The organism is Streptomyces sp. NPDC060000, assembly GCF_042737375.1.
In the GTDB taxonomy this organism is placed as follows: domain Bacteria; phylum Actinomycetota; class Actinomycetes; order Streptomycetales; family Streptomycetaceae; genus Streptomyces.
On the sequence record NZ_JBHWUU010000055.1, the window covers coordinates 1 to 56,533 of the forward strand.

A 56,533-nucleotide genomic window follows, 5' to 3' on the forward strand; every position below is an offset into this window, starting at 1 on the left:
CCCTTGCCGCGGTGGCGCAAGGCGCTGCTCGTGCTCGGGCTGCTGGCAGGGCTGCTCGCCATGCACGCCCTGGCTCCGGGCGGCACGGTTCACGAACACGCCGGCCCACCGTCGACGACGACCGCCGCGGTCAGCGCTCATGACGGCTGCCCAGGAGACGACGGGGACTGCGGCGGCGGACACCTCCACCACGCCGACCCGACCTGTGTGGCGGCCGCGGTGAGCGGCACACCGGCCCAGCCCGCCCTGGTACCCGACCCGGTGGCCGTCCCCGCCCGTGCGGACACGGTCCGCTCGTACGCGTCCGGGGCCCCGGACGGCGCCCGCGCGCCACCGTCGCTGGCGGAACTCCAACTCCTGCGGATCTAGACACACGCGCCGCGCCACGTCCATGACACAGCGACGTGGTGCGCCTCGGCACGTCCGGATCCCCTTCGTGAAACACACTGCAAGCAGGAGTTCCAGCATGCGCAACACTCGTACCCTGACCCGCCGCGCCGTCCTCGGGGCCGTGTCCGTCGGCGCCGTACTCGCCCTCGCCGCCTGCGGCAACAGCGGCGGGGACAGCGACAGCAGCGGTGACGCGGGCAGCGACAGCTCCGCGTCGGCGCCCGCAGGAGCCGGCACCACGGCCGACGCCACAGCCGGCGCGCACAACGCGCAGGACGCGACCTTCGCGCAGGGCATGATCCCGCACCACCGGCAGGCCCTGGAGATGGCGGAGCTCGCCGCCGACCGGGCCTCCTCCGCCCAGGTCAAGGACCTCGCCTCGCGCATCGAGAAGGCGCAGGACCCGGAGATCAGGACCATGAGCGGCTGGCTGACGTCCTGGGGCGAGGACGTCCCGGCCGCATCCGGCGGCACCGCGAAATCCATGCCCGGCATGGACCACCCGGCCGGGTCCGGTATGCCCGGCATGATGGACGGCTCGGACATGGAAATGCTCGAGAAGGCGTCCGGCACGGACTTCGACACCATGTTCCTCACGATGATGATCGAGCACCACAAGGGCGCCGTGGACATGGCCGGCACCGAGAAGAACAAGGGTGAGTACGAGCCCGCCACCTCCATGGCCGACGGCATCATCACCGCGCAGACCGCGGAGATCGCCGAGATGAACAAGCTCCTCGGCAAGAGCTGACCGTGCGCGGGGGGCCGGTTTCCCGTACCGGCCCCCTCCGCTCCCGCTCGTCTACTCGGACTGCCGTTCGGCGGGCACCGGACCCGGTGCCAGGGCCGCCGCTTCCCGCACCCAGTCCCGCGCCTCCTCCGGTGTGGTCACGACCGGCACACCCGTGGGTCCTGGCGGCCTGCGCACCACGACCACGGGCAGCCCCGCCTCACGGGCGGCGGTCAGTTTCGGGGCGGTGGCCGCTCCCCCGCTGTCCTTGGTCACGACGACGTCGATCCGGTGACGGCGCAGCAGCTCACGCTCCCCGTCGAGCGTGAAGGGCCCGCGGTCGAGCAGCACCTCCGTACGGGACGGGGCCGGCACCCCGGGTGCGTCGACGGACCGTACGAGGAACCACAGGTCGTCCAGGGCGGTGAAGGCGGCCAGTCCCATGCGCCCGGTGGTGAGGAACACCCGCCGGCCCAGCGAGGGCAGCAGTTCGGCGGCCTCCGCCAGGGAACCGGCCTCGTGCCAGCTGTCTCCCGCCACCGGGGTCCAGCCGGGGCGGCGCAGCGCGAGCAGAGGAACGCGCGCGGAGGCGGCGGCCTTCGCCGCGTGAAGACTCATGGTGCCGGCGAAGGGGTGGGTGGCGTCGATCAGCGCGTCTACCTCGTGACCGCCCAGCCACGCGGCCAGCCCGTCGGATCCGCCGAAGCCGCCCACGCGTACCTCGCCGGGCGGCATTCGGGGCGCGGCCACGCGTCCGGCCAGGGAGTTCGTCACGCGCAGCCCGGGCCTGGCGTCCGCCGCCAGAAGTTCGGCGAGGCGACGGGCCTCGGAGGTTCCGCCCAGGATCAGTACGTGCACGAGGTCCGGTTCCCTTCCGAAGGGTGAGGCAGGAGCGGCGAGGCCGGGACGTCCGCAGCGCCCCACTGAAGCACACCCGTCCGCGAACGACGGCGCCTCGCGCGGCAACCGGGCATTGACCCGCCCCGCTTCACTTGAAGTCAACGTCTCACGGGTCCGCGCGCTCGACCCCGGCGCGGACGGCGGTCTCGACGTCGCCGTGGAGTCCCTGCCCACCGGTGAACTTCCCCGGGCCCGGAGGATACGGCCCCTCCCGGGCCCGGGGTCCGCCGCGACGACGGGCGCCCGCGCGGACGTGTGCGGCCGTCTCAGTACGGCCCGTGGGTCCAGCGTCCGTCCGTCATCGTGGCGTGCACGGGCATGGCGCGCAGGGTGTCCGTGTCGGCCTCCGACGGGTCCACGTCCACGACCACCAGGTCGGCCCGGTCTCCCACCCGTATGAGCCGGCGTCCGCGGGCCGCCGCGACCAGTGCGTCCGGGACGGCCAGGCGCTGCTCCGGGTGCCAGGCGGGGCGTTCGTCATCGGTCCTGCCGACGGCCGAGGCGATGGCGAGCCACGGGTCCAGCGGCGAGACCGGGGCGTCGGAACCGAACTCGAGACGTGCCCCGGCGGCGAGCAGATCGGCGTAGGCGAAGGCACGCCCGGTGCGTCCGGCCCAGTGCCGGTCCGCCACGTCACGGTCGTCCGTGGCGTGCCGGGGCTGCACCCCCGCCGTGACACCCAGCCGCGCGAACCTCGGGAAATCCTCGGGGCTCAGCAACTGGGCGTGCTCGATCCGGCCGCGGCAGCGCACGGCCTCGAAGGCGTCCAGGGCCACCGTGTTGGCGTGGTCGCCGATGGCGTGCACCGCGGGTTCGATGCCGTGCGCGGCGGCCCGGCGCATGAGCCGCACCAGTTCGCCCGGTGACGTCTCCTCGACACCGTGCGACCCGTGCGTGCCCTCGAGACTCGGATAGGGGTCGCGGCACAGGGCGGTACGGGTGTTGAGCGAGCCGTCGGTGAAGAGCTTCAGCGGGCCCACCCGCACCAGGCCGCCCCGCGCGCCGACCTCGCCACCCGTACGCAGTCCACGCTCCACGGCCGCGTCCAGAAGGCTCGGATAGACGGCGGCCGACACCCGCACGGCCGGCCGGAACGCGGCCGAGCGCCGTTCCCAGTCCGCGACCGTGTCGCCGTACTGGAAGTCGATGACGCCGGTGACCCCGCGCGCGGCGGCGGCCTCGCAGGCGTCCGCGATCCACCCGTCGACCACGGCGGCCGGCGCCTTGGGGAGGGCGGCCAGAACCTCGTGGCACTCGGTCTCCCTGACCAGGCCGGTGGGGTGGTCGCCCCGGCCGACGAGGGCGAGGCAGGCGGAGTTCAGCCACGCGGCGTGCAGATCGGCGCTGACCAGGGCGACCGGCCGGTCGGGCAGGACCGCGTCGAGGAGCCGCTTGTGCGGGGCGTCGGGCCACAGCCCGTCCCGGAACCCGTACCCGAAGAGCACCGTGCCGTCGCCCGCCGCGCCGGCGCGCCGCCGCACGAGGTCGGCGACGGCCCGCGCGGAGGCGGTTCCGGCGAGGTCCAGGCGGTGCCGGGCGCTCGCCCACTCCGCCATGTGGACATGGGCGTCCCACAGGCCCGGCAGCAGCACCCGCCCGTCCAGGTCGAGGACCCGCTCGCCGTCGGCCGCGACGGCTCGTCCCCCGGTCTGCGCCTCCGCGACGACATGGGTGATCCTGCCGCCCGCGATCCGCAGCCGGGTGAGCGGCCCGCCGGCGCCGAGCCGCACCCGGTCGAGGGTCAGTTCGCACGCCGGGGACAGCTCTTCCGCCGGGCGCCCGCGCCGGACGCCTGCGTAGTCCTCCATGGAGCCTCCGTCCAGGACGGGCACCCCTCGTCGAACCGGCACCCCACCAGGCAAATTTAGGGAACCTTATCTACTGATCGGGATTCCGTCCCCGGGTCGGCCTCACCGGAGGAGGAGGGGGTTCGGTAGCGGCAGATAGCGGGCGTCGGCGCCGTCCGCGCCCGTCCAGCGCAGCAGCAGGTTCGTCTTGCCCGGCAGGGTGGGCGCGGTGAGCAGGGCGGCAGCCTCGGGGAGGTCGTGACGGGCCAGCTCGCGACGCACGGCGGGCCACGGGTCGAGGCCGGGGTGACACTCGGCGAGAGCCGCCGCGACCTCCCACAGATGGTTCACGACCAGGCAGTACACCAGTCGCTCCCAGCCGGCCGCCCGCTCGACGTCCGGCAGCAGTTTCACGCCCTCGGCGTCCCGGAACAGGGCCTGGACGGGGGTGCCGTCGGCGTCGACGGCGACCAGGGTGTTCTGCAGATGCGCCTCGAGGACGACGCCGTGGTCGGCGAAGGCGCTCAGCACCGGAGGGACGACGGCCGTCAGATAGGCCTCCCACCAGGCCGCCGGGTCCGGGGCGGTGGCCAGCGGGCTGCCGTCGAAGCCCTCCGCGAGGCCCGCGGCGAGCAGCGGGGTCGCGCCGGGCAGGAGACGGTCCTCCAACCCGTCACGGACCAGTACGGCGAGTTCCTCGAAGGCGAAGTCGGCGGTGCGGTAGCCGCGGTCGCTCAGCCAGACCGCCGCCCCGCGGGCCGCACGGCTCGGGTCCGTCTCGAAGGCCCGGACCGCAGCCTCGTCGGTCCGGCGCAGTTTCAGCAGGTCGTGGAGCCACAGCCGGCGGATGTCGTTGGTGATGCGGACGTCGAGGCTGAACTTCAGGCACAGGTCCCGCTCGGGTGCGTACAGCGTCCGTACGGCGGCCGTCGGCCAGGCCTCGAAGGCGGTCGTGCCGAGCCGGACCAGGCGGCCGTCGGCGAAGGCGGGCGCGAGTGCCCGGCCGGCCAGCTCGAGCTGCCAGGGGTGGGCGGGCAGCAGCCGGTAGCCGGGCGGGGCCGCACCGAGGGTGTCCAGCGCACAGGTGTCGCCCTCCTCGACGACCGCGTCCTCGCGCAGGCCGAGCAGGACCAGCGGAAAGCGGGCGTACGCCTCCGGGGCGTACGGCAGCCAGCCGGCCGGCGGTCCGCCACCGCGCGCCTTCGGGGCGGGATGGTGGGGGTGACCGGTGATGAGGGACTGCTCGGAGCGCAGATAGCGGCCGGCCGGCGGGGTGGCACGCGCGCGTGCGGCGAGCATCGCGGCCACCGCGTCCCGGCTGTCGGTCATCTCGGCGGGCAGCTCGTCGTTGGACAGCCCGGTGTGCGCCCCCAGTACCTCGGCGACCAGTTCGACGAGCTCGCCATAACCGAGGCGGCGCCAGGCACCCGCCACATACACCTCGGGCTCGGCAGGCCGCCGACCACCCCGCACACGCAGCAGCCGCCCACCGCCGTACGAGGGTCCCCCACCGGGCAGCCGGTCACCGCCGAGAGCCCGCTCACCACCGGGCAGCCGGTCACCGCCGGGCATCCGGTCACCGCCGGGCGGCGAGTCACCGCCGTGCGACCCACCCCCGCCCCCGCCCGACGCCCGGCCACGGCCGAGCGACCCGCCGCCCCCGGACCGCCCCTCACCTCCGGGCAGCCGGTACACGAGTCGGCCGTCGCTTCCCGGCGGGCCGGGCAGCGGTTCGGCGACCTCCCTCAGCAGACAGTTGAGCAGCGGCGCGGCCGCACAGGCGTCGGCGCGCTCGGCGATGCCGTCGGCGGACGCCGTGGCCTCGGCGGGCGGGGGGATGAGGTCCACGCGATCCACTGGTTCCCTGGTTCCCTACGGTTCTGCTGGGCGGAGACGATCATTATCGCGTCGTCACGGCCCCTCAGTGACGTCGTACCCGCACCCTCAGGAGCCCACCCGTGCACCCTCCCCCCACCGCCGAGGCAGAGCTGGCCACGGAACTGGCCGCCGTACGTCCGGCTCTCGGCCCACGGTTCGCGGCCGCGCTGCCCGGGGCCAGGGCGGCCGTGCTGACCCGGCTGTGGCGGGCGCTCGTCCACGAGCCGCTGCCGTGGATCGCGCGGCGGGAGGAGTCCGGCGGGGGGAGCCTGCTGCGGCTGCGTGACGGCCGCCGTCTGCACGGCCCCCGCGCGGATCCGTACGCGACCGCCGCCTACGTGACGGACGTACGACTGAACGCGGTGGCGTACGACGATCCGGCGCGGCTGATGACGGAACTGGCGGTGCCGCACGGTGCCGGCTTCGCCGCCGAACTCGGCCACAGTGTCGCGTCGTTGGCGCTGTCGCGGGCCGGACAGGAGCCCGGCGTCACCTCCTTGCGGGACCCGGGCGAGTGGCCGGCGCACGACTGGGAGTGGGAGCAGCGGGTGGTCGACGGGCATCCGTACCATCCCAACTGCCGCTCCAGGCCGGGGTTCTCGGTGGCCGAGCAGCTGGCGTACGGTCCCGAGCACCGGCCGTCGGTGCGGCTGGGACTGCTGCCGGTGCCGGCCGGTGAGTGTCTGGTGTCGGGTGAGTGGCCCCGGGAGCTGTGGGACGGGACCAGGCTGGTGATCCCGGTCCATCCGTGGCAGGCCGCGCATGTGCTCAAGCGCTCCTGCGAGAAGGGGGTCGGAGCGCATCCGCTGATGTCGTTGCGCACGCTCGCGCTTCCCGACGGCCCGCACGTCAAGACCGCGCTGAGCACCCGGCTGACGTCCTCCGTCCGGGACATCTCCGTCGGCTCCATCGCCGCCTCCGCGGCCCTGTCGGCGTTCGCGGAGACCCTGACCCCGCGCGCCGACGGCCTGCTGCACACGACCCGCACCCTGGGCGCGGCCACCGCCCACTCCTCCGATCTGGCGGCCGTGTTCCGTGAGTCGCCACGCGTGTTCGGGGCGCCGGGCGAGCATGTCGTCCCGGTGGCCGCCCTCGCCGGAACCGAACTTCCCCGCTCGCCGGACTGGTTGGCGGACTTCACGCGTCTGGCGCTCACCGTCGGGCTGCGTCTGCTCGAACTGGGCGTGGCCTTGGAGGCGCACGGCCAGAACCTGCTGGTCGTGCTGTCGGCGTCGGGGGCCCCGCTGCGGCTGGTCTACCGCGACCTGGCCGACATCCGGGTCAGCCCGGCCCGGCTGGCCCGGCATGGCATCCCGCTGCCGGACGAGCTGCCCGGGCGGATCCGCACGGACGACGTGATCGCGCTGCGGCGCAAGTTGTTCGGTTCCCTGGTGGCGGGCGCGCTGGCCGCGACGGCGGGGAGCCGGGAGACCCTGCGGGCAGCCCTGGAGACGGCCGTACGGGATCTCCCGCACTCGCCGGACCTCATCGCGCTGCGCGAGGAACCGCTTCCGACGAAGGCGCTGACGCTGATGCGGCTGTCGGCGGGGATGCCCGGCGACCAGTGGGCCTGCCTGCCCAACCCACTGACGCCATAGGCGATCTGATCACAACTCGGCAGCCGCTACGGCACCCGGAACCGGGACCGGTCCCGCGACCGGTCCCGTCGCCGTTTTGTGGCGGGACGCTTCTGATCAATAGGATCCGCCGATGATCAGAACACAACGGCTGGCGGCGGGCGTCTGCGCCCTGCTCGCCGCGCTCACGGCCGGGATCGCGTTCCCGGCCGGGGCGGTCGCCGACGAGACCACCGCCACCGCGCCCAAGGTCGACCTGGTCCTAGACGTCAGCGGTTCGATGCGGACGAAGGACATGGACGGCGGGACGCGGATGGCCGCGGCCAAGCAGGCATTCAACGAGGTGCTGGACGCGACCCCGGAGAACGTTCTTCTCGGCATCCGCACCCTCGGCGCCAACTACCCGGGCGACGACCAGAAGACGGGCTGCAAGGACACCGCGCAGCTCTACCCGGTCGGCCCGCTGGACCGGACCGAGGCCAAGACGGCGGTGGCGACCCTGTCGCCGACCGGCTGGACGCCGATCGGTCCCGCCCTGCTGAAGGCGGCCGGCGATCTCGACGGCGGCACCGGCTCCAAGCGCATCGTGCTGATCAGCGACGGGGAGGACACCTGCGCGCCGCTCGACCCGTGCGAGGTGGCCCGTGAGATCGCGGCCAAGGGCATCGGCCTGACGATCGACACCCTCGGCCTGGTGCCCAACGTCAAGATGCGGCAGCAGCTCAGCTGCATCGCCGAGGCGACCGGCGGTACCTACACCTCGGTGGAGCACACCGACGAACTCACCGACCGCGTCAACCAGTTGGTCGACCGGGCCGCCGACCCCGTGGTGACGCCCGTCGCCACCGAGGGCGCGGCCTCCTGCGCGGCGGCGCCGGCGCTGAAGTCCGGGCTGTACACCGACCGTGAGGAGTTCGGCCAGGAGCGCTGGTACAAGGTCGACGTCGAACCGGGCCAGGAGCTGCGTGCCTCGGTGAGCGTGTCGGCGGACCGGGCCATGAACCCCGACTACGGGGTGCTGCTGCGGGCGGTCACGGTGCACGGCCGGGAGATCGTGCGCGGCGAGGCGGCCGGCAACGGCCGTACCGACGTCATCTCGACCGGGCTGCGCTACCCCAGGGCAGAGAGCGACGACGACGAGGCTCCCTCAGAGGGGGGACCCCCAGCCGAGACGGTGTGCGTGCAGGTGACCAACTCCTACTCGGCGGCCTCGGGGGTGAAGACCACGCCCGGCATGCCGCTGGAGCTGACCGTGGACGTGGTCGACAGCCCGTCGCAGGCGAGTGACGTGGCCGCCTTCGGCCTCGGACGCGGCTGGTGGCTGCTGGGTGTCCTGGTGCTGTTCGGCTTCCTCGCGGGTCTGCTGTGGGGCTGGGTGTCACGCTGGCGGTTCGCGGTCTGGAGGACCAACTGATGCGTATCACACGTATGTTGAGCGGCACCCTGCTGGCGCTCGGTCCGGTGCTCGGGCTGGCGCTCGGTCCGGCGGCAGCATCGGCCGCGGCCGACTCCACCCCGTCGGCGAGTCCGTCCGACGGCAGTTCCGCGCCGACCGAGGCGGGCACGTCGTTCCGTACGGCGACGGAGATCGACCAGGGGCAGACGGCGACGGCGAGCGGTTCCGCGGGTGACTACCTCTACTGGTCGTTCCCGGCGGACACCGGCCAGCGTCCCACCGTCAAGGCGACGGTGAAGCTGCCCGGGAACCACACCACGCAGACCTGGCAGGTCGACGTGTACGACGGTCTGCGCCGCCGCCAGGCCTGCCAGTACGGGGCCCAGACGCGCACCGCCGCCCAGGGCACGGCCTCGGTGGAGCTGGCCTGTGTGCTGCGCACGGTCCGCGCCTGGTCGGAGCCGTGGGCGGACGACCCGCTGCCGGGCACCTACTACGTCCGGTTGACGGTTCTCGGCCTGAAGGCGGCCGACCTGGGCCTGCCAATCAGCGCGGAACTGCGGGTGGACTCGAAGGACATCGGGGGTGCCGCGGCCGTCGACGGTTCGCTGGCGAAGCCACTGGTTCCCGGCATCGCCGTCAAGTCCGAGGCGCAGAAGGACGATTCGTCGGCCTCGGCCGTGCTGTCGAGCATCGAGCCGGACGACGGCTGGGCGTCCGGCTGGTGGTCCGACCGGTGGGTCTGGACCGCGATCGGCGCGGTACTGGCCGCCCTCGCCGGAATCGGCGGGTACACGCTGACGCGGGGTTCGGGACGGCCACGACACGTACCGCCGGGCGCCTGACCCTCACCTGACGCCTCACCGGAAGGCCCGCCGCAACCCAGCGGCGGGCATTTGCCCGCCGCCCCCCTTGGCCCCGCCCTGCGGTCGCCGTGCGCACCCGGCCTGGCCTGCCGCCCCTCGCCGGACCCGCCCTGCGGTCGCAGTGCGCACCGGCTCGTCCCTCGCCCGGCCCGGCCTGCCGCCCCTGGCCGGACCTGCCCTGCGGTCCCCGTGCGCACCCGCCCTGCGGCGCCCCGCGCGCACCCTGCCCGCCGCCGAGTCCGGGCCCGCCGCCCCTCGCCGAGCCCAGCCTCCCGCCCCTCACCGGCCCCGCCCTGCGGCGCCCCGCGCGCACCCTGCCCACCGCCGAGCCCGGGCCCGCCGCCCCTCGCCGAGCCCGGCCCCCCGCCTTCGCCCGGCCCAGCCTCCCGCCCCTCACCGTCCCCGGCCTGCGGTCCCCGTCCGGCCGCCCTGCGGCGCCCCGCACGCACTCTGCCCCCGCCGTTCGCCCGGCCTGCCGTCCGTCATTCCGCCCGGCCCGCCGCCCGTCTGGTAGATCGTCCCTGCGCAGGCGTTCGACACCGTGGCCACGGTCGTCGGGGAGCCACACTCGGCGACCATGCCCAGCCCCCCCATCCGCGCCTTTGCGCGTACGCTCAGGCCTCCCTCAGCGCTTTGGCCAGAGGGCTGTCGCCGGCGACCTCGATCCGTCCGGCGCGTACCGCGTCCAGCAGGCTCAACTCGCCCTGCGCGACCGCCGTGCAGGTGTCGGCGTCGAGGACGAGCCGCGCGTCGGGCTCCCCGGGCGCGGGCCCTTCGCCGTACACCGGACCGTCCTCCGCGCCGACGTACAAGTGGAAGTCCCCTTCGTCAAGCCGGACTTCGACGAGGCCCGCACCCCCACTCCCGGCCGCATCCTCGGCCTCCTCGCCTGCGAGCCCGCGCAACAGGGGCAGCGCGAACCAGTGCGCGCGCAGGGCGTCGGTGGGCCGGCGCTCACCGAGTTCACCCTCACCCCACTTCCCCAGGGCCTGGAGCACGGGCAGCAACTCACCGCCACGCCGGGTGAGTTCGTACACGTAGGCGGCGCCCGGAGGAGGCAGCCTGCGCCGGGTGGCCAGCCCGTCCCGCTCCATGTCCTTCAGCCGTGAGGCGAGCACGTCCGTGCTCACCCCGGGCAGATCGGCGTGCAGGTCCGTGTAACGGCGCGGGCCGGCGAGCAGCTCCCGGACGATCAGCAAGGTCCAGCGGTCGCCGACGGCGTCGAGCGCGCGGGCTGCGGAACAGTACTGGTCGTAGCTTCGGCGAGGTGACATGGCACGCAGTCTAGACATGTCGTTGGACTTTCCAAGCTGGAACTTGGTAAAACCAAGCAACACAACGAACCGGAGGGCGAGCGCGCATGGAGTTCCGGCAGTCGAACAAGCTGAGCGAGGTCTGTTACGAGATCCGCGGCCCGGTCATCGAGCACGCCGACGCACTGGAGGCGGCGGGCCACAGCGTCCTGCGCCTGAACACCGGCAACCCCGCACTCTTCGGCTTCGAGGCGCCGGAGGAGATCCTCCAGGACATGATCCGGATGCTCCCCCAGGCGCACGGATACACGGACTCGCGCGGCATCCTCTCGGCCCGCCGCGCGGTGGCGGGGCGCTACCAGACGCTGGGCCTGGAGGTCGGCGTCGACGACGTCTTCCTCGGCAACGGCATCTCCGAGCTGATCTCGATGGCCGTACAGGCACTGGTCGAGGACGGCGACGAAATCCTCATCCCGGCCCCCGACTTCCCCCTGTGGACGGCCGTCACGACCCTCGCCGGCGGCAAGGCGGTCCACTACCTCTGCGACGAGCAGGCCGACTGGTACCCGGACCTGGACGACATGGCGTCGAAGATCACGGACCGTACCAAGGCCGTGGTCATCATCAACCCGAACAACCCCACCGGCGCGGTCTACCCGAAGGAGATCCTCGAGGGCATCCTCGACCTCGCCCGTCGGCACGGCCTGATGGTCTTCGCCGACGAGATCTACGATCAGATCCTGTACGACGACGCCGTGCACCACTCGGTCGCCGCGCTCGCCCCCGACCTGGTCGTCCTGACCTTCTGCGGCCTGTCCAAGACGTACCGGGTGGCCGGCTTCCGGTCGGGCTGGCTGGTGGTCACCGGCCCGAAGCAGCACGCCAGGAACTATCTGGAGGGCCTGACCATGCTGGCGTCCATGCGGCTGTGCGCCAACGCGCCCGCGCAGTACGCCATCCAGGCCGCGCTCGGCGGCCGCCAGTCCATCCACGAGCTGACCGCGCCCGGCGGCCGCCTGCACGAGCAGCGCACGGTGGCGTGGGAGAAGCTCAACGAGATCCCCGGCGTGTCCTGCGTGAAGCCGAAGGGCTCGCTGTACGCGTTCCCCCGCATCGATCCCAAGGTGCATCCGATCCACGACGACGAGAAGTTCGTCCTGGACCTGCTCCTGCGGGAGAAGATCCAGGTCGTCCAGGGCACGGGCTTCAACTGGCCGACCCCGGACCACTTCCGCATCCTGACCCTGCCGTACGCGGACGACCTGGAGGCGGCGATCGGCCGGATCGGGCGATTCCTCAGCGGGTACCGGCAGTAGCGAGCCGGGCGGTGGGACCGTCGGGCCGTCCTCCTCCCGCACACCTCGATCGTCGGCATGCGCGCGCCCGGGTCCTGTGTCACGGTGCTGGGAGGCACCACAGGAAGGGGTACGCGCGCGTGGGCGACCTGTTTCTCGTGCGGCACGGCGAGACCGAGTGGTCGCGTTCGGGCCGGCACACCGGATCGACGGACGTCCCGCTCACCGAGCACGGCCGGGACGAGGCACGAAGGCTGGTGCCGCTGATCCGCTCGCTCCGGATCGGGGCCGCGTTCGTGAGCCCGGCGCGGCGGGCGCGGGAGACGGCGGAGCTGATCGGACTGCACGGGGCCCGGATCGACGCCGGTCTGCGGGAGTGGGACTACGGCGGCTACGAGGGCGTCACGACGGTCGACATCCAGCGGACGCGACCGGGCTGGTTCCTCTTCACGGACGGGGTCACGCCCGGCCCGCCCGACCATCCCGGGGAGACGCCCGAGCAGGTCGGCGAACGGGCCGACCGGGTGCTGGACCAGGTGGACGCGGCCCACGCCGACACCGAGGGGTGCGTGGTGCTGGTGGCGCACGGACACTTCCTGCGGGTGCTGACCGCCCGCCGGCTCGGCCTGCCCGCGTCGGCGGGAGCCCTGTTCCAGCTGACGACGGGAACGCTGTGCCGACTGGGCACGGAGCACGGGCGGCCGGTGATCGCCGCCTGGAATGTCAGACCCGGGCCGTAGCCTTCGAGCAGGTCCCCGCCGGGGACAGCACTCGGAGGGAGCATGCCGTGACCCGACCGCCGACCGCCGCCCAGCGGCGTGTGATCGAGGCCGCCGACCCGGTCACCGGGCGGCTGCGGGGTACGCAGCCGCAGCTCGCGGCGCTGGTGCGGCAGGGGCTCGCCTTCCGGCACCCCCGCCCGCCGCACGACCACTTCCTGACACCGGCGGGGCACCGGATACGGGAGGACGTCCCGTACCCGGTACGGGAGGACGTCCCGGCGCCCGAGGCAACCACCGGAACCGCTGCGGAGACCGCCGGGCAAGCCGCTTCCCGGGCTCACCCCGAGCCGACGGCGGCGGACACGGGTGTGTTCGCGGCGCGCGTCGGCGGCGAGGAGGACGGCGGGGCGTCCGCGCCCTCCCGGACCCGCGAGGTGCACAGCGCCTGGCAGGGGCTGCTCGAACTGCGCCGGATGACCAACCCGGACGGGGACACCGGCCGGCCGTGCGGCTGGGAGCGCACCCACCTCGTGCGGGCCGCCGCGCTCGCCCTGGAGGCGGCCGGTCACCGCCCCGCCGGGCCCGAGGGCACCGACGGCTACCGGGTGCGGGCGACCCCGCAACCGGAGGCGGTCGCCGTGCACGGGCCGGACGACGCGTCACTGCGGGCCTGCGCGGCCACCCTGGAGACGGCGGGCTGGCAGGCCGGCGAGCACACCGACCGCCGGGCGAGAACGCGCTATCTGCTGGCTTCCCCACGCCGGGCATGAGGGACATGCCAAGATCGATGGGCAGGCCACCGACATCGAGAAGGGGACACCGTGAGCGAGCCGTTCTCCGTCCGGATCACCGTACGCGGATACGAGACCGACGTGCAGGGCCACCTCAACCAGAGCGTGTACATCAACTACGCGGAACACGCCCGCTGGTCGCTGCTGCAGGCCGCCGGCATCAGCCAGGCCGGCCTGGTCGCCAAGGGGGTCGGCCCGGTCGCCCTGGAGACGACCATCCGCTACCAGCGCGAACTCCTGGCCGGCGACGAGGTCGACGTGACCTGCGTCTTCGAGTGGGGCGGCGGAAAGACGTTCCGGATCGAGCAGACCATCCGCAAGGCGGACGGCACGGTTTCCGCCCAACTCAGCTCGGTCGGCGGGCTACTGGACCTGGAGAAGCGCCGGATGGTCACCAACCCGCAGGACTACTTCAAGGAGATGGCCAACGATCCGAGTCTGTTCGGGCTGTAGCGGTTCACACCGGCTCGCTCTCCCGCTCGGTGTCATAGGCCGCCCGCGCCTCGGCGATGTAGACCCTGTTGCGCTCGGCCCAGTTCGTCAGACGTTGCAGAGTCTCGTGCAACTCGTCCGCCACCGACGTCAGTTCGTACTCGACCTTCGGTGGCACCGTCGGATGCACCGTGCGGGTGACGAGCCCGTCGCGCTCCAGGTTGCGCAGGGTCAGGGTCAGCATGCGACGGCTGATGCCCTCGATGCTGCGCTCCAGCTCCGTGAAGCGGATGGGGCCGTGCGCCGCCGCGACGAGGATCTGCACGCTCCATTTCCCCGACACCCTGTCAAGAACCTCTCGTACCGGGCAGGCGTGCGCGTTCACGACCTGTGAGGTAACACCGGTGTTCCCCTGTGACATCGAAGTGCCTCCTTATGCCGCTCTCCATGGTTATCCACGATGGACCCCGTTACAAGTCGTGCACCAAGGGTTGCCCTGGAGAATGTGGAGACCACGCCGCCATGACCGACATCGTCGAGTCCCCGACACCGACACCGACACCGACACGAACGTACTCCCGCTGGGCATCCCTCGTCGTCCTCTGCGCGGGCACCCTGATGACGATTTTGGACGGCAACATCGTCACCGTGGCCATGCCCGCCATCCAGAACGACCTCGGGTTCAGCGGCCCGGGTCTGGCCTGGGTCGTCAACGCCTATCTCATCCCCTTCGGCGGTCTGCTCCTGCTGGTCGGCCGGCTCGGCGACCTGGTGGGACGCAAGCGGATGTTCACGGCGGGCCTCGCCGTCTTCACCGCGGCGTCCGTGCTGTGCGGGGTCGCCACCGGCCAGGAGGTGCTCGTCACCGCGCGTGCCCTGCAGGGTGTCGGCGGGGCGATGACCTCGGCGGTGGTTCTGGGCATGCTCGTGACGCTCTTCCCCGAGCCGCGTGAACAGGCCCGTGCCATCGCGGTGTTCAGCGCTGTCGGCGCGGCGGGCGGCGCACTCGGCACGTTCCTCGGCGGGGCGCTGACCCAACTCCTCAGCTGGCACTGGATCTTCCTCATCAACCTGCCGATCGGCATCGTGGCCTGGTTCGCGGCCGTCCGCGTCCTCGCGCCGGAGAAGGGCGCCGGGCTCGGCAGGGGCGCCGACTACCCGGGCGCGGCCCTGGTCACGAGCGCACTCATGCTGACGGTGTACGTCATCGTCGGCGCCGGCGGCCGCGACGCCACCGCCACAGCTCTCCTCGCCCTGCTCGCCGCGGCCCTGTTCACGGGGTTCGTCCTCCGCCAGGCCCGGGCCGAGCGCCCGCTGCTGCGCCTGCGGCTGTTCGGCTCCCGGCTGCTCAGCGGGGCGAACGCCGTCCAGGTCCTGATGATCGCGACGATGTACGGGTTCCAGTTCATCGGTGCGCTGTATCTGCAACGCGTCCTCGGTTACAGCGAGTTGGCGACCGGTACGGCGTTCCTGCCCGCGCCGATCGCGATCGGCCTGCTGATGCTGGTCCTCTCCGCGCGGACCATCGACCGCTTCGGCCCGTACCGCGTCCTGTCGGCCGGTCTGCTGCTGATCACCGCCGGGATGGCGCTGCTGAGCCGCGCACCGGCCGACGGCTCGTACGCCGCCGACTTCCTCCCGCCCATGCTGCTGATGGCCGCCGGTTTCGCCGCCGCGATGCCCGCGCTGACGGGGCTGGCCATGTCGGGAGCACGGGAGGAGGACGGGGGCCTGGCGTCCGGACTCTTCAACACCACGCAGGTGGTGGGTGGTTCGCTCGGCCTGGCGGTCCTGTCGACCCTGGCCGCGAGCCGTACCGACGACCTGCTCGACGGGGGCACACACCTGCTGCCGGCCACGGCGGAGGGCTACCAGCTGGCGTTCCGGGTGGCGTCCGTCCTCGCGGCGGCAGCGCTGCTGCTGGCGGTGACGGTACTGCGGACGAGGCGGCCGGAGCGGGGCGGGCGCTGAATTCGGATGCGCGAGGCCGTGCGGTCCTGCGATGCTCCGGTTCCATGTCCGCACGACGTGTGAAACCCAGCCTCTACATCTCCGTCGACGTCGAGGCGGACGGTCCGATCCCGGGGCCGTACTCGCTGCTGAGCCTGGGCGCCGCGGTCGCGGGGCGGCAGGACGCCGACGGGTTCACCGCGGCCGATCCCACCCGGCAGACCTTCTACCGTGAACTGCGTCCGATCAGCGACGAGTTCGCCCCCGAGGCCCTGGCCGTGAGCGGTCTCGACCGGGGTCGTCTGGTCAAGGAAGGGCTCGAACCCGCCCTGGCGCTCGCCCAGTTCACCTGCTGGGTGCGCGAGGTGAGCGACGGCGCCCAGCCGGTGATGTGCGGCTACCCGGCTTCGTACGACTGGACGTTCCTCTACTGGTACCTGATCCGCTTCACCGGGGAGAGCCCCTTCGGACACTCCGGCTGCCTCGACATGAAGACGCTGTACGCCACCAAGGCGGGGGTGCCGCTGCGGGCGGTGGCGAAGCGGACGATGCCGGCGGAGCTGCTGTCGAGGCGCCCCCACACGCACCATGCGCTGGACGACGCCGTCGAACAGGCCGAGCTGCTCGCGAACCTCATGGCGTGGCCGGGGCCCGGCTCGTCCCGGTGAGCTCCTCCCCCGCCTCCATCGGGTGGGTCACGTCCGTCGCGTTCCGACCCCGGCGGTCATGGAGGTACCTGGAAACGAACCGGGACGGTGAGGAACCGCTCCGGGGCACGCGCGTCCACGCGCACCTCGGTCACGGCCACCACGGACCCCGCTCGGAGGTCCGTGGCGCCCGGTCGAGGGCCGTCCCCCTAGACCGGAGTCCAGTGCTCGCCCGTGGGAAACAAGTCCCAAACGGGCAGGGCGTGTTCAGCCCTGTGCGGCGATCCGCGCGAGTCGCTGCGCTTCCTCGCGCGTCGAGCGGGCGATGGCGTCCTCGTCCGCGTGCAGCAGACGGCTGTTGTCGACGATCTGACGGCCGTTCACGAAGGAGGCGGTGACGGGGGCTGCCGCGCCGAGGACGAGGGCGGTCACCGGGTCGGCGATGGAGGCGTGGGCGAGGGTGTCCAGCTTCCACAGCACCAGGTCGGCCAGCTTGCCCGGCTCCAGGGAGCCGATCTGGGAGGCGCGCCCCAGTACCTGGGCGCCGCCGAACGTACCGAGGCGCAGCGCCTGACGGGCGTTCAGGGCGGCCTCGCGATGGGTTCCTAGGCGGTTGATGAGCAGGGCGTTGCGCAGCTCGGTGTGGAGTTCGCCGGACTCGTTGGACGCCGTGCCGTCGACACCGAGGCCGACCGGGACCCCGGCCGCCAGCATGTCGGGGACGCGGGCGATGCCGGCCGCCAGCCGGGCGTTGGACGACGGGCAGTGGGCGACGCCCGTCCTGGTCCGGGCGAAGGCGTCGATGTCGGAGTCGTTCATGTGGACGCAGTGCGCCATCCACACGTCCTCGCCGAGCCAGCCGGTGGACTCGAAGTAGTCGGTCGGGCCCATGCCGAACAGCTCGTGGCAGAACTTCTCCTCCTCGACCGTCTCCGAGCCGTGGGTGTGCAGGCGCACTCCGAGTCGTCGCGCCAACTCGGCTCCCTGGCGCATCAGTTCGGTGGATACGGAGAAGGGCGAGCAGGGGGCGACGGCGACCTGGGTCATCGCGTCGAAGGAGGCGTCGTGGTACTGGCCGACGGTCTCCTCGGTGGCGGCGAGGGCGCCCTCCAGGGTCTCGACGGCGAAGTCCGGGGGCAGACCGCCGTCCTTCTCGCTGCGGTCCATGGAACCGCGGGCGAGGGTGAAGCGGACGCCCATGTCGCGGGCGGCGCCGATGATCGCGCCGGACAGGTCACCGGAGCCCTTGGGGAAGACGTAGTGGTGGTCCATGGCGGTGGTGACGCCCCCGCGGGCCATCATCGCGAGGGAGCCCTGGGCGGCCGCGCGGACCATCCGCTCGTCGATGCGCGCCCAGGTGGGATAGAGGGCGACGAGCCAGTCGAAGAGGTTGTGGTCGGTGGCCAGACCCCGGGTGATCCACTGGTAGAAGTGGTGGTGGGTGTTGACCAGGCCCGGGGTGACCAGGTGCCCGGTGGCGTCGATGCGGCGCTCGACGTTCTCCAGGCCCTCGGGTGCCCGGCCCGCGCCGAGCGACTCGATCCGGTTGCCCGCGAGGACGACATACCCGTTCGCGTACTCGGTGTCCTGGGCGTCGACGGTCGCGATCGCACAGTTCTCGATGACGATGCGCCGGTCTGCTGCCATGATCTTCGTCCTTTTCACTCAGTCGCATCCGGTGGAGAGGGCACGGCAGGACCCGGGAGTTTGAGTGCCGTGGCCGGCAAGGCGCGGGCTCACCGGCCACGGGTGCCGAAAGGAGGGGTCGGTACGGCTCAGAGGTTGGTGAGGTCCACCGGGATCCTCGCCTCGCAGCCGTCCCGCAGCACGGTGGCCTCGATCAGGCCGTAGGGACGGTCGGCGGCGAGGTAGACCGCTCCGTCGGCGGTGTCGTTCTTGAGGCCGAACGGCTTCAGGTCGACCAGGAAGTGATGCTTGTTGGGGAGCGAGAACCGGACCTCGTCGATCTCGGCGCGGTGGTCGATGATCCGCGCGCCCATCGCGTAGAGGGTCTGCTGGAGGGAGAGGGAGTAAGTCTGCGCGAAGGCCAGCAGCATGTGCTTCTTGACCTGGGCGTACGACTCCTCCCAGTCCGGCGTCGGCCGGCCGTCGTCGGTCCAGTTGAAGCGCCAGCGGCTGGACACCTCGGTCGCCAGGATGCGGTCGTGCGCCTCGGGCAGGGTCGTGTACTTGTCCTTGACGTAGCCCCAGAACTCGGAGTTGGTCGAGTTCATGACGGTCAGGTCCTTGAGCCCGGAGACGACCTCCCAGGAGGAGCCGTCGTACGTGATCTGGGTCAGACGCGTCTCCTGGCCCTGGCGGACGAAGGAGTGTTCGTCGTCGCCGGGCGTCTCGATCCGCTCCCAGGAGTACTCCTCGATGCGGATCCGCGCGGTCCTGATCGGTTGCTGCGAGGTCACGAAGTGGCGGGCGAGGTGGATGCCGAACTGCTCGGCGGACTCGATGCCGTACTCCTTGGCGAACGCGTACACCGTGTTCTTGGTGGTGTCGGTCGGCAGGACGTTGGCGTTCGAGCCGGAGTAGTGGACCTCGTCCATGTCGCCGCTCAGCGACACGGAGACGTTGAGGTCCTTGATGTGGTGGGTGGCGCCGTCCCGCGTGATCTTCACGACTCGGTTCTCGGCCTTGCCGTACTGGTTCTGTCCCAGGAACACAGGGCGGGCCGGGTGGGAATTGTCGGTCATCTAGCTAGCTCCCTCGGTAAACGGAGTAGCCGAACGGGTTGAGCAGCAGCGGTACGTGGTAGTGCTCGCCGGCCCTGACGGCGAAGGTGATCGCCACCTCCGGGAAGAACACTTCGGTGGCACCGCTGTCCCGATGCGCGGGGGCGTCCTGCTGCGTCTCGGCTTGCTTCTTCTCACGGCGCTCGAAATACGCCTCCACGGCGAAGTCGAGCCGTACCTGGGTGGTCCCCTCCGGCAGCGCCGGCAGATCCTTGCACCGGCCGTCCGCGTCGGTCGCGGAGCCGCCGAGCGCCTGCCAGTCTCCGCCCTGCCCGTCGTGGGCGCCCCGGCCCGAGCGGGCGGAGAGGTGGACGGCGACGCCCTCGGCGGGCCGGCCGATCGAGGTGTCCAGGATGTGGGTGGACACCGATGCGGTGGTGCTGGTGCTCATGGGGTGTCTCGGTCCTCTTCGACGAGTCGGGCGAGGCGGATACGGTTGATCTTGCCCAGTTCGACGCGGACGATCTCCCGCTCCTGCTCCGGCGCGTTGCCGATCCGCTCCTTGACCGCGTCGCGCAGCTGCTCGCCGGTGCGACCGGTGGCGCAGATCAGGAAGACATGGCCGAACCTCTCCTGGTAGGCCAGGTTCAGTTCGAGCATCTCGGCCCTGAGTTCCCCGGAGGCACCGGCCATGCCGCGTTGTTCGCGGGCCGAGACCGGGTCGCCGGCCCTGGGGCGGCCGATCGGCGGGTGGCCGGCCATCGCCTCCGCCAGGTCCGTGGCGGTCAGGTCGGCCATGGCCGCGTCGCTGACGGCGTACAGGCCGGCGACGGTGGCGTAGGGGCGGCCCGCGAGCAGCCGGCCGGCCCACGTGGTGGAGGCGCACGCCTCGTGGAGCGCGGCGAGGGCCGTCGACTCCTCGAGATCGTTGAACCGGGCCAGGCCCGGGGGTGGGGAAGTCGACGTCACGTGAGCCTCCGTGGCCGCGGGCGGCCTTCGTGCTTGAGCGGACTGCGGCCAGCTAACGCCTCTGCGCGACATCGCGTCAACACTTTGTTGAAAATTCCGGGTAACGAAACCCGTGGGGTGCCCGCCGGGCACCTACCGGCCCCGCCGGTACCGCCGGTCCCTGCCGGCCCGCGTCGCCCCGCCGTCGAACCCCGCCGTCGGCCTTGGGGCGCGCTCCCCGCAGGACACCCCGGTGAGACCGCTCAGGCCTCTCTCTCCCGGTTGAGATAGTTGTAGACCGTGAAGCGGCTCACGCCGAGCGCGCCCGCCACGGTCTCCACGCCGTGCCGTACGGAGAAGGCGCCGCGCGCCTCGAGTATCCGCACGACCTCCTGCTTGGCCTTGCGGTCCAGATCGGCGAGCGGCTTGCCCTTCCTGCGCTCCATGGCGGCCAGGATGTGGTCCAGGGAGTCGGCGAGCTGCGGCAGGCGTACGGCGACGGCGTCGACGCCCTCCCAGACGAGCACGACGTCATCGGCACCCGCCTCGTCGGGCGGGAGCATCTCGCCGCCCATCGCGTCGACCAGCGGCTTCACGGCCGCGATGAAGGCCTCGTCACCGGAGGTGCTCACGCGCCCTCCCCGGTAACGTCGCCGCCGGCGTCTCCGCCCGCGTTCCCGTCGGCCTCCGCGATGACGTTGACCTGGAGCGAGATACGGGTGGCGCCCGCGCCGAGGGACTCGCGCAGCAGGGCGTCCACGGCACCGAGCACCGCGTCGGCGGCGCCCTCCACGGTGTTGCCGAACGGTCCGACGTCCACCGTGTCCAGGTCGGCCGCCTCGATCACCGCGCGGGCGACCAGCGCGTGCGCGGGTGCCTCGTCGAGGTCGAAGGGCTCGGTGGTGAACTCCACTTTCAGTCGCATCGCGCCCCACACCTCTCTGAACGGGACCGGACCGTCGGCGCCCGGACCCCGACCTTAACGGACCGGACGGACGATCACCCGGGACTCGGGATTCCCCTGCGACCGGTCTCCGGCGGCAGGTCGGGACCGCGTTCGACATGGCCTCCGACGCCGCCCCCGCCCTCTTGACAAGCCGCCCGCGCGAGCGGCAATCTTCCAATAGACAGAAACAAACTTCCGCAATACGGACTTATTACCTTCTCGACCTGCGCACGGGTCGCGGCCGGCTTATAGACGGGCGGCGGCTCGTACGTGTCCACGTCGAACTCGGTCTCCGTCTGCTGGACGTCGACCGGCAGGTCGATCAGGACCGGGCCGGGCCGCCCGGAGCGCATGAGATGGAAGGCCTGCTGGAAGACACCGGAGACCCGGGCGGCCTCCAGGACGGTGACCGCCATCTCGGTCACCGGCTTGGCGATGGAGGCGATGTCGACGGCCTGGAAGTCCTCCTTGTGGATCACGGCGGTCGGCGCCTGGCCCGTGACGCACAGGATCGGGACGGAGCCGCCGAGGGCGGAGTACAGCCCGGTGACCATGTCGGTGCCGGCCGGGCCGGAAGTACCGACGCAGACGCCGATGTCGCCCGGGTGGGTGCGGGTCTAGCCCTCGGCCATGTGGGAGGCGCCCTCGACATGGCGGGCGAGGGTGTGGTCGATGCCGCCGGAGGCCTCGAGCGCCGCATAGAAGGGGTTGATCGCCGCGCCGGGGACACCGAACGCGTCGGTGACGCCCTCGCGCTCGAGAATCTCGACTGCCGCGCGGGCAGCGGTCATACGAGCCATGGAGTACTCCTGCTTCGGCTGTCGGAATCGCTCTCCCGTCGCACCCCGCGGTGAGAACCGGCTTTTCCGTATTGCGGAAAGTATTTTCTGCTATACGGAAGTAATGTAAGTGGACGCGCAAAGGTCGTCAAGAGACGGACAAGCGGGGGCCCAAGGAGGACGATGGGGGTCATGTCCGAGAGCGTTCCGGTGCGCTGCCCGGCCTGTCGGCGCGAGCGCCTCTACACCGCACCGTCCTACCCGTGCGCGTGCGGTACTCCCGTCACGCCGGTGGTCGACCCCGGGACGGCGCCGACGGCCGTCGCACACCGCGCGTGGGAAGACGAGTGGGTCGCCCTGCGCTGCCCAGGCTGCGGCCTCCGCCACCAGTGGCCGCAGCCGGAACTGGGCTGCGTCTGCGGAGCGGTGCTACGGCTCCCGGTGACCGACCCGGCCCCCGAGCCCCAGCCCGAACCCGAGCCCGAGCCCGAGCCCCGGCCCGGGACAACCGCGACGGCACCCATATCACCACCGGCACCGCCTCCGGCACCCGCGTCACCACCGGCACCGGCACCAGCACCAGCACGGCGTGCCTTCCGGCCCGTCGCCATCCGAACCGCACGGGACGCGGTCACGGCCGCCGCGCTCTATCTGAACTGGCTCGGCCACGGGGACATCCGGCGGGCCGATCAACGGCCCACCTCGGGCATCGGCCTCGCCGCCCGCGGGCTCGTGGCGCAGGTGGACCCCAGCGTGAGTCCGGCCTCACCGCGGGACGTGGAGTGTCTGTGGCTGATGGCCATGACGGAGTCCGCGGACTGCGTCTACTTCTCCCTCGCCGGATACGACGACGACGCCCGTGCCCGCGCCGACCAGCTACGCGTCCCGCTCTTCGTCCTGGACCTCACCGGCACCCCGCAGCCGGTCAACGCGATGGCCGACGCCCTGGACGCGGGCAGCGTCTGAGGGCGACGGCACCACCGCGACAAACACCTAATGGGCGTACTTCTCCCGCAGTTCGGTCTTGCGCACCTTCCCCGAGACGGTCATCGGGAAGGCCTCCATGATCCGCAGCCCGCTCGGGATCTTGTAGTGGGCCAGCCGGCCCTCGCAGTGGGCACGCAGCTCCTCCAGCGTCGGCGGGTCCGCCGCGTCGGCCGGGATCACACAGGCGAGGACCTCCTCGCCGTACCTCTCGTGCGGGACACCGACGACCTGGACGTCCCGGATCTTCGGATGGCCGTAGAGGAACTCCTCGATCTCGCGCGGGTAGATGTTCTCCCCACCCCGGATGATCATGTCCTTGATGCGGCCGACGATCTCGACGTAGCCGTCCTCTCGCATCACCGCCAGGTCCCCGGTGTGCATCCAGCGGCCCGCGTCGATCGACTCGGCGGTCTTCTGCGGCTCGTCCCAGTACCCGAGCATCACGCTGTAGCCGCGCGTGCACAACTCGCCCGCGACTCCGCGCGGTCGGGTCACCCCGTCCACGGGGTCCACGACCTTCACCTCGAGGTGCGGCAGGACCCTGCCCACGGTGCCGGTGCGGTGCTCCAGGTCGTCCTCGCGGCGGGTCTGGGTGGAGACGGGCGAGGTCTCCGTCATGCCGTAACAGATCGACACCTCCGCCATGTTCATCTCGGCGACCACCCGCTTCATCACCTCGACCGGGCAGGGCGAGCCCGCCATGATGCCGGTGCGCAGGGAGGACAGGTCGTAGGCCGCGAAGTCGGGCAGGTTCAACTCCGCGATGAACATGGTCGGGACGCCGTACAGGGAGGTGCACCGCTCCCGCTGGACCGCCTCCAGCGTGGCCTTCGGATCGAAGGACGGGGCCGGGACGACGATGCAGGCGCCGTGCGAGGTGGCCGCGAGGTTTCCCATCACCATGCCGAAGCAGTGGTAGAACGGCACCGGGACGCAGATCCGGTCCCGCTCGCTGTAGGCGATCGACTCCCCCACGAAGTAACCGTTGTTGAGGATGTTGTGGTGGGAGAGCGTGGCTCCCTTGGGGAAGCCCGTGGTGCCCGAGGTGTACTGGATGTTGACGGGGTCGTCGCAGGACAGTTCGCCCGCGCGCGTGTGGAAGGCGTCCCGGAGGTCGGGCGTGCCGCGCCGCAGCAGCTCCTCCCAGCTCGGGTCGTCGATGTAGACGGTCTCCCGCAGTCGCGGGCAGTTGCCGCGTACCTGCTCGACCATCGCCCGGTAGTCGCTCGTCCGGTGACCGGTCGAGGCGAACAGCACTGAGATACCCGCCTGGTTGAGGACGTACTCGACCTCGTGCGTGCGGTACGCCGGGTTGATGTTCACCATGATCGCGCCGATGCGGGCGGTGGCGTACTGGACCAGCACCCACTCGGCGCAGTTGACCGCCCAGATGCCCACCCGGTCACCCTTGGCGACCCCGCTCGCGAGCAGCGCGTACGCCAACCGGTCGACGTCCGCGACGAACTGACGGTATGTCCAGCGCCGCCCGGACGGCACGTCGACGAGCGCCTCGCGGTCCGGCCAACGGGCCGCCGTCCGGTCCAGGTTGACTCCGATGGTGTCCCCGAGCAGCGCGGTCGCGCTCGTCCCGTGCGCGTACGAAGCGGTTTCGCCCGGCGTCTGCGAGGTGCCCTCGCCCGGCGCGTGCGGCGCCTCCCTCACCGGAAGTCCTCCTCGCGGTACTCGTCGGCCGACCCCGCCTCGGTCGCCTCGCGCAGCTCGATCCGGCGGATCTTGCCGCTCACCGTCTTGGGCAACGGGGCGAACTCCAGGCGCCGGACGCGCTTGTAGGGGGCGAGGACCTCACGGGAGTGCTCGAACAGCACCTTCGCGGTGTCGGGGCCCGGCTCCCAGCCCTCGGCGAGGACGACGTACGCCTTGGGGACGGCGAGGCGCAGCGGGTCGGGGGCGGGGACGACGGCCGCCTCGGCGACCGCCTCGTGCTCCAGCAGCGCGCTCTCCAGCTCGAAGGGGCTGATCTTGTAGTCGGAGGCCTTGAAGACGTCGTCGGCCCGTCCGACGTAGGTGAGGTAGCCGTTCTCGTCGCGGCTGCCGATGTCGCCGGTGCGGTAGTGGCCGCCCGCCATCACCTCCGCCGTACGGTCGGCGTCGCCGTGGTAGCCGGCCATCAGGCCGACCGGCCGGGCCGACAGGTCCAGCGCGATCTCGCCCTCCTGCGCGCCCGGCGCGCCCGACACCGGGTCGAGGAGCTCCACCCGGTAGCCGGGGCTCGGCCGGCCCATCGAGCCGGTCTTCAGTTCCTGTCCCGGGCTGTTGGCGATCTGCACGGCCGTCTCGGTCTGCCCGAAGCCGTCCCGGACGGTCACCCCCCAGGCGCGCCGCACCTGCTCGATGACCTCGGGATTGAGGGGCTCCCCCGCGGCCACCGCCTCGCGGGGCGGGGTGCGCAGCTGGGTGAGGTCGGCCTGGATGAGCATGCGCCAGACGGTGGGCGGGGCGCAGAACGTCGTCACCCCCGCCCGGTCCATCTCCGCCATCAGCCGGGCCGGGTCGAAGCGGGTGTAGTTGTGGATGAAGACGGTCGCCTCCGCGTTCCACGGGGCGAAGAGGTTGGACCAGGCGTGCTTGGCCCAGCCGGGTGAGGAGATGTTGAGGTGCACGTCGCCCGGCCGGAGCCCGATCCAGTACATCGTCGACAGGTGCCCGACCGGGTACGAGGTGTGGGTGTGCTCCACCAGCTTGGGCCGGGCGGTCGTGCCGGAGGTGAAGTAGAGCATCAGCGGGTCGTCGGCGAGGGTGGGGCCGTCGGGTGTGAAGCCGGCCGGGGCGGTGTACGCGTCCTCGAACGGCTGCCAGCCCTCGGGCGCGCCGCCGACCGCGATGCGCCGGTAGTCGCCGGGGACCTCCTCGAACTTGCCGGTGTCCTCGCTCCGGACGAGGACGTGCCGGATCCGGCCGCGCTCCACGCGGTCGGTCAGGTCGGCGGGGCCGAGCAGCGGAGTGGCGGGGACGACTACGGCGCGCAGCTTCATCGCGGCCAGCGCGGTCTCCCACAGCTCCGCCTGGTTGCCGAGCATGACGAGGATCCGGTCCTCGGCGGCGACCCCGCGCCCGCGCAGCCAGTTCGCGACCCGGTCGGAGCGCTCCGACAGTTCGGCGAAGGTGAGACGGGTCTCGGAACCGTCTTGCTCCACGATGTGCAGGGCGGTGCGGCCGTTGCCGTCGGCGATGACGTCGAACCAGTCGAGGGCCCAGTTGAAGCGCTCCCGGCGGGGCCACTCGAAGCGCTCGTAGGCGGTGGTGTAGTCCTCGCGGTGTTCCAGCAGGAAGTCGCGGGCTCTGCGGAAGTCCTCCGTCGCCGACGTCATCCGTCCTCCTCGCTTGCTTGGTCGTTCGCCGCAGGGTGCTCTCGGCCCCTGCGGCTCACTCCCGTGGTGCCGGACCATTGCCGGGCGGCTCTCTGCCATCGTGTAATCCGTGATGCAGGTCTCACTACCCCCGGACGGGGGTGTGCGGCACCAAGCCGCGCGGAAAGGGCGAGAACGTGGCGGCAGACGCGGCCGGAACCATGGAGATCCGCGGTGCGCTCGCGCGGCTGCGGCGGGCGACGGGGCTGCCGGTCGCCTTCGGCGGCCTGGTGGAGCCGGGGCGGCAGCGGATGCGGATCAGTGAGTTCAGCGGCGCGGCCGGCCTCGCGCTGCGCGGCCTCGCGGTGACCTCGGGCAACGGTCTGGGCGGCAAGGCGGTGGCACTGGCCCGCCCGTGCGCCGTGACCGACTACTCCCTGTCCCGGCAGATCAGTCACGAGTACGACGCGGCCGTCGCCGAGGAGGGTCTGCGCTCGGTGCTGGCGATCCCGGTGATCGTGCGGCGCCGGGTGCGCGGGGTGCTGTACGGCGCCCTGCGCACGGCCCAGCCGCTCGGCGACCGCACGCTGACCGCGGCCGTACAGGCGGCGCGGGACGTGGAGCAGGCGCTGGTGGTCGGGGACGAAGCGCGCGATCTGCTGCTCGCGGCCCGGCCGTGCGCCGCGAGCGCGGGGTCCGGGCCGAGCGCCGGTGCCGGGGCCGACCGGGAGCAGGTGCGGGAGGCGCACACGGCACTGCGCGCCCTGGCTCCGCGGATCGCCGACCCGGTCCTGCGCGCCGAGCTCCTCGCCGTGTGCGGACTGCTGACGCCGAGGGAACCGCAGCGGTCGGCGGGGCGGCCGGTCGTGCTGGCCCCGCGTGAACTGGACGTGCTGGCGTGCGTGGCGGCGGGGGCGACGAACGCGGCGGCCGCCGAGCGGCTGGGCCTGCGCCCGGAGACGGTGAAGGGTTATCTGCGGTCGGCGATGCGCAGGCTCGGTGCGCGGACCCGGGGAGAGGCGGTGGTCGCGGCCCGCAGGGCCGGCTTGCTGCCCTGACCGCGGGCCAGGTCTGCCGCCCCTGCCGCGGGGCGCGCAACATGCCCGTAGCGCGTGCGGTGCAAGATGCGGGGGAGCACCGATCACATCAAGCCAGGGAGGTCCCTCACGACAAGCGACCATTCACTCGGCATCGTCATGAATTTCCCTATGCGTCACGTTGTTATATGCCTCACCATGCCGTGTCTCCGAATTTCAAAGAGACGTTGCCTAGAATTTGGCCCGGACACGACACTCGGAGGGGAGCGGTGACCGTGCGACGGGACTTCAAGGAGCCTGCCAGATGCCGCCCCGACCTGGTCATCGGCAGGGACGAGCTGTTCACGGCCGCCCAGGACCAGCTGGCGCGCGGCGGCAGTGTGCTGCTGCACGGCCCGGCCGGAATAGGAAAGTCGACCGTACTGCGGGCATTGGCCGCGGATTACGGCGAGGCGGCACGCACCGTCCTGCGCTGCTCGGCGACCGAGTCCGAATCCCATCTCCCCTTCCTGGCCCTGGCGGACCTCTTCGGCCTCGTCCTGGGCGAGATCTCGGACAAGCTTCCCGCCGCCCAGCGCACGGCCCTGGAGTCGGCGCTCACCGGCCGCGGAGAATCGACTCTGCAACGTGACGGCCTCGCCCTGCGCCTCGCCGTGCTGTCGGCTCTGCGCGCCCTCGCCGCCGAGGGTCCCGTCCTCCTGGTCGCCGACGACCTCCAGTGGCTGGACTCGGCCAGCGCCGAACTTCTCGGCTTCGCCGCCCGCCGCCTCGGGGACACCCCCGTCCAGCTGCTGTGCGCGGTGCGGACGGAGGACCAGGAGTACGACCGTCATCTACGCGCGTCCCCACCCGACACCCTGGCCGTCCGGCTGAATCCCCTCTCCCGCGCCCAGGTCTCCGCACTGCTCGACCACCGCGGCTACACCGACCTGCCCCGCTCGACGATGCGGGAGATCCACCGCACCAGCGGCGGCAACCCCCTCTTCGCCCTGGAACTGGGCCGTGCCCTCGGCGAGAGCCCGACGCCGCCCCGGCCCGGCGAGCCCCTGCCGGTGCCGACCTCGCTGCGCGCCCTGGTCCTCAGCCGCCTGGACATGCTGTCCGACGAGGCCCGCCGTACCCTGCTCGTGGCCAGCGCCGGCGCCCGCCCCTCGCTGGCCCTGCTGCACGCGGCCGGCCGCGAGAACGCCGAGGCCGAGACCGCGCAGGCGGCGGCGCTCGGGCTGCTGGCGACGGAACCCGAGGGGCCGGCCGTACGGTTCGCGCATCCGCTGATCTCGGCCGCGCTGTACGCGGAGGCGCCCGCCCAGGAGCGCCGGGCCGCGCACGCCGCGCTGTCCACCGCCGCCTCCGATCCCATCGAGCGCGCCCGCAATCTCGCCCTGGCCACCACCGGCACCGACCCGGAGGTGGCCGCCCGGCTCGCCGAGGCCGCCGCACTCGCCCGGGACCGGGGCGCCCCCTCGGTCGCGGCCTCGCTCGGACTGCTCGCCGCCCGGCACACCCCGCCGCACGGCACCCCCGCCCCGGACGACCGGCGGCTCCAGGCCGCCGAGGACGCGATCACCGCGGGTGAGGTGGACCTCGCCCGGGACATCGCGCGCGAGGTGCTGACCCGGGCGACCGTGCCGGCCGAACGGATCCGGGCCTGGGAGGTGGTGATCGAGGCCGCCGGACAGTCCCTGGGCGAGGTCGACGCCGTCTTCCCGCAGGCCCTCGCCGACGCCGGTGACGACCCGCGGCTGCTGGCCCTGGTCCACTACCGGCTGGCCTGGCGCAAGCTGATCGTGGAGGGCGACTTCGCCGAGGCCCGCGAGGAGGCCGCGCACACCGCCGATCTGGCGGCCCGCGGGGACGACCGGCGCACCGAGCTGATGGCCCTCTCCTTCCAGGCCTCGACCGAGACCCTGATGGGCCATCCGAACGCCCCGGCGACCATCAGACGGGCGCTGAAGGAACCGCAGGACCCGTATGTGGCCTGCCATCACAACGGCGTCGGCTCGGCCCGCTTCCGCTGGCTGCTGATGAGCGACCAGCTGCCCGAGGCCCGGTCGACCATCACCGCGCTGCTGCGCGAGGTGCGCCGGCGCGGAATGGTCGAGAGCGAGGTGCACTTCCAGCGCTTCCTCGCCGAGACCGAACTGCGCTCCGGGCACTGCGGGCGCGCCCTCGACCTGGCCCGCGAGAGCCTCAGGCTGGCCCGGGACTCCGGCATCGGCCTGGGCGCCTCCGCGATGCTGACCTCCCTCGCCGAGGCCTCCGGCGGTGACGTCGACCGGGCGCTGGCGCTGGCCCGGGAGGCGGCGGACCACGCCGAGGAGGACGGCGACCAAGTGTACCTCTCGCGCGCCCTGGCCGCGCTGGGCCACGCCCAGTTGGTCGCCGGCGACGCGGCGGGCGCGGTCGGCTCGCTGCGCCGGGTGCGGGAACTGGAGACGGGCCTGGGCATCACCGACCCCGCCCGGGGCCGCTGGCAGGGCGACCTCGCCGAGGCCCTGGTCCGGGTCGGCGAGCCGAGCGAGGCACAGGACGTCATCGACGTGACGCGCGAGCACGCGCTCAGGCTGAGCCGGGAGAGCGTGCTGGCGGTGCTGGACCGGGCCGAGGCGATGGTGCGGGCGGCGCTCGGCGACCACGAGGCGGCGCTGTCCCGGCTGACGTCCGTTCAGGACCGGCTCGCCAAACTGGGATACGGCCTTGAGGAGGCACGGGCGGCCTTCGCGCTGGCCCGGCTGCGCACCGGGCGGCCGGGGCCGACGTCGTACGACGAGGCGGCGCGGCTGTTCCGGCGGTGCCGGGCGCTGCCCTGGCTGCGTCAGGTGGAGGCGGCGGCCGCGGCGGCCGCACCGGAGACGGTCGCCGTCGCCCGGCAGACGGCTCCTGCGTCCGACGCGCTGGAGGGTCTCGCCTCGATGGAGCGTCAGGTCGCCGCTCTCGTCATGGAGGGCGCGACCAACCGGGAGATCGCCGCCCGGCTGTTCATCAGCGTCAAGACGGTCGAGGCGACCCTGACCAGGGTCTACCGCAAGCTGGGGATCCGTTCGCGGGTGGACATCGTCCGGCTGGCGGCGGGGCGTCACGCGAAGTGAGGAATCCGCGGGTTAACTGCCCCTCAGGGGCTCACTGACCCGCACTGGGTCCTGCGCCCCCGCGCGGCGGGTTTCCTGAGCGCCCTCTCGGCGGCGACTGTGGGTTCCCTGGGGCGACCGAGGGTTTTCCCTTCCCCAACTCCCTTAGGGGGTTCCCTCATTGGGGGAAACGGGTGCCGGGTCCTAGCTTAAGGGACGTGCCGCTCGCCCGGGCACACGGGGGTCGGTCCCGCGACCCCCGTGCACTCCCCCCACACCCGCGCGACCCCCCACCGGCAACCCCCACCGAGGAGATCCATGTTCGGGCTCAACCCGTTCAAGAGAACCGCCGCCGTCCTCGCGGCGACCGCCGCGGCGGCGGCGACCGCACTGCTCAGCGCCCCCACCGCTGTCGCAGCGCCGCAGCCGATCGTCGGCGGCACGACGACCACGACCACGACGTACCCGTTCATGATGCAGATCACGGACGCCTCGCAGAACCAGTTCTGCGGCGGCACCCTCGTCTCGGCGACCAAGGTGGTCACGGCCGCCCACTGTATGGTCGGCGAGACCACGAGCAGCGTGCGCGTCGTCGGTGGGCGGACCTACCTCAACGGCACCAACGGCACGGTCAGCAAGGTCAGCAAGATCTGGATCAACCCGAGCTACACGGACGCCACCAACGGCGACGACGTGGCCGTCCTGACCCTGTCGACGTCGATGCCGTACACCACGGCGTCGTACGTCTCCTCGTCCCAGACCGGCGTGTACGCGGCCGGCACCACCGCCCGCATCATCGGCTGGGGCACCACCTCGGAGAGCGGCAGCTCCTCCAACCAGCTGCGGACCGCGACCGTCCCGATCGTGTCCGACTCCAGCTGCAAGAGTTCCTACGGTTCCGACTTCGTCGCGACCGACATGGTTTGCGCCGGATACACATCCGGCGGCACAGACACCTGCCAGGGCGACAGCGGCGGTCCCCTGCTCATCGGGGGCGTCCTGGCAGGGATCACTTCTTGGGGCGAGGGCTGTGCGGAGGCCGGTTACCCGGGTGTCTACACCCGGTTGACCACCTTCTCCAGCCTGGTGACTACGCAGGTCAACTCATAACCCGTCACCGCGTAGCAGCCTCCGAGAACTCCTGAGTACCTCTCAGGGAACGACCGGGGGGCGCTGCGAGCCTCCACGAGCGGCCCGCAGCGCCCCCTATCCAAGCCCTCACCGGTCACCGGTGGGGGCTTCCGGTTTCCCGCGCTTCTCCGCGTTTCCGCCGGTCTGCCGGTCTGCCGGTCTGCCGGTCTGTTGGTCTTTTGGTCTGCCGACGGTCACGGCGTTACGACTGTGCCGAACCGGATGTCGTAGGGCTGTCCCGGGTGCATGACGGCCAGCATCCGCTCGCCCTCCGTGAGTACGTCCTCCCGCTGGGCCCTGGTGAGGGTGTCGAAGGGCTCGACGACCAGGGCGTCCTGTTCCAGTCGCCACACACCGGCCAGGAAGCCGTCGACGAGGAGGGTGCGGTGCGCCTGGTTGCCCTGCCAGGCGCGGCCCCGGTACTCGGACGGGACGACCCGGGTGCGGTCGGCGTGGGAGAGCAGGAGGTTGTCGAACTCGGGGAGGAAGCGGGGCGGGGCCGGCGTCCTGGGGTCGGGGCGCGGGGCGTCGGGGAGGTCGAAGAGCTCGACGCCGTGCTCGTCCCGGAAGGTGAGGAGTTGCGGGCGCAGGCGTTCGAAGGCCTCGCGCAGCCGGGTCAGGCCTGCCCAGGTCTGCATGTCCTTGACCGAGGCCGGACCGAAGGCGGCCAGATAGCGCAGGACCACGGAGTCCTGCGTCGGGGTGGGCCGCGCCGGCCGGGCCAGCCAGTGCTCGGCGGTGGTGAGCGCGACCTGACCGCTCCTGCCCCACAGTCCGCGCGGGGTGACCTGGACGAGGGGCAGCCGGCAGCGGGCGGCGACCGCGAGGGACTGCGGGTCGGCGTCGGGCCACCGGGCGGAGAGGGCCTCGCGCAGCTGCTTCATGGTGCGCGGCTCGGTCTCGACCAGATCGCGGGTGATCACGGCCAGCCGGTCGAGGTCGACCCCGGTGAGACCCTTGCGGAAGTACGTCAGCTCCCGGTCCCGGGCGGGCTGGACGAGCGGCCGGAGGGTCAGGCAGTCCTCGGCGGTGTGGGTGTGGATGGTGGAGCGCATGCTGACGATGCGGACGACCTCGCGGTCGGCCATCAGCTTCGACAGGTCCTCCGGGACGAAGCCGTCGAGGCGGGCGGCGAGCGCGTAGTACGGCGGCTTGACGTTCTGCGCCTGGAGCCCGAGCAGGTGCTCCACGGCGGCACCCGCGGACAGCGCCGCGGGCCGCAGCAGCAGCTGCCGGTCGAGGGTGGCGCGGTTGAGGGCACGGGCGCCGAGCACGGGGGCCGCCGGGTGCGTCGTCTTCGTCATGTACGGCAAGCTAACCGGGCTTGCGGACACCTTGCGTCCGCAACGTCCCTCGCAGACCCTGACCGGCACCTCAGGGCGGCCCGCCCGGGCCTGCTTCCCGGGCCGGGTTCCAAGGCCCTCCCGCACAGCCGTTTGCTCATGTCCACACCGTATGCCCCCTATATCCTGCTGAGTGATCGGCGCGATCCGGCTGATCACGCGGACCACGCGGACCACGCGGACCACGCAGCAAGCAGACGAACGCAGGTTCGACCGGGAGGCACCCCCATGCCCGAGCGTCCCAGGAAGCCCGGCTGGCGCCGCACCCCGCCCGCACCACAGCCGCAGCCGCCCCGCCCGTCGGCGCCACCGCCCGCGGGGCCGGCCGAGGCCGCCGGCATCGTGCGGGCCGTCCTGTACCGCGACGGTGTGCGTGTCCTCGCCCCCGCCACGCTCTCGGAGACCTACCGGGCGCTGCGCGAGCAGCCGTCGGGCATGGCCTGGATCGGCCTGGCCCGTCCGACCGAGGGCGAACTCCATTCCCTGGCGGCCGAGTTCGATCTCCATCCACTCTCCGTGGAGGACGCGAAGGAGGCACACCAGCGCCCGAAGCTGGAACGCTACGGCGACACCCTCTTCGTCGTCCTGCGGGCTGCCCGCTATCTCGACACCCCCGAGGAGATCGACTTCGGTGAGCTGCACGTCTTCGTGGGCCCCGACTTCGTGATCACGGTCCGGCACGCGGCCGCCCCCGACCTGTCGGCGGTCCGCCGCCGGATGGAGGAGACTCCCGAGCTGCTGAAACTGGGGCCGGAGGCGGTGCTGTACGCGATCCTGGACGCGGTGGTGGACGGCTACGCGCCGGTCGTGTCGGGCGTCCAGAACGACATCGACGAGATCGAGACCGAGGTGTTCCGCGGCGACCCCGCCGTCTCCCGCCGCATCTACGAACTCTCGCGCGAGATGGTCGAGTTCCAGCGCGCCACCCGCCCGCTGGTCGGCATGCTGCACGGCCTGATGGCCGGCTTCTCCAAGTACGGCACGGACGACGAGCTACAGCGCTACCTGCGCGACGTCGCCGACCACGTCACCCACACCAGCGAACGCGTCGACGGCTTCCGCCAGGCCCTCACCGACATCCTCACGGTGAACGCGACCCTCGTCACCCAGCAGCAGAACGCGGAGATGCGGGCGCTGGCGGAGGCGGGGTTCGAGCAGAACGAGGAGATCAAGAAGATCTCGTCCTGGGCGGCGATCCTGTTCGCCCCGACGCTGGTCGGGACGATCTACGGCATGAACTTCACCCACATGCCGGAGTTGCACTGGCTGTTCGGTTATCCCTTCGCGATCGTCCTGATGGCGGTCGTCTGCACCAGCCTGTACGTCATCTTCAAGCGGCGGGACTGGCTCTAGGGTTGAGCACTCACCCTCGCGGAGTTTCCGGACTGCCGCCCACGACCAGCGCGAGCATCCCGAACCGACATCACACCAGCACCCTGACCAGCTACCTCAAGATGGCGCAGCTTCATTGAACGATGGCGACCACCTCGGGCTCCGCGAGCCGGCGGTAGTCTTCGGAGAGGATCGCGACCGAGCGATCCAGGCGGGCGGCGTTGAAGTAGAGCTCGCGCTCCTCGAACAGGGCCGGATCGGCCACCACGCCGAGGTCGGGATGGAACGAGAACGGGGTGATGGTCCCGCTCACCGTCCCCCCGAGTTCCTCGGCGACGTCGTGGTCCGCGAAGCGGGCGCTCCGGCCGCCGCAGGCGCGGGCCAGTTGCTTGAGTCTCACCCGGCGATCGCCGGGCACGACGGCGAGTACGTGGCGGTGCGCGGCAGCCCCACCCACCACGGTGACCACCATGCACTTGGCGGCCGCTGAGAGCCGATGTCCCCGCAACTCGCTGGCGCGGACGGTCTGGCCCTCGGGCGGATGATCCATCAGCCGGTAGGGAACGTCCCGATGGTGGAAGAGGTCGAGCAGTTTGCGGTAGGTCGACGTCTCGTCGGTCACTTGTCCTCCAGTGCGGGGCGCTCGGGTCAGCCGGGGGCGCGCGTGGCGTCCAGCGAGGGATCGACGATGATCTTCGCGTGACGGTCGGGCTCGCGGAGTGCGGTGAGGGCGTCGGCCAGACCGGACAGTCCGGTCGTGCCGGTGATGATCGCTCCGGCGTCGATGCGGCCGTCCGCGATGTCGCGCAGGGTCTGCCGGTACTCGGCCGGGCTGCCGCCGAAGGAGCCGCGGACGTCGAGCTCCTTGCCGGCCAGCAGGCCGGGCTCGACGGTGTCGGGGCGCAGGCAGACGCCGACCAGGACGATCTTCGCGCCGACGGGGGCGCCGACCACGACCTGGGCGAACATCCCCGGCGCACCGACGCATTCGAAGAGGACCGCCTCGGTGGGCCGCAGCCCCCGGTATTCGGCCGCCATCCGTTCCGTCATGCCGGCGATCACCCCGAACGAGGTCCACCGGTCGTAGGGGGACTCCACAGCGGGGTCGATCAAAATGTCGGCGCCGAGCTTCTCGGCCAGCGCACGGCGTCCGGCGGAGAAGTCGACGGCGACCACGGGGCCGTGCCCGCGCGCCTTCAGTACGGCAACGATCCCCAGGCCGACCGGGCCCAGGCCGATGACCACCGCGACGGAACCAGGGGCCATCTCGGCCCTGCGGACAGCCCGGGCCGCCACCGAGAACGGCTCGGTGAGCGCGGCCGTACGCGGATCCAGGCCGCCCGGTACGGGCATGGTGAAGGCCTCGGAGAGGATCATGTACTCGCCGAAGCCGCCCGGGAACGCCGGCGTGTAGCCGACGATCCCGCTGCCCTGCGGGCCGAAGCCGATCGGCGGGCCGCAGACCGTGGTACCCACCGGAAGTGCGCGCACGGTGCCCGGACCGTAGTCCACGATCTCGGCCGCGTACTCGTGGCCGAGCACCAGGCCGTTCCTGATGTCGTATGCGGTTCCGCCGGAGCGGCGCGTGATGTCGGCGAACGCCTCGGGGTCACCGAGGGCGTGCAGATCGGAACCGCAGATGCCGCAGGCCAGGGTGCGGACCAGCACCTGGCCCTCTTGAGGCACCGGATCGGGGACCTCTTCGACGACGAGCGCCCCCGCGCGGGTGATGGCGGCACGCATGTGATCGGCCTCGTTCCCTGGTCAGCCGGCGGCCGGGACGGCGGCCAGACGCTCCTGGATCAGACCGACCAGTGCTTCGACGGTCGGGTAGTCCCAGGCGAGGGTCGGTTCGACCTCGATGCCGTACTCGTCCTCCACGTCGCCGCACAGGGCGAGCGCGTAGACGGACTCCAGGCCGTACTCGGCGAGTTTGACGTCGGGTGCGATGTGGTCGGAGGGAACCTCGAGGTAGAAGGCGATCTTGTCGGTCAGCCAGGTGGTGACGTCCTGGGGGGTCGGGCTCATGAGTGGGCTTCCTTTGCTCTGGGGAAGGAGTTGGTTCGGTGTCGGCGGGGGGCGAGGGATCCGGCGAGGTCGACCAGCGCCGAGGTGACCTCGGCGGGTCTCTCCTGCTGGGTCCAGTGGCCGCAGTCCGGCAGCAGGACGGTCTCCCGCAGTCCGGGGACGGCGCGCCGTAGTTCGTCGTCCAGACGGCCGTGGTCGAGCCCGCGGACGACGAAGTCGTTCTCGCCCGCGAGGTAGAGCGCCGGGACGGTCACCCTGGCGCGGTTGAGGGGGGCGGTGAGTTCCCAGTTGGCGCCGAGGTTGCGGTACCAGTTGAGGCCTCCGGTGAAGCCCGTCGCGGTGAACGCGTCGGCGTACACGGCGAGATCGTCCTCGGTGAGCCAGCCGGGCAGTGCGGTGGTCCCCGGGTACAGGTCGAGGAAGCCCCCGCCCTCCGGGACCACCGGCTCGAAGGCGGGCGCCGTGCCGGAGGTGCCGGCGAACAGCCTGCGCAGCGAGCCGGGCACGTCCCGGGCCAGCTCCCGGTCTGCCACGCCCGGTTGCTGGAACCAGAGCATGTAGAAGCGTTCGCCGTACGCCCGTCGCATCGCGGGCAGCGGCGGCAGCCCCGGGCGCGGCCGGTACGGAATGCTCATCCCGACCACTGCGTCGACCAGGTCGGGACGCATCAGGGCGGTGTGCCAGGCGACCTGCGCGCCCCAGTCGTGTCCGGCCACGACGGCCCGCTCGGCTCCGAGGGCGCCGATCAGGGCGACGACGTCGCCGACCAGGTGGTGGATCGTGTAGTCGCCGACCTCCGAGGGGATCTCGGTCCGGCCGTAGCCGCGCATGTCGGGTGCGACGGCGTGGTAGCCGGCCTCGGCCAGCCCGGTCAGCTGGTGGCGCCAGGAGTACCAGAGTTCGGGGAATCCGTGCAGCAGCAGGACGAGGGGGCCGTTCCCGGCCTCGGCGACGTGCACCCGTCGGCCGGCCGCACGCACCGTGCGGTGGGTGATCTCAGCCATGGGTGCCGCCGCCCGTCCCGAGTGCGAGGAGCCGGGCCAGTTCGGCGCCGTTCATGAGGCGCAGGCGGGCGACCGGGCCGTCCGGGTCGGCGATGGCCGCGTCGAGGCCGCGTACGAGGTACCGGGCGAACGTCTCGATGGTGGCCGGGTCGAACAGGTCGACGTCGTAGCGGAAGTCGACGGCCAGTGACTCGGCGCTCTGCCTGACGCTCACGGCCAGATCCAACTGGCCCTCCGCTTGCGGAAGTTCGTACGGCGACAGCAGCAGGTCGGCGTACCGAAGGGGTGCGCTTGTCGACTCGCCGTCCAGGAGCAGCCGCAGCAGCGGGTCCGGCGTGGGGGTGCCGATCATGTTGAAGGTGATCCGGCAGATGGACGAACCGGCGCTGGTCCGTGGGCGGTTGGCGGTCCGGGTGAGGAGTTCGAAGGGGTAGCCGACGCGCGCGAGGCCGTTCTTCACCTGCTGGTCGGCGGCGAGTGCGGCCTGACGGAACGTAGTGGCCGGGGTGAACTCCGCGCGGAACACCAGGGTGTTGATGAAGTTGCCGACCACCTCACGCATCGCGGGGCTCAGCCTGGTGGTGGTCGGACAGCCCACCAGGAAACCGTTCTGCCGGGTGAAACGGTGCAGCACGCTCTGGAAGGTGCCGAGCAGGAAGGAGAACAGCGACACGCCGGAGGCCCGGGCGGCCTCCCGCAGCGGCCCCAGGCGGTCCTCGCCCAGGTCGATGTGGTGCGTGCGCCCGACGTCGCTCGAAACGGCGGGGCGCGCCCGGTCGGTGGGGATCGCGGCCGGTACCGCGCCGTCGCACAGCTCGTGCCAGTAGCGCTCCATACGGGCGCCACGCGGGGATGCGAGCAGGGCGCCCTCCTTGGCCACGTACGTGTCGTACGAACCGGCGGGCGTGGCGAGCCTGTGGTCCTCTCCCTCGGTCAGCCGACGGTAGGTCTGCATGAGATCGCGCAGCACCAGCCAGTTGGAGGTGGCGTCGGTGGCGATGTGGTGGCCGGCGATCAGCAGGACGGAGTCGGTGGGGTTGCGCCGCAGCAGTACGAAGCGGAAGGCACCGCTTCGCTCCAGCGAGAACGGGGCGACGAGCTCCGTGCGCACCGTGTCGGCGAGGGACTGGTCGTCGACGTCCCCGAGGTCCCGTACCTCCAGACCCCCGAGCGGGCGCTCGTGCAGCAGGCGGACGGGCTCGGCGTCACGCTCGTCGAACGTCGAACGGGCCAGCTCGTGCCGCCCGGCCGTCTCGGCGATCGCCAGGCCGAGCCGGGAGACGTCGACCGTGGAACGGATCCGCAGCGCGACCCCGGTGTTGTAGACACCGCTGTCGGGTGCGAGCCGCCGCAGGAACCACAGGGCCTGTTGGGCATGCGAGAGCGGATGGCTGCTGGGCATCGTGATCCTCACTCCGGCCGAACGACCGGACGACGGCGGGCACCGGCCGTCGGCCGGGTCAGGGGTGGGCTACGGGGCGGGCGGGCTCGTCCGAGCCGCAGTGGTTCAGGAACCGGTCGGCGAAGCCGGGGCGGGTCGGCCGGTGGTCGATGAGTGACGGGGTGCGGTCGTTCGGTGTGCCGGGCGAGGCCTGTCGGTGGTGCACTCGGAGAACAGCCCCGCGAATTCCTCCCGTTCGAGGTCCAGGCCTACGCCGAGTGGTCGGCCGAAGCCGCCGTCGATCGCTCGTTTGGCGGCGGCCAGGGCGGCCGTGGGGCGCCCGGCGAAGTGTTCGGCCAGGCGCTGCGCGGCCGAGCGGACTTCGGTGTCGGGGACCGTTTCGTCGACGAGGCCGAGGGTGACGGCCTCCGTGGCGGTGATGCGGCTCGCGTTGAAGATCAGCTTCTTGGCCGGGCCGGGGCCGATCAGGCGAGGCAGTCGCTGGGTGCCCCCGGTGCCCGGGATGATTCCCAGATCGGTCTCGGGCAGGCCGAGGACCGCCCCCTCGCCGGCCACCCGGTAGTCGGCGCACAACGCCAGCTCCAGTCCGCCGCCGAGTGCGAACCCGGCGATCGCGGCGACCACCGGTTTCGGGATCTCCGCGATGGCGTCGAACCCGGCGTGCAGCAGCCGGGTGTGCGCGTTCACGGCGGCCGGGGAACGGCCGCCCATGTCACGCGGATCGGCTCCGGTCGCGAAGATCCGGCGGTTGCCGTAGACGATCACGGCCCGGACCCCGGGGTCCTCGCCGACCAGGGCCGCCGCCGAGATCATCTCCTCGGGCAGCCGTGGGTCGACCCCGCTGAATGACGGCCGGTTCAGCCGGATCGTGGCCACCGGCCCGTCGGTCTCGACCCTTATGTACGTACCCGCCATACCCGTCGAAGCCGCCATACCCGCCATACCCGTCGAAGCCGTCGTACCTGTCACTGTGTCCTCCCCCTCAGGCGAGCCGACGGCCGGTCAGGTCGAAGCCCGCGCCCCGCTCGTAACGTCCGATCAGCTCGACGAAGACCTCTGGTTCGACGCCGTCCGCGCCCGCGACCGGCGGGAGGCCGAGCCGGGCCGTCAGCCGGGACAGCACGCCGACCAGCCAGGCGTCCGAACGCAGGAACGCTCCGGGATGGTCCGGATTGCCCAGCCACACGCCGAGACAGCAGGCGGCGGCCAGCAACAGCGCGTACCGCTCGGCGAGTTCGAAGCTCACCGGCCCGGCCAACGGAGTCCGATCGCGCGGTCCGAGCGCGTTGCAGTCCGCCGCGAGAGAGCGCAATTGCTCGGTCAACTGGCCGCACAAGGCCCCGAGTACGGGTTCGCCGCGCAACCGGTCGGCGGCCTCCTTCAGCGTGGACAGCAGCGGATCCGTACGGCCCGCGGTGACGCCTAGCCGGTCGAAGTCCAGCTCGGGCAGGGCGGCCGAGAGACGGAACACCTCGGCGTCGGCGGCTTCCTCGACCGGCCAGCCGTGCCGCGCCAGGCGCGGGAGCTGCGGAATGACGGTGGCCTGGCAGACCGTACCGCCCGCGTGCACCAGCGAGGCCACCGGCAGATCCCGGGCGTGCTTCTGGAAGCTGCCGTAGGGACCCTCGCGCAGGAAGGAGCGTGCACCGAGCACCACCGCCAGTTCGTCGACGGTGTCCCGGAACAACTGCGGCACGAGGTACTTGACCGCCGCCGCGTACACGCTGCTCTGCCGCGGCAGCAGGTGCAGCGCACGGCACACCGTGGTGGCGAGGCAGTCGGCGGTCAGGATATCGAGGAAGGCCCCGGTGAGCACGGCGCGAGCGTGCGGAAGATCGGCCACGGTACGGCGGTACAGGCGTCGTCCGACCGCGAAGTCGGTCACCGTGCGCAGCTGTTGGTCCGCCATGCCGAGCACGGCGGCGGGCAGGACCGCCCGGGTCACCTGGAAGGCCCGCAGGATCGTCTCCATGGCCTCGCCGACCCCGCCCGCCACCGACGTCACCGGCAGGGGGCAGTCCTGGAACTCCAGGCCGCCGAGGTACATGGCGCGCACCCCGGACGTCCGGTAGCGCGGGAGGAAGCGCAGCCGGTCGCGGGGGGCATGGGCCATGTCGACCAGAACCATCGAGTGGCTGCGGCTGCCCGGCGCGTCGCTGGTCCGCGCCAGTATGGTCACGGCCTCGGCCCTGGCCAGGTTGTTGATGATCTCCTTGCGCCCGTTGAGGACGATCTCGTCCGAGCGGATGTCGGCCCGGAACGCCGTACGGGTGACGTCGTTCCCGGTCGACATGTCGGTGTACGCGGCGGCGATACGTCCGTTGCGGCACAGCACGTCGGCCAGCATGCGCTGCTGCTGCGCGCTGCCCTCCGACCACACGTTGACCGAGCCGACCAGGTTGCTCGCCCCGTGTCCCAGGGCGAGCGCCGCGTCCCGGCGGAACAGCGGGCGCAGCACCCGGGCCAGTTCGTCGGCACGCCCCATGCGGCCGCCGAGCCGGGCCGGGACGAACTCGGCCCCCAGCCCATAGGAATCCAGAACACGCTCGCCTGCCTGGTGCAGGTCGCCGCGTTCGTCCGCGGCAAGGAAGGAGGCGAAGCCGAGCGGGTTGTCCTGGTCGTCGGGGTCGCCGAGCAGGGCCTCCAGCGGCGACGGCCTGTCGAGGTCGGCGTAGAGCGCGGGGCTCGTCGTGGCGGTGGTCATGCGCTGCCCTTCACGAGGGGGTAGTGCAGGAGGGACGGGAGGAGTCCGGAGCGGTGCTGTTCGGCGAGCACCGGGACGAGCCGGTCCAGGACGTCGTCGGCGGGGTCCGTACGTCCGGGTCCCAGCCGGGCCTGCACGCGCGCCAGCACCGCCTCCAGCCACAGACCGTCCTGCCACAGGTCGTCCCGGTAGGGCCCCCGTCCCGCGTCCGCGGCCTCACGGTTGCGCAGCCAGAGGTGTACGGCGGCCGATGCGGCGTAGCTGTCGGCGTACCGTCGGGCCAGGTCGAAGGCGGCGGCCGGCACCTCGACGGGGGTCGGCCGGTGCGCGGCCAGGTCGGCCGCCAGGTCTGCGGCCGCGACGCCGACGGCACGTGCGCGGCGGGCCAGTGACACGGGGGCCGCGCCACGCGCCGCGAGGACGGAGATCTCCTCGACCGCGGCGGGCAGTGCCTGCACCAGGCTGCAGCCGGTGCGCGGCAGCAGCGACAGCCGGTCGCGGTCGAAGTCCGGCAGCGGGGCCGTCAGCGCGGTGGCGGCGGCGAGGCCTTCCGCGTCGACCGTCCGGCGCGCCGCATGACGGGCCAGCAGGGGGAAGTGGTTCACCAACGAGTGCAGGTTGACCAGGGTGTTGCCGTCGAAGATGCCGACGATCCGGTGGTCGCGCTGCACCTTCTGGAAGCGGCCGTGCCGATGGGTCGGGCCGACCAGCAGGGAACGTGCGCCGAGCACCGTGCCGAGCCGGGTGATGACCTGGTCGATCAGAGTGGGCACGAAGTACTTGGTGACCGCCGAGACGGCCGCGAGTTCGCCCGTCAGGCCGTGGATGCTGCGGCTCGAGACCAGTGTGACGGCCTCCGCGAGCAGAACATCGGCGTAGGACTGCGCGAGCAGCCGCCGGGTCTGCGGCAGTTCGATCAGCCGGCTGCCGTACGCCTCCCGTCGCAGTGCGTAGTCGGTGGCCAGGTCCAGCGCGTTGTCCGCCGCCCCGAGCGAGAGGGAGGCGCACAGGATCCGGGTCAGTTGCAGGCCCTTGAGTACGGTCTCGGTGCCTCCGCCCTCCTCACCGACCAGCGCCGAGCGCGGCACCGGCGCGTCGGTGAAGGTCACCCCGCTGATGTCGGCGCCTCGGATGCCGTGGAGTCTCACCGCGGGCAGCGGACGACAGGCGGACCGGGCGAGGCGCGCCTTGTCGATCATCAGCAGGCTGAAGTCGCGTGGGCCGCCCGCCTCGCCGGTCCGGGCCAGTACGCACACCAGCCGGCCCCGACTGGCGTTGTTGATCAGCCATTTCTCGCCGCTGACCAGGTAGCCTCCGGTGTCCGGCCGGGCAACGGTCTCCCCTGCCAGCAGGTCGCTGCCGTGGTCGCGTTCCGTCAGGCCCCAGGAGACCGCGGCACCGTCCATCACGAGCGCCGCCAGCTCCTCGGCCTGGCGCCGGGTGCCGCCGACCCAGACCGAGACCGCGCCCAGGAAGGTCTTGCCGTGGGCGACGGCGACGGTCAGGTCCCGCCGGGCGACGGCGCGCATCAGCTGCAGCACGTGTTCGTAGCTGTGCAGCGAACCGCCGTACGCGGCGGGGACATAGGCGGCCGGCAGGCCGAGGAGGTCGAGTTCGTGGCAGATCTCGACCGGGAACTCTTCCTGGTCGTCCAGCGCCCCGCACCGCGCGTACGAGAAGAGCCGGCCCTCGTCGTCGGGGTCACCCAGCGAACGGTCCAGGAGCAGGGCCGCCCGGTACGCGGGGTGCGCCGGGGCAGTGCTGGTCATACCAGTGACTCCTCGCCCCGGTAGCGGGCGGCCGCCGCCGCGTCGAGGTCCTCGAACACCGTTTCCAGGCCGCCCCCGATGAACAGTTCGCGCATCAGCGAGCGCTGCACCTTGCCGCTGGTGGTCTTGCGGACCTGTCCGGGGCGCAGCAGCACCAGGTTGGGGATGCGGACGCCGACGCGTGCGGACAGCTCGCCGCGCAGCCGGCCGGTCAGTTCCGCGAGTTCGTCCGGGTCGGCCGTGGTGCGCCGGATCTCCTGCATCACCACGATCTGCTCTCCGGCGGCCGGCACCGAGCAGGCGCTGCCGCTGAGGCCCTGGAAGCCGTCGTGCAGCAGGACCAGTTCGCGCTCGATGTCGTGCGGGTGCAGGTTGCGTCCGTTGACGATCAGCAGGTCCTTGATCCGGCCCGTGACGTACAACCGGCCGTCGTGTACGGCGCCGGTGTCGCCGGTGCGCAGGAAGCCCCGCTCGCCTTCCGCGGTGGCGGCCCGGAAGGTCCGCTCGGTGGCCTCCTCGTTGCGCCAGTAGCCGGCGGCGACGCTGGCGCCGCGCACCCAGATCTCGCCGATCCCGCCGTCGGGGAGGGTGGCCCGGGTCTCGGGGTCCACGATCCGCACGTCCAGGTCGTGCACCCGGCCGCTGCTGACCAGGATCGGTCCGTCGGCGCCGGCCTGCACGGGCCGCAGTTCCTTGGCCGCCAGGGCGTCGCCGTCGGCCCGGGTCGTCACCGGCGGTTCGCCGGGCAGGGTGCCGGCGACGATGAGCGTGGTCTCCGCCATGCCGTAGCAGGGGCTGAAGTGGTCGGGCCGGAAGCCGGCCGGGGCGAACCGTTCGGCGAACGCCCGCAGCGTGCGGCCGTCGACGGGTTCGGCGCCGTTGCCCGCGTTGACCAGGGAGCTGAAGTCGAGCCGGGCCAGCTGGGCATCGGTCACCCGGCGGGTGCAGAGGTCGTAGGCGAAGTTGGGCGCCACCACCGTGTCGATCCGCTTGCGTCCGATGAGTTCCAGCCACAGGTGCGGTCGGCGCAGGAAGTCCATGGGGGGCATCTTGTAGGCGGTCGCGCCCTGGTACAGCGGTGTCAGCAGCATCCCGATCAGGCCCATGTCGTGGTGCGCCGGGAGCCAGCTGAGGGTGCGGCTGTCGGCGTCGACGCCGAAGGCACGGCTCGTCAGACCGAGGTTGTGGCCGAGCGAGCTCCAGGTGACGAGTACTCCCTTGGGCGCGCTGGTCGAACCCGAGGTGTACTGGATGATCACGGGTCGGTCGGCGGCGGGAGGCTCGACCTGCCAGTCGGGGGCGTCCGGCAGGTCGAGCCGGTCGGTGGCCACGCACGGGATGTCCCCGAGAGCGGCGCGGGCCAGCAGCTCCGCCGCCGTTTCATGGTGGTCCGAGTCGGTGAGCACCAGGGTGACGTCCGCTTCCCGCACGATGCCGTCCGACCGGGAGCTGTGGCCGCGCTGGGTGCTCGGCTGGGGCGCGGGCACCGCGACCACCCCGGCGTACATACAGCCGGCCAGCACGGTCACGAAGTCCGGACCGGTGCCGTACAGCATCAGGACCCGGTCCCCGACCGCGCAGCGCTGCCGGATCCAGGAGGCCATGGAGCGGGCCCGGCGGTCGAGTTCGCCGTAGGTCAGCGGTTCCTCCAGCGGGCCGGAGGCACCGTGCCGGACGAAGACCACCGCTTGCCGGTCCGGGATGTCACGGCCGTGTCGGACCAGTCGGCTCACCAGGTCAACGGGCATCGGGTCGGGATCCTTTCCTGCTGCGGAGGGGGTGGCGATGTGGGGCGTTCGGTTCAGGTCCGGCCGGCGCGCGTGGCGCGCAGCACCTGCCGCAGCCGCAGGTCCGACTGCAGATGGCCGCTGATGTGCGCCAGCAGCTGCTGCTCCTGGTCCTGGAGGTAGAAGTGGTCGCCGGGGAAGGTCCGGGCCTCGAAGGCAGCGCTGGTGTACTCGGACCAGGCCGCCAGATCGGCCGGTGTGCAGTCGCCGTCCCCGGCACCCGCATAGGCGACCAGCGGGGCACTGTGCCGGGGAGCGTCGGCCGTCGGTTCGTAGGCCGCGGACAGCCGGTAGTCCGAGCGGATGCTCGGCAGTACGAGTTCCAGCAGCAGCGGGTCGTCGATGGCGGCCAGCGAGGAGTGACCGAGCCGGCGCAGTTCGGCGAGGAAGTCCGTGTCCTTCTCCGGCTGCTCGGCGGAGCGTTCGCGGCAGTGCGGGGCCTCCGAGCCGGATACGAAGATCCGTACCGGAGACACCCCGTACCGCGACCGCAGTCGCAGCGCGACCTCGTGGGCGACCACCGATCCCATGCTGTGCCCGAACAGGGCCAGCGGGACGTCGGCCAGCGGGGCGAGTGCCGTGCTGATCCGGTCGGCCATGGCGTGCACGGACTCGGCGAACGGCTCGCCGATCCGGTCCTGCCGCCCCGGGTAGCAGGTCGCCAGCACCTCGACGTCCTTGGGGAGGGCGCCCGCCCAGGTCCGGTACGCGGTCGGGGCGCCACCGGCGTGCGGGAAGCACACCAGTCGCAGGGTCGGCTCCGGGGTGCCGCGGTATGCGCGGAACCACCGGGCTGCTGAGTCGGTCATGACCGTCCTTCCGGACCGATGGAACAGGCCGTCGCCCACCGGACCTCCGGCAGCCGCCCTGCCAAGCTGCCGCCCCGACCTATATTCAGGCCATATCGCCGCAGCCGGAGCGAGTGGGCGTCAGTCGCTGAACGACAGGCCGCTCAGGTCCACGGCCCCCCGCGGCGTCCCGTCGAACACCAGGCCCACCGAGCGGACATCGTCCAGGTCGATGCCTGCGAAGGCCATGAGCGGGACCCGGATCTGGCTGAAGAGGAGCCTGCGCACCGTGAGCTGGTGGCCCGCCCCGTCGCCCACGTCGGTCAGCGCGGCGGGAGGCGTCAGCCGCCCACCGTGGTCCGCCGTGCTGAGCGACGCCTGGCGGCCGGCGCCGTCCGTGAGCACCACCCGCACGGGTACGTCCGTCACATCGGCGTTGAGGGCATCGGAGAAGTCGAGCGCGGCACGGAAGGTGAGGTCGCGGTAGGTGCCGACGCGGCGTGCCGACGCGGGCAGTTCGTTGACGAGGGAGGCGCCGGCGTGGTCCCAGCGGAGCCGGAGCAGGCCGAGGCCGGGGGACGCGGTGCCGCGGAAGGCGGTGTAGCCATGCGGCTCCAGCTTCTTGCCCGCGTAGGTCCCGCCGAGGCATTCCGTCGGCTGTCCGGCGCCACCGCAGAACGCGGGCGTCTCGAAGCCGGTGAGTACGACGCCGCCGCCGAGCGCGTTCTCGGTCAAGTCGCCGGGGCTGGAGAGAGGGTTGACGTCCAGTCGCGCGCCGGACGCGACAGGGGCGAGGTAGGTCGTGGCGACCCGGGCGAAGGAGGCCGACGGTGGCAGGCTCCGGCTGCCTTCCCACAGTCCGGCGAACTGCCGCTCGCCGCCCAGCCGCAGGCGGAAGAAGCTGGTGATGTAGGCCGATCCGACGGCCTGCTGCTGTGCCTCGGTGAGGCGTTCGCCGCTGCCGGGCGCGCACTCGCCGCCGGTGCCGCCGGCCGCGGTGATCTTGTCCCAGTCGTCCATGGCTCCGGGCAGGCCGCTGCTCGGGGACCAGGCCGAGTTGTAGAAGTAGTGATTGGCTCCGGCGATCACCACCTGGTACTTGGGGGACGTGTCGGACTGCCCGGCCGACAGCGCGTCGTCGTAGTAGTGCGCCCCTTCCAGGTCGAACTGGTCGCCGTCGCACTCGGACAGAATGAGCCCGGCCGCCACGCCGGAGGTGGTCTGGCGCAGGAAGTCCGTGGGGGCGACGCCGAGGACGGCCCGGATGCCGTAGGGGTGCCCGGCGGCTTCGTTGATCTTCAGGGCGCTCACGATGCCTTCGCCGCCCCGCGAGTGGCCCATGAGGCCGATCCGCCCGAAGTCGATCGCCCCGTCGAACTCGCGGCCGAAGGGCCCGTCGCCCTTGCTCGTCCACTCCTTCCAGAGGTCCAGGTGCTTCTGGATCAGCTCACCGCGGGCGGTCTGGCCGTAGGTGGCGTCGGCGTTGTCGGCCGCACTGATGCCGTTGGCCGATATGGAGATCACCACATACCCGTGACTGGCCAGGAGCCTGCCCACGGCGTCGTAGCCCCGGTAACTCGGGATCGGGGTGAACGGGCTGCGACAGGGCCAGTTCGCGTCCGTCGAACCGTCCGGGGCGCCGCACACCTGGTGCCTGCCGTGCAGGAGGACGACCAGCGGGAACCGGCGTCCCCGTGCGTCTCGCGGGGCGTGCACCACGCCGGTCAGCTCGACCTTGCCCGCGAAGCCCGTCGGCTGGAAGGCCGTGTCGCCCAGATCGTAGGTCTGGGAACGCACGGCGTAAGGACCGGGGCGCGAGGTCTCCGGGACACTGCCGGAGTGCTGGGCGGCGGACGCCGACGGACCGGGAATCGCCAGCATCCCCGAAATCAGTACGACCATGGCAAGAAGACTCAGGGACCATCGGATGGTGTGGAATCTCAACATAATTCGCCCGCATTCCCTTTCCATGGGTGAAGCGACGACAGCCGTCCGACGATCGCCGGACGCTGAGAAATCTCTCGAAACGAGTGGAGGGTTGAACCCGGGCCGTCACGGGAAGCACCGACCGCGCACGGTCGGGTCAGGAGTGGCTGAGAAGTCACTGCTCGTGACGACGGTGAATCGAGTGGGATGCGGCGCGTTCACGCGCCGTGTCCGCGTCCGAGCACGAGGCCCAGGAGAAACGCGGTTTCACCACGGAGGGATCCGACTGCGGGACCTCACGCGGCGACTGCGGAACCATACCTTCCCGCGCCGGGGCTGTGCGCAACTCTCTTGTTTCTGACCGGATTTCGCCCTCCGCATCGGGTAAAGCGTTCACCAAGGAATCAAAGAAATCCCCAAGGAGGCGACGAAGATCATTCATGCTTGACGCGCACTCACCCGGTACCGGAGACTCCATAGCCGGGGGTGGGCAACAGGGCGCAATTGACGACGATTTCTTCCGCTCCCTTTCGGAATCGTCGGCACATTAAATCGGGGATGAACAGCTGTGCTCAGTTCGCTGGGTCTTGACGCAACAACCGAAGCTGTTTACAAGGAAATGCTCAAGTCACCGACCAGCGGTGCCGCCGACATCGCGGAGCGGCTCGGCCTGGAGCGGGCCCGGGTCACTTCGGCCATGGAGGAACTGGCCCGGCTGCTGCTCGTGAGACCCTCCTGGCAGGAACCGGGCGCACTCAGACCGGTGGAGCCCGAGGTCGGTCTGAGATATCTCCTCGACCGCAAGGAGGCCGAACTGCAGCGCCGGCTGGAGGAGATCGAGCGGGGCCGGCGCGAACTGGTCGAGGTCGTCGCCGAGTACTCGGGCCTGAACCAGTCCGCCCAGCACCCCGACAGCGAGATCCTCACGGGTATCGACGCCATCCGGCTGCGTATCGAGTCCCTCGCGACCGGCTGCACGGACGAAGTCATGGCCTTCGTGCCGTCGCCGTCGATGTCCAGCGCGAACATGGCGGCCAGCAGGCCGTTGGACAGCAATGCCCTGAACCGCAGCATACGGATGCGGTCGATCTATCTCGAAAGCATCAAGAACGACGGCGAGACCACGGAGTACGTGCACTGGCTCGCCGAGCAGGGCGCCCAGGTGCGCGTGGCGCCGACCCTGCCGCCGCGCATGGTGATCTACGACAGGTCCACGGCCATCGTGCCGGTGGATCCCGAGGAGACCCGCAAGGGAGCGCTGGTGCTGCGCGGCCATGGCGTGGTCAGCGCCCTGTGCGAATTGTTCGAGCGGGTCTGGGAGAGCTCCCAGCCCGTGGGCGAGCCTCCCGCCGAAGGCGCCGCCCCGGGTGAGGAACCCCAGCTGAGCGCCCGCTCCCAGGCAATCGTCGTCCTGCTCGCCAAGGGGCACACGGACGAGATGATCGCCCGGCGGCTCGGTGTCTCCGTGCGCACGGTACGCCGGGAGACGGCCGAACTGGCCGCCCAGCTGGGCGCCAGAACCAAGTTCCAGGCGGGCGCGATGGCCCTCATCCAGGGGTGGGTCGACCCGGAGCTGCTCCGCTGAAAGGACACGGCGACTGCCGTGGCCGCACGTTGCCGTGACAGCCTCCTGACGTCCGCTCACCCCTGACTCCTGCACCGTTTGCGCACAGAATCCGACTGACCGGTCCGGACGGCGAGATCCGCCGTACCCGTGGTCGGTCGTCCGCACACAACGGGGAGAAGGCAATGGAGCTGCGCGTTCTCGGGCCGGTGGAGGCCCGCGATCACCAGGGGAAGCTCATAGCACTGCCAGGAGCCAAGGTGCACACCGTGCTCGCGGCCCTGATCCTGGCGGAGGGACATGCGGTTTCCGACGACCATCTGAGCAGCATGCTCTGGGCCTGGAATCCGCCCGCCACGATGAGCGCGCAGATCTACACCTACGTCTCCAGGCTGCGCAAACGGCTGGGCCCCGACGTGGAGTTGATACGGCGCTCGCGCGGCTATCAGCTCCGTACGGACCACGTCACCCTGGACTTGGCCGAGTTCGAGCGGTCGGCGAACAGTGGCCGGACGGCGCTGGCCCAGGGGCGGTACGTCCACGCCGCGAAGGATCTGCGCGCGGCGCTGGACCTGGTGCGCGGCCCTGCGCTGAGCAATGTGACCGAGTTCCTGGCCGACTTCGAACGGCCGCGGCTGGAGGAGCTGCGGCTGGCCGTCGTGGAGGACTGGATCGAGGCCGAGCTGGCCCTCGGCCGGCACCGCCGGCTGGTGCCCGACCTCACCAGCCTGACCGCCGAGCATCCGATGCGCGAACGGCTGCGCGCCCAGTTGATGACGGCGCTCTACCACTGCGACCGGCAGGTGGACGCACTGGCCGTCTTCCAGGCCGGCCGGCGGATCCTTGCCGAGGAGCTCGGCATCGACCCCGGAGAGACGCTGACGGAGGTGCACCAGGCCGTGCTGGAGGGCCGGCTGCCCCGGGTGGCACCGGCGCCGGCCGAGGCCTCGGCCCAGCCGTCCCGGCCGTCCCGGCCGGCGATGCTGCCTCCGGACGTCTGCGACTTCACCGGACAGCACGCCGAACTGGAGCGCATCCGGCTCCGGTTGGAGTCAGGGACGGGCGCGGCGACCCGGCAGGCCTTCGTCACCGGTATGGCCGGCGTCGGCAAGTCGGCCCTCGCACTGCACGCCGCTCACCGGCTGCGGGATCTCTTCCCCGACGGTCAGCTGTACGCCGCGCTGCGCGGCACCGACGGCGCGGCCCGGCGCCCGGCCGAGATCCTGACCTCCTTCCTGCGCGCGCTGGGCGTCGACCCCGCCGGGCGCGAGGACAGCCTCGACGAACTCGTCCGGCTGTACCGCACGCATAGCGCCGGCCGCCGCATCCTCACGGTCCTGGACGACGCCACCGGCCAGGAGCAGCTCGCGCCGCTGCTGCCCAACAGCCCCGAAGCCGCCGTCCTCGTCACCAGTCGGCGTCATCTGCCGGGGGCCTCGAGCCGCGACACCACCGTCCTCGTCCCGCTCCCGGACGATGCGGCGACCCGGCTGCTCGCGACGGTCGCCGGGCCGGAGCGGATAGCCGCCGAGCCGGGTGCGGCCCAGCAGATCGTCCGGGCCTGCGCGGGACTGCCGCTGGCGCTGCGCATCACAGCCATACAGCTGGCCGCCCGGCCGCACTGGCCGGTCGCCCGGCTCGCCGCTCGGCTGGCAGACCCGGCGACCAGGCTGGACGAGCTGAACTACGGCGAACTGGATCTACGAGCTGCCGTGTTGCGCTCGTTGTACGAGGTGAGCGGCCAGTGCCGACAGGCGCTTCCCGCCCTGGCGGCGTTCGGGACCGGGGGCTTCGTGGCCGAGGACGCCGCCCAGGAGCTGAAGACCTCCCGGGCACAGGCGGAACAGACCTTGGAGCAGCTGGTCGACGCCCGGCTGCTGGAGCCCGTGGAGACGAGGCCGGGGCGACCGGCGTACCGGCTGCACGAACTGGTCCTGCTCGCCGTTCCCGCCCTGTCGGTGGCCTCCCTCAAGCACACCGCCCCCTGGCGCGGACTCCCCCGGGCCCTGACCCTCATGCCGGTCGGCTGACGCGCCCGGCGGACGCGCTACCTGCGGGTCTCGGCCCGGACGGTGGGGCTGAACGCCACGACCACCGTCAGGAACAGGACGAGGACGCCGATGGCCGCTCCGGTCCAGGACGTCCCCAGGTGCGCCAGCACGTAGCCACCGACCAGCGAGCCCAGCGCGTTGGCACCGGAGGTGAGGAAGGCCGAGGTGCCCATCACCCTGCCCTGGAGCTCGTCCGGAATGGTCCGGGCCATGTACACGTTGCCGGTCACGTTGAAGAGGCTGGCCACGAACATGATGCCGGTCGCCACCAGCGCGATGGCGACCGGGCTGGAGAGCAGGGCCAGCACCGGCATCAGGAGCAGCCAGACCAGGTGGCCGAGAACCGCCGTGGTGTACAGGCTGAACCGCGCCGACCACCAGCCGGCCGCGACCGCTCCGAGCAGGGCGCCGACACCGGCGACGGCGGACACCAGACCGAGCACCGCCGGGGTTCCGCCGTTCTCCTTGACCACCACCATCAGGGTCAGTCCGAGCACCTGGAAGACGAGGTTGCTGCCGGCGAAGACGCCCGTCATGATCCGCAGGAACCGTCGGCGCCACAGCCAGGCGATGCCGTCCTTGATGTCGACGTGCAGCCGCTTGGGGGCCTCCGTCCTGACCGCCCGCAGATTTCTGCGGATCAGGACCAGACAGAGCACACCGATCAGGTTGGCGACTGCCGTGAAGGCGAAGGGCAGCCAGCGGACCAGGGTGAACATCAGCCCGCTGAGCGGCTGCCCGAGCAGTCCGATCGCCGCGCCGCGCACCTGGTTCTGCGAGAGGGCGGCGGGCAGCTGCGCATCCGGCACGACCTTGCGTACGGCGGCCTGTTCGGCGCGCTGGTAGAAGATGCCGAGGGTGCCCTCGACGAAGGCGGCCGCCATCACCAGCGGCACCCACACCCGGCCCGCGTGCGCGGCGAGGGCCACCGTGGCGAAGGCGAGCAGCCGCATGACATCGCACCACAGCAGGACCTTGCGCCGGTCCCACCGGTCCACCAGTGCGCCCGCGGGCAGCTGGACCAGCAGGTTGGGCAGGGCGCCCGCGAAGCCGACGTAACCGGTCGCGGCGGCCGAACCCGTCTGCCAGAGCACCAGCATCGGGTAGGCCACCACGCTGACGGTGGTGCCGAAGCGGGAGATCCCGGCCCCCACCCACAGTCGTACGAAGTCCATGTTCCGGCGTAGGGGGACGAGGGCCGGCGCCGCTGTGTCGTCGGTTTCCGGGGTGTCGCGGGTGATCGGGTCGGTCATGTGCCGACCTTCGGCCCCCGGGCTATCGCGCTCCTATACCGGAACGGTCGATATCTCCCGGGTATAGGAGGCTCCGGCACCCTGGCGCAGCCACGCGTCCGCGTGGCCCTGGTCGACTCGAAGGGGACCTCGGCAATGGGCATCAACCCAGCTTGGAAGCCGTGTGAAATCAGCCCGGATTCCATTTCCGCGGGCAGTGGAGCCGGTGTCGCGGCACTCGCGGAATGGCTCGACGCCACACCCGATCTCCAGGGCCTACTGGACCGCGAGAAGGCCTTGGTCTTCCGGGGCTTCGGGGTCACCGAGGACCAGCTCGGCCCGGTCATGGACCGTCTGCTGCCCAACCGGCTCGCCTACGTGCACGGTAATTCGCCGCGCACCAAGGTCGGCGACAACATCTACACCTCGACCGAGTATCCGGCCGAGTTCACCATCTCCATGCACAACGAGCTGTCGTACGCGCACAGTTGGCCGGCCCGGCTGATGTTCTGCTGCGTCACCGCGGCCGAGACGGGCGGCGCCACGCCGGTCGTGGACGCCGCGCTGTGGCTCGAGGCGCTGGACGACGAGATCCGTGAGCGGTTCGCGGACGGCATCCGGTACACGCAGAACCTGCACGGCGGGGTCGGCCTGGGCAAGAGCTGGCAGGAGACCTTCGAGACCCAGGACCGCGAGCAGGTCGACGCGTTCCTGGCCGCCTCGCGGGCGGTCGGCGAGTGGCGGCGCGACGGGAGCCTCCGCGTCACCCAGCTGCGCCCCGCCACGACCCTGCATCCCCGCACGGGAGCGCAGGTGTGGTTCAACCAGTCCGACCAGTGGCATCCGGCGGCGCTCGGCGACGAGACCGCGGCCGCCCTGGCCAGGCTGCTGCCCGCCGACGAGCTGCCGCAGTCGGTGGCCTTCGCCGACGGCGAGCCGATCCCGGCCGAGTACGTCCTGCAGATCCGCGATCGCGCGCTGGAGGCCGCGGTCGACGTGAACTGGCGCCGCGGCGACGTGCTCCTCATCGACAACCTGCTCGTCGCGCACGGGCGGCGGCCGTTCACCGGGGCCCGCAGGGTGCTGGTCGCGATGTCCGACTGACGACCCGTCGCCCGCCCCGATGGCAGCTGCCTGCCATGGCAGGCAGCTGGCTCCCGCAGGTGCTGACGGGGCTTCCGGTTCATGTGAGGATCTGTTGCAGCGGGGCGATTGAACAAGAGATTGAGAGGAAAACTAAGCATCACTCCTTGCTTTCCTTTGCCTTTGCTTTCTTGTCATGGATTGGTCATCGGGATACCGATGCACTGAACAGGGGATTCCATATGAACACCGTCACCACCCTCAGCCGCCGGTTCGGACCCGCCGCGGCCGTGCTCGCCCTGACCGCCGCCGCACTCGGGGCATCCGTCGTCGGCAGCGCCGCCGCGACCACGCGCGCCACCGAAACTCCCGTCACGGCGACAGTCGAAGTACACCTGTCCCTGCCCGGCGACAACAACGGCTGGGACTGAGCTGCGGCTAGAGTCGCTCCGTAAGTGAGCGGGACGGCGGGGGACGAGGGCGTGGCAGCGAGCGGCACTGTACGGATGCCATGGGCTCCGCACCGGGCGCTGCTGTCGCCCGCGCTGTGGCGGGCCGCCTCCCATCTGGCCTGGGACGTCGTGGCGGGTCTTGCCGCGCTGGCCGTCCTGCTGGTGCTGGGCATCGGAATCCTGCTGCTGCCCGTCGCGCTGGTCGGGCTGCCGGTCGTGGTCGGGGCGGGCTGGGCACTGGACCGGCTCGCCGCGGCGGAGCGCTTCCGCTACGCCGCCACCTGCTCCCTCGCGATTCCCGCCCAGCCGCGCCCCGCGCTGTCCCGGTCACTGACCCGCTCCGCGCGGGCGCTGGCCACCGGCCGCTGCACCTGGCGGCAACTCGGCTACTGCCTCGCCCTGGTGCCGGTCTCCGCGCTGACCGGCACGGCGGTGGCCTGCGCCTGGGCCGTGCCGCTCACCCTGCTGCCGCTGCCGCTCTACTACGAGCGGCTGCCGAGCCGGCGCGCCGCGCTCGGCCCCCTGACCGTCGACACCCCGGGCACCGCCCTGCTGGTGTCGGCGGTCGCCCTGCTGTCGGCGGTGTTCGTCGCACCGCTGGTGGTCCGGGCGCTGCTGGCGCTGGACATGGCGCTCGCCCGGACCCTGCTCGCCCCGCCCCGCGACCTGGAACTGACCGAACGTGTCGAGCAGTTGACAGCGAGTCGGGCCCAACTCGTGGCAGCCGTCGAAGCGGAGCGCCGCCGGATGGAACGCGATCTGCACGATGGAGCCCAACAGCGGCTGGTGGCCGTCTCGATGGCCCTGGGCCGGGCCGTCTCCCGGCTGCGCAGGTCCGGGGACGACGCCACCCGGCAGATCGTCGAACAGGCCCGGGCGGACGCCCGCGAGGCCATCACCGAACTACGCGACCTGGCCCGTGGCCTGCATCCGCCGGTGCTCACCGACCGGGGGCTCGCTGCGGCGCTGTCCGCGGTCGCCGCCAGGTCGCCGGTGCCGGTGACCGTCGACGTCCGGGCGGAACCCCGGCCCCCGGCAGCCGTGGAGGCCGTCGCGTACTTCGTGGTGACCGAGGCACTGACCAATGTCGCCAAGCACGCCGGGGCCGGCCGGGCCTGGGTGGAGATCCGCCGGAACGACGACGACCGGCTCACCGTTACGATCGGCGACGACGGCCGCGGGGGCGCCGATCCCGCCAAAGGCAGCGGACTGTCCGGCCTGGCGGCTCGGGTCGCCGGCGTGGACGGCGCGCTCCGGGTGACCAGCCCCCCGGGCGGACCGACCCTGATCGAGGTGGACTTGCAATGCGGGTAGTGATCGCCGAGGACTCCGCCCTGCTCCGGAAGGGCATCGTGCTGCTCCTCACCGAAGCGGGCATCGAGGTGGCGGCGGCCGTCGAGGACGGCGAGGCGCTGCTGCGCGCCGTCGAGGAACACCGCCCCGACGTCTGCGTGACCGACGTACGGATGCCGCCGACCTTCGTGGACGAGGGCCTGCGGGCCGCACTGGCCATTCGCGCGCAGTGGCCCGGCATCGGGGTACTGGTGCTCTCCCAGTACGTCGAGGAGCGCTACGCCTTCGATCTCATCGGCGACGAGACGAGCGGGGTCGGCTACCTGCTGAAGGACCGCGTGGACGACGTCGACGACTTCGTCACGGCGCTGGAGCGGGTCGCCGCCGGTGAGACCGTGCTCGACACGGAAGTCGTCAAGCAGTTCCTGACCCGCAGCAGGCGGCAGAACCCGCTGTCCGAACTGACCGTCCGCGAGCGGGAGGTGCTCGCCCTGATGGCCGAGGGAGAGTCCAACGCGGGCATCGCGGAAGCCCTGACGATCAGCCACAGCGCCGTCGGCAAGCACATCAACAACATCTTCATGAAGCTGGACCTGCCCCCGGCCGACGGCGGCGGCCACCGCCGCGTCCTGGCCGTCCTGCGCTATCTGGGAGCCTGACATCGCCGCGACGCCGCCACGCGGCCGCCGACGGATGGTCGGGGCCGGACTGGCCGTGCTCGCCGTACTGGTCGCGGCGGCCTCCTTCGGTCTGCTCCTGCTCCTGTCCGCCGACCGCGGCTACGCGCGCACGCTGCGCGCCGACGCCGCGGACAGCACCCGGCTCAGCGTCATGGCCGGCCGGGCGAGCGTCACACTGAGCCCAGGCACCGACTCGCTGGTGCACGTCGACGCGACCGGCGGCTACGCGCGCACCGCGCCCCGGGTGTGGGTGGCCTCGACCGGCCGCACCGTGACCGTGACGACGGCCTGTTCGGCCGACTGCTCGCTCCGGCTGCGCATCACCGTGCCCGCGAACCTGGCCGCCGACGTCACCTCCAGCAGCGGCGAGATCAGCACCAGCGGCCTGGTCGGACGGCTCTCCCTGCGCAGCGACAGCGGCCCGGTCAGCGTGACCGGCTCGGCCGGTCCGCTGACCGTGCACGGCGGCTCCGGCAGCGTGGTCGTGACCGACAGCCGCTCGCCCCGGGCCGCCATCACCAGCGGCGCGGGCACGGTGCGGGCCGCCTTCGCCGCTCCCCCGTCCGACCTCGATGTGTCGACGGACGACGGCG

At 71.9% G+C, this 56,533-nt stretch carries 49 protein-coding genes and 1 pseudogene (1 of these 50 cut by a window edge); 23 read left to right on the top strand and 27 right to left on the bottom strand.

Going from position 1 to position 56,533, the window contains the following annotated elements:
- Positions 1 to 3: 3 nt before the first annotated feature.
- A complete protein-coding gene (locus tag ACFWBB_RS26720; RefSeq protein ID WP_385277469.1) occupies positions 4 to 369 on the top strand; it encodes a DUF6153 family protein in 366 nt (121 codons plus the stop codon).
- Positions 370 to 466: 97 nt separating this feature from the next.
- Complete coding sequence (locus ACFWBB_RS26725) at positions 467 to 1,141, top strand: DUF305 domain-containing protein (RefSeq protein ID WP_385277377.1); 675 nt, start codon at positions 467 to 469, stop codon at positions 1,139 to 1,141.
- Between the two features lie 51 nt (positions 1,142 to 1,192).
- Here the strand turns inward: ACFWBB_RS26725 and ACFWBB_RS26730 are convergent, their stop codons facing one another.
- The 3 genes from ACFWBB_RS26730 to ACFWBB_RS26740 form a co-directional block, all read right to left on the bottom strand.
- Positions 1,193 to 1,978 carry a cobalt-precorrin-6A reductase gene (locus ACFWBB_RS26730; RefSeq protein ID WP_385277379.1) on the bottom strand — a complete coding sequence of 262 codons (786 nt, stop codon included), beginning with the start codon at positions 1,976 to 1,978 and terminating at the stop codon, positions 1,193 to 1,195.
- 308 nt (positions 1,979 to 2,286) lie between these two features.
- Positions 2,287 to 3,828, bottom strand: coding sequence for an amidohydrolase (locus tag ACFWBB_RS26735; RefSeq protein WP_385277381.1), 1,542 nt, complete (start codon positions 3,826 to 3,828; stop codon positions 2,287 to 2,289).
- Between the two features lie 102 nt (positions 3,829 to 3,930).
- Complete coding sequence (locus ACFWBB_RS26740) at positions 3,931 to 5,664, bottom strand: IucA/IucC family protein (RefSeq protein ID WP_385277383.1); 1,734 nt, start codon at positions 5,662 to 5,664, stop codon at positions 3,931 to 3,933.
- Positions 5,665 to 5,765: 101 nt separating this feature from the next.
- Between ACFWBB_RS26740 and ACFWBB_RS26745 the strand changes: the two genes are divergently transcribed.
- The 3 genes from ACFWBB_RS26745 (at position 5,766) to ACFWBB_RS26755 (ending at position 9,503) form a co-directional block, all read left to right on the top strand.
- On the top strand, positions 5,766 to 7,283 hold the full coding sequence (locus tag ACFWBB_RS26745) for an IucA/IucC family protein (protein WP_385277385.1): 1,518 nt from the start codon (positions 5,766 to 5,768) through the stop codon (positions 7,281 to 7,283).
- Positions 7,284 to 7,395: 112 nt separating this feature from the next.
- A complete protein-coding gene (locus ACFWBB_RS26750) occupies positions 7,396 to 8,676 on the top strand; it encodes a VWA domain-containing protein (RefSeq protein ID WP_385277387.1) in 1,281 nt (426 codons plus the stop codon).
- Positions 8,676 to 9,503, top strand: coding sequence for a hypothetical protein (locus ACFWBB_RS26755; protein ID WP_385277389.1), 828 nt, complete (start codon positions 8,676 to 8,678; stop codon positions 9,501 to 9,503). The genes ACFWBB_RS26750 and ACFWBB_RS26755 overlap by 1 nt, the downstream gene beginning before the upstream one ends.
- A 635-nt stretch (positions 9,504 to 10,138) precedes the next feature.
- Here ACFWBB_RS26755 and ACFWBB_RS26760 read toward each other — a convergent pair.
- Positions 10,139 to 10,798: a winged helix-turn-helix transcriptional regulator gene (locus ACFWBB_RS26760; protein ID WP_385277391.1), complete on the bottom strand. Its 660-nt coding sequence runs from the start codon at positions 10,796 to 10,798 to the stop codon at positions 10,139 to 10,141.
- A gap of 86 nt (positions 10,799 to 10,884) precedes the next feature.
- Between ACFWBB_RS26760 and ACFWBB_RS26765 the strand changes: the two genes are divergently transcribed.
- The 4 genes from ACFWBB_RS26765 to ACFWBB_RS26780 all read left to right on the top strand — a co-directional run bounded on the left by ACFWBB_RS26765 (position 10,885) and on the right by ACFWBB_RS26780 (position 14,038).
- Positions 10,885 to 12,093 carry a pyridoxal phosphate-dependent aminotransferase gene (locus tag ACFWBB_RS26765; protein ID WP_385277393.1) on the top strand — a complete coding sequence of 403 codons (1,209 nt, stop codon included), beginning with the start codon at positions 10,885 to 10,887 and terminating at the stop codon, positions 12,091 to 12,093.
- Between the two features lie 119 nt (positions 12,094 to 12,212).
- Positions 12,213 to 12,812: a histidine phosphatase family protein gene (locus tag ACFWBB_RS26770; RefSeq protein WP_385277395.1), complete on the top strand. Its 600-nt coding sequence runs from the start codon at positions 12,213 to 12,215 to the stop codon at positions 12,810 to 12,812.
- Positions 12,813 to 12,859: 47 nt separating this feature from the next.
- Positions 12,860 to 13,564 (top strand): hypothetical protein, encoded by a 705-nt coding sequence (locus ACFWBB_RS26775; protein ID WP_385277396.1) that lies wholly within the window; start codon positions 12,860 to 12,862, stop codon positions 13,562 to 13,564.
- A 51-nt stretch (positions 13,565 to 13,615) separates the two neighbouring features.
- On the top strand, positions 13,616 to 14,038 hold the full coding sequence (locus ACFWBB_RS26780; protein WP_385277398.1) for an acyl-CoA thioesterase: 423 nt from the start codon (positions 13,616 to 13,618) through the stop codon (positions 14,036 to 14,038).
- A 4-nt stretch (positions 14,039 to 14,042) separates the two neighbouring features.
- Here ACFWBB_RS26780 and ACFWBB_RS26785 read toward each other — a convergent pair whose 3' ends face one another.
- Positions 14,043 to 14,438 carry a winged helix-turn-helix transcriptional regulator gene (locus ACFWBB_RS26785; protein WP_385277400.1) on the bottom strand — a complete coding sequence of 132 codons (396 nt, stop codon included), beginning with the start codon at positions 14,436 to 14,438 and terminating at the stop codon, positions 14,043 to 14,045.
- 101 nt (positions 14,439 to 14,539) lie between these two features.
- Here ACFWBB_RS26785 and ACFWBB_RS26790 point away from each other — a divergent pair, with 101 nt between their 5' ends.
- Positions 14,540 to 15,988 (top strand): MFS transporter, encoded by a 1,449-nt coding sequence (locus ACFWBB_RS26790; RefSeq protein ID WP_385277402.1) that lies wholly within the window; start codon positions 14,540 to 14,542, stop codon positions 15,986 to 15,988.
- A 44-nt stretch (positions 15,989 to 16,032) separates the two neighbouring features.
- Complete coding sequence (locus ACFWBB_RS26795) at positions 16,033 to 16,635, top strand: 3'-5' exoribonuclease domain-containing protein (RefSeq protein ID WP_385277404.1); 603 nt, start codon at positions 16,033 to 16,035, stop codon at positions 16,633 to 16,635.
- 246 nt (positions 16,636 to 16,881) lie between these two features.
- Here ACFWBB_RS26795 and ACFWBB_RS26800 read toward each other — a convergent pair whose 3' ends face one another.
- From ACFWBB_RS26800 to ACFWBB_RS26830, 7 genes and pseudogenes are all read right to left on the bottom strand, one after another.
- Positions 16,882 to 18,261 carry an 8-oxoguanine deaminase gene (locus ACFWBB_RS26800; protein WP_385277406.1) on the bottom strand — a complete coding sequence of 460 codons (1,380 nt, stop codon included), beginning with the start codon at positions 18,259 to 18,261 and terminating at the stop codon, positions 16,882 to 16,884.
- A gap of 128 nt (positions 18,262 to 18,389) precedes the next feature.
- Positions 18,390 to 19,319 carry a factor-independent urate hydroxylase gene (gene pucL / locus ACFWBB_RS26805; RefSeq protein WP_385277408.1) on the bottom strand — a complete coding sequence of 310 codons (930 nt, stop codon included), beginning with the start codon at positions 19,317 to 19,319 and terminating at the stop codon, positions 18,390 to 18,392.
- Between the two features lie 4 nt (positions 19,320 to 19,323).
- The gene (uraH, locus tag ACFWBB_RS26810) at positions 19,324 to 19,749 is read right to left on the bottom strand and encodes a hydroxyisourate hydrolase (protein WP_385277410.1); all 426 of its coding nucleotides are present in this window, start codon (positions 19,747 to 19,749) and stop codon (positions 19,324 to 19,326) included.
- Entirely contained in the window at positions 19,746 to 20,267 is a 522-nt protein-coding gene (gene uraD, locus ACFWBB_RS26815) for a 2-oxo-4-hydroxy-4-carboxy-5-ureidoimidazoline decarboxylase (protein ID WP_385277412.1), read from the bottom strand. Before uraD ends, uraH begins: the two co-directional genes overlap by 4 nt.
- Before the next feature lie 242 nt (positions 20,268 to 20,509).
- Entirely contained in the window at positions 20,510 to 20,878 is a 369-nt protein-coding gene (locus ACFWBB_RS26820) for a helix-turn-helix domain-containing protein (protein WP_385277414.1), read from the bottom strand.
- Positions 20,875 to 21,171 (bottom strand): hypothetical protein, encoded by a 297-nt coding sequence (locus tag ACFWBB_RS26825; RefSeq protein ID WP_385277415.1) that lies wholly within the window; start codon positions 21,169 to 21,171, stop codon positions 20,875 to 20,877. Before ACFWBB_RS26825 ends, ACFWBB_RS26820 begins: the two co-directional genes overlap by 4 nt.
- 146 nt (positions 21,172 to 21,317) lie before the next feature.
- Positions 21,318 to 21,992: pseudogene (locus tag ACFWBB_RS26830) on the bottom strand (thiamine pyrophosphate-binding protein); the annotation flags it as partial.
- Positions 21,993 to 22,154: 162 nt separating this feature from the next.
- Here ACFWBB_RS26830 and ACFWBB_RS26835 point away from each other — a divergent pair.
- Positions 22,155 to 22,937: a hypothetical protein gene (locus tag ACFWBB_RS26835; RefSeq protein WP_385277417.1), complete on the top strand. Its 783-nt coding sequence runs from the start codon at positions 22,155 to 22,157 to the stop codon at positions 22,935 to 22,937.
- Positions 22,938 to 22,964: 27 nt separating this feature from the next.
- On the opposite strand, the gene ACFWBB_RS26840 is transcribed toward ACFWBB_RS26835, so the two are convergent.
- Both ACFWBB_RS26840 and ACFWBB_RS26845 read right to left on the bottom strand, forming a co-directional pair.
- Positions 22,965 to 24,620: an AMP-binding protein gene (locus ACFWBB_RS26840; protein ID WP_385277419.1), complete on the bottom strand. Its 1,656-nt coding sequence runs from the start codon at positions 24,618 to 24,620 to the stop codon at positions 22,965 to 22,967.
- Entirely contained in the window at positions 24,617 to 26,287 is a 1,671-nt protein-coding gene (locus ACFWBB_RS26845; RefSeq protein WP_385277420.1) for an AMP-binding protein, read from the bottom strand. The genes ACFWBB_RS26840 and ACFWBB_RS26845 overlap by 4 nt, the downstream gene beginning before the upstream one ends.
- 176 nt (positions 26,288 to 26,463) lie before the next feature.
- Here ACFWBB_RS26845 and ACFWBB_RS26850 point away from each other — a divergent pair, with 176 nt between their 5' ends.
- The 3 genes from ACFWBB_RS26850 (at position 26,464) to ACFWBB_RS26860 (ending at position 31,481) form a co-directional block, all read left to right on the top strand.
- A complete protein-coding gene (locus ACFWBB_RS26850) occupies positions 26,464 to 27,324 on the top strand; it encodes a response regulator transcription factor (protein WP_385277421.1) in 861 nt (286 codons plus the stop codon).
- A gap of 248 nt (positions 27,325 to 27,572) precedes the next feature.
- Entirely contained in the window at positions 27,573 to 30,392 is a 2,820-nt protein-coding gene (locus tag ACFWBB_RS26855) for an AAA family ATPase (RefSeq protein ID WP_385277423.1), read from the top strand.
- Positions 30,393 to 30,689: 297 nt separating this feature from the next.
- The gene (locus tag ACFWBB_RS26860; RefSeq protein ID WP_385277425.1) at positions 30,690 to 31,481 is read left to right on the top strand and encodes a S1 family peptidase; all 792 of its coding nucleotides are present in this window, start codon (positions 30,690 to 30,692) and stop codon (positions 31,479 to 31,481) included.
- Between the two features lie 215 nt (positions 31,482 to 31,696).
- Here ACFWBB_RS26860 and ACFWBB_RS26865 read toward each other — a convergent pair whose 3' ends face one another.
- Positions 31,697 to 32,806, bottom strand: coding sequence for a winged helix DNA-binding domain-containing protein (locus ACFWBB_RS26865; RefSeq protein ID WP_385277427.1), 1,110 nt, complete (start codon positions 32,804 to 32,806; stop codon positions 31,697 to 31,699).
- A gap of 267 nt (positions 32,807 to 33,073) precedes the next feature.
- Between ACFWBB_RS26865 and ACFWBB_RS26870 the strand changes: the two genes are divergently transcribed.
- Positions 33,074 to 34,198, top strand: a complete 1,125-nt coding sequence (locus tag ACFWBB_RS26870; RefSeq protein ID WP_385277429.1) for a magnesium and cobalt transport protein CorA — start codon at positions 33,074 to 33,076, stop codon at positions 34,196 to 34,198.
- Positions 34,199 to 34,310: 112 nt separating this feature from the next.
- Here ACFWBB_RS26870 and ACFWBB_RS26875 read toward each other — a convergent pair whose 3' ends face one another.
- The 11 genes from ACFWBB_RS26875 to ACFWBB_RS26925 form a co-directional block, all read right to left on the bottom strand.
- On the bottom strand, positions 34,311 to 34,799 hold the full coding sequence (locus ACFWBB_RS26875) for a YbaK/EbsC family protein (RefSeq protein ID WP_385277431.1): 489 nt from the start codon (positions 34,797 to 34,799) through the stop codon (positions 34,311 to 34,313).
- A 26-nt stretch (positions 34,800 to 34,825) separates the two neighbouring features.
- A complete protein-coding gene (locus ACFWBB_RS26880; RefSeq protein WP_385277433.1) occupies positions 34,826 to 35,920 on the bottom strand; it encodes a zinc-binding dehydrogenase in 1,095 nt (364 codons plus the stop codon).
- Positions 35,921 to 35,941: 21 nt separating this feature from the next.
- Positions 35,942 to 36,205, bottom strand: coding sequence for an acyl carrier protein (locus ACFWBB_RS26885; RefSeq protein ID WP_385277435.1), 264 nt, complete (start codon positions 36,203 to 36,205; stop codon positions 35,942 to 35,944).
- Positions 36,202 to 37,209, bottom strand: coding sequence for an alpha/beta fold hydrolase (locus ACFWBB_RS26890; protein ID WP_385277437.1), 1,008 nt, complete (start codon positions 37,207 to 37,209; stop codon positions 36,202 to 36,204). The genes ACFWBB_RS26885 and ACFWBB_RS26890 overlap by 4 nt, the downstream gene beginning before the upstream one ends.
- Complete coding sequence (locus tag ACFWBB_RS26895) at positions 37,202 to 38,611, bottom strand: condensation domain-containing protein (protein WP_385277439.1); 1,410 nt, start codon at positions 38,609 to 38,611, stop codon at positions 37,202 to 37,204. The genes ACFWBB_RS26890 and ACFWBB_RS26895 overlap by 8 nt, the downstream gene beginning before the upstream one ends.
- A 105-nt stretch (positions 38,612 to 38,716) precedes the next feature.
- Positions 38,717 to 39,544 carry an enoyl-CoA hydratase/isomerase family protein gene (locus ACFWBB_RS26900; protein ID WP_385277441.1) on the bottom strand — a complete coding sequence of 276 codons (828 nt, stop codon included), beginning with the start codon at positions 39,542 to 39,544 and terminating at the stop codon, positions 38,717 to 38,719.
- Positions 39,545 to 39,593: 49 nt separating this feature from the next.
- The gene (locus ACFWBB_RS26905; protein WP_385277443.1) at positions 39,594 to 41,315 is read right to left on the bottom strand and encodes an acyl-CoA dehydrogenase; all 1,722 of its coding nucleotides are present in this window, start codon (positions 41,313 to 41,315) and stop codon (positions 39,594 to 39,596) included.
- Entirely contained in the window at positions 41,312 to 43,084 is a 1,773-nt protein-coding gene (locus ACFWBB_RS26910) for an acyl-CoA dehydrogenase family protein (RefSeq protein WP_385277445.1), read from the bottom strand. Before ACFWBB_RS26910 ends, ACFWBB_RS26905 begins: the two co-directional genes overlap by 4 nt.
- A complete protein-coding gene (locus tag ACFWBB_RS26915; protein WP_385277447.1) occupies positions 43,081 to 44,832 on the bottom strand; it encodes a fatty acyl-AMP ligase in 1,752 nt (583 codons plus the stop codon). Before ACFWBB_RS26915 ends, ACFWBB_RS26910 begins: the two co-directional genes overlap by 4 nt.
- Before the next feature lie 53 nt (positions 44,833 to 44,885).
- Complete coding sequence (locus tag ACFWBB_RS26920) at positions 44,886 to 45,680, bottom strand: thioesterase II family protein (protein WP_385277449.1); 795 nt, start codon at positions 45,678 to 45,680, stop codon at positions 44,886 to 44,888.
- A 120-nt stretch (positions 45,681 to 45,800) separates the two neighbouring features.
- Entirely contained in the window at positions 45,801 to 47,561 is a 1,761-nt protein-coding gene (locus tag ACFWBB_RS26925) for a hypothetical protein (RefSeq protein ID WP_385277451.1), read from the bottom strand.
- A gap of 592 nt (positions 47,562 to 48,153) precedes the next feature.
- Between ACFWBB_RS26925 and ACFWBB_RS26930 the strand changes: the two genes are divergently transcribed.
- Both ACFWBB_RS26930 and ACFWBB_RS26935 read left to right on the top strand, forming a co-directional pair.
- Positions 48,154 to 49,170 (top strand): helix-turn-helix domain-containing protein, encoded by a 1,017-nt coding sequence (locus ACFWBB_RS26930; RefSeq protein WP_385277453.1) that lies wholly within the window; start codon positions 48,154 to 48,156, stop codon positions 49,168 to 49,170.
- A gap of 164 nt (positions 49,171 to 49,334) precedes the next feature.
- On the top strand, positions 49,335 to 51,179 hold the full coding sequence (locus ACFWBB_RS26935) for a BTAD domain-containing putative transcriptional regulator (RefSeq protein WP_385277455.1): 1,845 nt from the start codon (positions 49,335 to 49,337) through the stop codon (positions 51,177 to 51,179).
- 17 nt (positions 51,180 to 51,196) lie between these two features.
- Here ACFWBB_RS26935 and ACFWBB_RS26940 read toward each other — a convergent pair whose 3' ends face one another.
- Positions 51,197 to 52,453: an MFS transporter gene (locus tag ACFWBB_RS26940; RefSeq protein ID WP_385277457.1), complete on the bottom strand. Its 1,257-nt coding sequence runs from the start codon at positions 52,451 to 52,453 to the stop codon at positions 51,197 to 51,199.
- A 135-nt stretch (positions 52,454 to 52,588) separates the two neighbouring features.
- On the opposite strand from ACFWBB_RS26940, the gene ACFWBB_RS26945 reads away from it, so the two are divergent.
- From ACFWBB_RS26945 to ACFWBB_RS26965, 5 genes are all read left to right on the top strand, one after another.
- Positions 52,589 to 53,536: a TauD/TfdA family dioxygenase gene (locus tag ACFWBB_RS26945; protein WP_385277459.1), complete on the top strand. Its 948-nt coding sequence runs from the start codon at positions 52,589 to 52,591 to the stop codon at positions 53,534 to 53,536.
- Between the two features lie 221 nt (positions 53,537 to 53,757).
- Entirely contained in the window at positions 53,758 to 53,946 is a 189-nt protein-coding gene (locus ACFWBB_RS26950) for a hypothetical protein (protein ID WP_385277461.1), read from the top strand.
- Between the two features lie 75 nt (positions 53,947 to 54,021).
- Positions 54,022 to 55,281: a sensor domain-containing protein gene (locus ACFWBB_RS26955; protein ID WP_385277463.1), complete on the top strand. Its 1,260-nt coding sequence runs from the start codon at positions 54,022 to 54,024 to the stop codon at positions 55,279 to 55,281.
- A complete protein-coding gene (locus tag ACFWBB_RS26960) occupies positions 55,272 to 55,919 on the top strand; it encodes a response regulator (protein WP_385277465.1) in 648 nt (215 codons plus the stop codon). The genes ACFWBB_RS26955 and ACFWBB_RS26960 overlap by 10 nt, the downstream gene beginning before the upstream one ends.
- A gap of 34 nt (positions 55,920 to 55,953) precedes the next feature.
- Positions 55,954 to 56,533, top strand: partial view of a DUF4097 family beta strand repeat-containing protein gene (locus ACFWBB_RS26965; RefSeq protein ID WP_385277467.1) — the 5' portion only. It continues 152 nt past the right edge of the window; only the first 580 of its 732 coding nucleotides appear in the window; its start codon is at positions 55,954 to 55,956; the stop codon falls past the right edge of the window.

Coding starts and splice junctions, on each gene's coding strand:
- ACFWBB_RS26925 (WP_385277451.1), bottom strand. CDS start 47,561: ATGGTCGTACTGATTTCGGGGATGCTGGCGATTCCCGGTCCGTCGGCG.
- ACFWBB_RS26735 (WP_385277381.1), bottom strand. CDS start 3,828: ATGGAGGACTACGCAGGCGTCCGGCGCGGGCGCCCGGCGGAAGAGCTG.
- ACFWBB_RS26915 (WP_385277447.1), bottom strand. CDS start 44,832: ATGCCCGTTGACCTGGTGAGCCGACTGGTCCGACACGGCCGTGACATC.
- ACFWBB_RS26890 (WP_385277437.1), bottom strand. CDS start 37,209: ATGGCTGAGATCACCCACCGCACGGTGCGTGCGGCCGGCCGACGGGTG.
- ACFWBB_RS26860 (WP_385277425.1), top strand. CDS start 30,690: ATGTTCGGGCTCAACCCGTTCAAGAGAACCGCCGCCGTCCTCGCGGCG.
- ACFWBB_RS26750 (WP_385277387.1), top strand. CDS start 7,396: ATGATCAGAACACAACGGCTGGCGGCGGGCGTCTGCGCCCTGCTCGCC.
- ACFWBB_RS26905 (WP_385277443.1), bottom strand. CDS start 41,315: ATGACCACCGCCACGACGAGCCCCGCGCTCTACGCCGACCTCGACAGG.
- ACFWBB_RS26795 (WP_385277404.1), top strand. CDS start 16,033: ATGTCCGCACGACGTGTGAAACCCAGCCTCTACATCTCCGTCGACGTC.
- ACFWBB_RS26885 (WP_385277435.1), bottom strand. CDS start 36,205: ATGAGCCCGACCCCCCAGGACGTCACCACCTGGCTGACCGACAAGATC.
- ACFWBB_RS26935 (WP_385277455.1), top strand. CDS start 49,335: ATGGAGCTGCGCGTTCTCGGGCCGGTGGAGGCCCGCGATCACCAGGGG.
- ACFWBB_RS26880 (WP_385277433.1), bottom strand. CDS start 35,920: ATGCGTGCCGCCATCACCCGCGCGGGGGCGCTCGTCGTCGAAGAGGTC.
- ACFWBB_RS26920 (WP_385277449.1), bottom strand. CDS start 45,680: ATGACCGACTCAGCAGCCCGGTGGTTCCGCGCATACCGCGGCACCCCG.
- ACFWBB_RS26940 (WP_385277457.1), bottom strand. CDS start 52,453: ATGACCGACCCGATCACCCGCGACACCCCGGAAACCGACGACACAGCG.
- ACFWBB_RS26870 (WP_385277429.1), top strand. CDS start 33,074: ATGCCCGAGCGTCCCAGGAAGCCCGGCTGGCGCCGCACCCCGCCCGCA.
- ACFWBB_RS26725 (WP_385277377.1), top strand. CDS start 467: ATGCGCAACACTCGTACCCTGACCCGCCGCGCCGTCCTCGGGGCCGTG.
- ACFWBB_RS26785 (WP_385277400.1), bottom strand. CDS start 14,438: ATGTCACAGGGGAACACCGGTGTTACCTCACAGGTCGTGAACGCGCAC.
- ACFWBB_RS26825 (WP_385277415.1), bottom strand. CDS start 21,171: ATGCGACTGAAAGTGGAGTTCACCACCGAGCCCTTCGACCTCGACGAG.
- ACFWBB_RS26900 (WP_385277441.1), bottom strand. CDS start 39,544: ATGGCGGCTTCGACGGGTATGGCGGGTACGTACATAAGGGTCGAGACC.
- ACFWBB_RS26960 (WP_385277465.1), top strand. CDS start 55,272: ATGCGGGTAGTGATCGCCGAGGACTCCGCCCTGCTCCGGAAGGGCATC.
- ACFWBB_RS26955 (WP_385277463.1), top strand. CDS start 54,022: ATGCCATGGGCTCCGCACCGGGCGCTGCTGTCGCCCGCGCTGTGGCGG.
- ACFWBB_RS26945 (WP_385277459.1), top strand. CDS start 52,589: ATGGGCATCAACCCAGCTTGGAAGCCGTGTGAAATCAGCCCGGATTCC.
- ACFWBB_RS26755 (WP_385277389.1), top strand. CDS start 8,676: ATGCGTATCACACGTATGTTGAGCGGCACCCTGCTGGCGCTCGGTCCG.
- ACFWBB_RS26895 (WP_385277439.1), bottom strand. CDS start 38,611: ATGCCCAGCAGCCATCCGCTCTCGCATGCCCAACAGGCCCTGTGGTTC.
- ACFWBB_RS26790 (WP_385277402.1), top strand. CDS start 14,540: ATGACCGACATCGTCGAGTCCCCGACACCGACACCGACACCGACACGA.
- ACFWBB_RS26760 (WP_385277391.1), bottom strand. CDS start 10,798: ATGTCACCTCGCCGAAGCTACGACCAGTACTGTTCCGCAGCCCGCGCG.
- ACFWBB_RS26910 (WP_385277445.1), bottom strand. CDS start 43,084: ATGACCAGCACTGCCCCGGCGCACCCCGCGTACCGGGCGGCCCTGCTC.
- pucL (WP_385277408.1), bottom strand. CDS start 19,319: ATGACCGACAATTCCCACCCGGCCCGCCCTGTGTTCCTGGGACAGAAC.
- ACFWBB_RS26845 (WP_385277420.1), bottom strand. CDS start 26,287: ATGACGTCGGCGACGGAGGACTTCCGCAGAGCCCGCGACTTCCTGCTG.
- ACFWBB_RS26800 (WP_385277406.1), bottom strand. CDS start 18,261: ATGGCAGCAGACCGGCGCATCGTCATCGAGAACTGTGCGATCGCGACC.
- ACFWBB_RS26865 (WP_385277427.1), bottom strand. CDS start 32,806: ATGACGAAGACGACGCACCCGGCGGCCCCCGTGCTCGGCGCCCGTGCC.
- ACFWBB_RS26835 (WP_385277417.1), top strand. CDS start 22,155: ATGGGGGTCATGTCCGAGAGCGTTCCGGTGCGCTGCCCGGCCTGTCGG.
- ACFWBB_RS26950 (WP_385277461.1), top strand. CDS start 53,758: ATGAACACCGTCACCACCCTCAGCCGCCGGTTCGGACCCGCCGCGGCC.
- uraH (WP_385277410.1), bottom strand. CDS start 19,749: ATGAGCACCAGCACCACCGCATCGGTGTCCACCCACATCCTGGACACC.
- ACFWBB_RS26765 (WP_385277393.1), top strand. CDS start 10,885: ATGGAGTTCCGGCAGTCGAACAAGCTGAGCGAGGTCTGTTACGAGATC.